This window comes from Desulforhopalus singaporensis (genome assembly GCF_900104445.1).
GTDB lineage: Bacteria > Desulfobacterota > Desulfobulbia > Desulfobulbales > Desulfocapsaceae > Desulforhopalus_A > Desulforhopalus_A singaporensis.
Window position 1 is genome coordinate 56657 of the sequence record NZ_FNJI01000004.1, and the last position, 56745, is coordinate 113401.

At 52.6% G+C, this 56745-nt stretch carries 54 protein-coding genes and 1 riboswitch (2 of these 55 only partly in view); of the genes, 28 read left to right on the forward strand and 26 right to left on the reverse strand.

What is annotated here, in order from left to right; all coding sequences use genetic code 11:
• Positions 1–879, forward strand: the 3' portion of a protein-coding gene (locus BLQ17_RS03385) for a tryptophanase (RefSeq protein WP_092219810.1). Its footprint begins 513 nt before the window's first position; 879 of the gene's 1392 nt are visible here — the last part of the coding sequence; its start codon lies off the left edge, out of view; its stop codon occupies positions 877–879.
• Between the two features lie 13 nt (positions 880–892).
• Here the strand turns inward: BLQ17_RS03385 and thpR are convergent, their stop codons facing one another.
• Together thpR and BLQ17_RS03395 are read right to left on the reverse strand one after the other, a co-directional pair.
• Complete coding sequence (thpR, locus tag BLQ17_RS03390; protein WP_092219812.1) at positions 893–1453, reverse strand: RNA 2',3'-cyclic phosphodiesterase; 561 nt, start codon at positions 1451–1453, stop codon at positions 893–895.
• A gap of 155 nt (positions 1454–1608) precedes the next feature.
• Positions 1609–2349 carry a tRNA threonylcarbamoyladenosine dehydratase gene (locus BLQ17_RS03395; RefSeq protein WP_245694971.1) on the reverse strand — a complete coding sequence of 247 codons (741 nt, stop codon included), beginning with the start codon at positions 2347–2349 and terminating at the stop codon, positions 1609–1611.
• 169 nt (positions 2350–2518) lie between these two features.
• On the opposite strand from BLQ17_RS03395, the gene BLQ17_RS03400 reads away from it, so the two are divergent.
• From BLQ17_RS03400 to BLQ17_RS03425, 5 genes are all read left to right on the forward strand, one after another.
• Positions 2519–2935 (forward strand): YkgJ family cysteine cluster protein, encoded by a 417-nt coding sequence (locus BLQ17_RS03400; RefSeq protein ID WP_092219814.1) that lies wholly within the window; start codon positions 2519–2521, stop codon positions 2933–2935.
• A 199-nt stretch (positions 2936–3134) separates the two neighbouring features.
• Positions 3135–4475, forward strand: coding sequence for a Trk system potassium transporter TrkA (gene trkA, locus BLQ17_RS03410; protein ID WP_092219818.1), 1341 nt, complete (start codon positions 3135–3137; stop codon positions 4473–4475).
• Complete coding sequence (locus BLQ17_RS03415) at positions 4472–5926, forward strand: TrkH family potassium uptake protein (protein ID WP_092219820.1); 1455 nt, start codon at positions 4472–4474, stop codon at positions 5924–5926. The genes trkA and BLQ17_RS03415 overlap by 4 nt, the downstream gene beginning before the upstream one ends.
• 176 nt (positions 5927–6102) lie before the next feature.
• Positions 6103–7605, forward strand: a complete 1503-nt coding sequence (locus BLQ17_RS03420) for a sensor histidine kinase (protein ID WP_092219822.1) — start codon at positions 6103–6105, stop codon at positions 7603–7605.
• Between the two features lie 2 nt (positions 7606–7607).
• The gene (locus BLQ17_RS03425; protein WP_092219823.1) at positions 7608–8981 is read left to right on the forward strand and encodes a sigma-54-dependent transcriptional regulator; all 1374 of its coding nucleotides are present in this window, start codon (positions 7608–7610) and stop codon (positions 8979–8981) included.
• Positions 8982–9013: 32 nt separating this feature from the next.
• Here BLQ17_RS03425 and BLQ17_RS03430 read toward each other — a convergent pair whose 3' ends face one another.
• Together BLQ17_RS03430 and BLQ17_RS03435 are read right to left on the reverse strand one after the other, a co-directional pair.
• On the reverse strand, positions 9014–9916 hold the full coding sequence (locus tag BLQ17_RS03430; RefSeq protein ID WP_092219824.1) for a universal stress protein: 903 nt from the start codon (positions 9914–9916) through the stop codon (positions 9014–9016).
• 34 nt (positions 9917–9950) lie between these two features.
• Positions 9951–10754, reverse strand: a complete 804-nt coding sequence (locus BLQ17_RS03435) for a universal stress protein (protein WP_092219825.1) — start codon at positions 10752–10754, stop codon at positions 9951–9953.
• Between the two features lie 635 nt (positions 10755–11389).
• On the opposite strand from BLQ17_RS03435, the gene BLQ17_RS03440 reads away from it, so the two are divergent.
• The 4 genes from BLQ17_RS03440 (at position 11390) to lon (BLQ17_RS03455) (ending at position 15921) form a co-directional block, all read left to right on the forward strand.
• The gene (locus BLQ17_RS03440) at positions 11390–11728 is read left to right on the forward strand and encodes a hypothetical protein (RefSeq protein WP_092219826.1); all 339 of its coding nucleotides are present in this window, start codon (positions 11390–11392) and stop codon (positions 11726–11728) included.
• A gap of 41 nt (positions 11729–11769) precedes the next feature.
• On the forward strand, positions 11770–13110 hold the full coding sequence (locus BLQ17_RS03445) for a sulfite exporter TauE/SafE family protein (protein ID WP_245694973.1): 1341 nt from the start codon (positions 11770–11772) through the stop codon (positions 13108–13110).
• 159 nt (positions 13111–13269) lie between these two features.
• Positions 13270–13548, forward strand: coding sequence for a hypothetical protein (locus BLQ17_RS03450; protein ID WP_143005427.1), 279 nt, complete (start codon positions 13270–13272; stop codon positions 13546–13548).
• Between the two features lie 348 nt (positions 13549–13896).
• Positions 13897–15921: an endopeptidase La gene (gene lon / locus BLQ17_RS03455; protein WP_092219829.1), complete on the forward strand. Its 2025-nt coding sequence runs from the start codon at positions 13897–13899 to the stop codon at positions 15919–15921.
• Positions 15922–16020: 99 nt separating this feature from the next.
• Here the strand turns inward: lon (BLQ17_RS03455) and BLQ17_RS03460 are convergent, their stop codons facing one another.
• Positions 16021–16863 carry a cytidylate kinase-like family protein gene (locus BLQ17_RS03460; protein ID WP_092219830.1) on the reverse strand — a complete coding sequence of 281 codons (843 nt, stop codon included), beginning with the start codon at positions 16861–16863 and terminating at the stop codon, positions 16021–16023.
• A gap of 466 nt (positions 16864–17329) precedes the next feature.
• A complete protein-coding gene (locus BLQ17_RS03465; protein WP_092219832.1) occupies positions 17330–18013 on the reverse strand; it encodes a DUF6639 family protein in 684 nt (227 codons plus the stop codon).
• A 500-nt stretch (positions 18014–18513) separates the two neighbouring features.
• Here BLQ17_RS03465 and BLQ17_RS03470 point away from each other — a divergent pair, with 500 nt between their 5' ends.
• The 3 genes from BLQ17_RS03470 (at position 18514) to BLQ17_RS03480 (ending at position 22402) form a co-directional block, all read left to right on the forward strand.
• Entirely contained in the window at positions 18514–19302 is a 789-nt protein-coding gene (locus tag BLQ17_RS03470) for a TIGR00266 family protein (protein WP_092219834.1), read from the forward strand.
• Between the two features lie 237 nt (positions 19303–19539).
• Positions 19540–21327: an ArsB/NhaD family transporter gene (locus tag BLQ17_RS03475; protein ID WP_092219836.1), complete on the forward strand. Its 1788-nt coding sequence runs from the start codon at positions 19540–19542 to the stop codon at positions 21325–21327.
• A 124-nt stretch (positions 21328–21451) separates the two neighbouring features.
• Complete coding sequence (locus BLQ17_RS03480) at positions 21452–22402, forward strand: universal stress protein (RefSeq protein ID WP_092219838.1); 951 nt, start codon at positions 21452–21454, stop codon at positions 22400–22402.
• A 33-nt stretch (positions 22403–22435) separates the two neighbouring features.
• Here the strand turns inward: BLQ17_RS03480 and BLQ17_RS03485 are convergent, their stop codons facing one another.
• The 9 genes from BLQ17_RS03485 to BLQ17_RS03525 all read right to left on the reverse strand — a co-directional run bounded on the left by BLQ17_RS03485 (position 22436) and on the right by BLQ17_RS03525 (position 30938).
• Positions 22436–24283 carry an SLC13 family permease gene (locus BLQ17_RS03485; protein WP_092219841.1) on the reverse strand — a complete coding sequence of 616 codons (1848 nt, stop codon included), beginning with the start codon at positions 24281–24283 and terminating at the stop codon, positions 22436–22438.
• A gap of 329 nt (positions 24284–24612) precedes the next feature.
• Positions 24613–25125, reverse strand: coding sequence for a YgjV family protein (locus BLQ17_RS03490; protein ID WP_092219843.1), 513 nt, complete (start codon positions 25123–25125; stop codon positions 24613–24615).
• Between the two features lie 129 nt (positions 25126–25254).
• Positions 25255–26283, reverse strand: a complete 1029-nt coding sequence (locus BLQ17_RS03495; protein ID WP_092219845.1) for a hypothetical protein — start codon at positions 26281–26283, stop codon at positions 25255–25257.
• Positions 26284–26435: 152 nt separating this feature from the next.
• Positions 26436–27476: a Glu/Leu/Phe/Val family dehydrogenase gene (locus BLQ17_RS03500; protein ID WP_092219847.1), complete on the reverse strand. Its 1041-nt coding sequence runs from the start codon at positions 27474–27476 to the stop codon at positions 26436–26438.
• A gap of 42 nt (positions 27477–27518) precedes the next feature.
• Positions 27519–28088: a 2-oxoacid:acceptor oxidoreductase family protein gene (locus tag BLQ17_RS03505; RefSeq protein ID WP_092219849.1), complete on the reverse strand. Its 570-nt coding sequence runs from the start codon at positions 28086–28088 to the stop codon at positions 27519–27521.
• Positions 28081–28833, reverse strand: coding sequence for a thiamine pyrophosphate-dependent enzyme (locus tag BLQ17_RS03510; protein WP_092219851.1), 753 nt, complete (start codon positions 28831–28833; stop codon positions 28081–28083). Before BLQ17_RS03510 ends, BLQ17_RS03505 begins: the two co-directional genes overlap by 8 nt.
• Positions 28830–29894: a 3-methyl-2-oxobutanoate dehydrogenase subunit VorB gene (vorB, locus tag BLQ17_RS03515; protein ID WP_092219853.1), complete on the reverse strand. Its 1065-nt coding sequence runs from the start codon at positions 29892–29894 to the stop codon at positions 28830–28832. Before vorB ends, BLQ17_RS03510 begins: the two co-directional genes overlap by 4 nt.
• Positions 29887–30135 carry a 4Fe-4S dicluster domain-containing protein gene (locus BLQ17_RS03520; RefSeq protein WP_092219855.1) on the reverse strand — a complete coding sequence of 83 codons (249 nt, stop codon included), beginning with the start codon at positions 30133–30135 and terminating at the stop codon, positions 29887–29889. Before BLQ17_RS03520 ends, vorB begins: the two co-directional genes overlap by 8 nt.
• A 227-nt stretch (positions 30136–30362) precedes the next feature.
• Positions 30363–30938, reverse strand: coding sequence for a helix-turn-helix domain-containing protein (locus BLQ17_RS03525; RefSeq protein ID WP_092219857.1), 576 nt, complete (start codon positions 30936–30938; stop codon positions 30363–30365).
• Positions 30939–31153: 215 nt separating this feature from the next.
• On the opposite strand from BLQ17_RS03525, the gene BLQ17_RS03530 reads away from it, so the two are divergent.
• Positions 31154–31627, forward strand: coding sequence for a YkgJ family cysteine cluster protein (locus BLQ17_RS03530; RefSeq protein ID WP_092219859.1), 474 nt, complete (start codon positions 31154–31156; stop codon positions 31625–31627).
• Positions 31628–31662: 35 nt separating this feature from the next.
• Here BLQ17_RS03530 and BLQ17_RS03535 read toward each other — a convergent pair whose 3' ends face one another.
• Positions 31663–32544, reverse strand: coding sequence for a HesA/MoeB/ThiF family protein (locus BLQ17_RS03535; protein WP_092219861.1), 882 nt, complete (start codon positions 32542–32544; stop codon positions 31663–31665).
• Between the two features lie 221 nt (positions 32545–32765).
• Here BLQ17_RS03535 and BLQ17_RS03540 point away from each other — a divergent pair, with 221 nt between their 5' ends.
• The gene (locus BLQ17_RS03540) at positions 32766–33644 is read left to right on the forward strand and encodes a hypothetical protein (protein ID WP_092219863.1); all 879 of its coding nucleotides are present in this window, start codon (positions 32766–32768) and stop codon (positions 33642–33644) included.
• A 39-nt stretch (positions 33645–33683) separates the two neighbouring features.
• Positions 33684–33871, forward strand: a riboswitch (cobalamin riboswitch).
• 197 nt (positions 33872–34068) lie between these two features.
• Here the strand turns inward: BLQ17_RS03540 and acnA are convergent.
• Positions 34069–36834, reverse strand: a complete 2766-nt coding sequence (gene acnA, locus BLQ17_RS03545; RefSeq protein ID WP_092219865.1) for an aconitate hydratase AcnA — start codon at positions 36832–36834, stop codon at positions 34069–34071.
• A 140-nt stretch (positions 36835–36974) separates the two neighbouring features.
• On the opposite strand from acnA, the gene BLQ17_RS03550 reads away from it, so the two are divergent.
• Positions 36975–37730 carry an inositol monophosphatase family protein gene (locus tag BLQ17_RS03550; RefSeq protein ID WP_245694975.1) on the forward strand — a complete coding sequence of 252 codons (756 nt, stop codon included), beginning with the start codon at positions 36975–36977 and terminating at the stop codon, positions 37728–37730.
• A 13-nt stretch (positions 37731–37743) separates the two neighbouring features.
• Here BLQ17_RS03550 and BLQ17_RS03555 read toward each other — a convergent pair whose 3' ends face one another.
• The 3 genes from BLQ17_RS03555 to BLQ17_RS03565 form a co-directional block, all read right to left on the reverse strand.
• Positions 37744–38238: a DUF3124 domain-containing protein gene (locus BLQ17_RS03555; RefSeq protein WP_092219869.1), complete on the reverse strand. Its 495-nt coding sequence runs from the start codon at positions 38236–38238 to the stop codon at positions 37744–37746.
• A 113-nt stretch (positions 38239–38351) separates the two neighbouring features.
• Positions 38352–38843, reverse strand: coding sequence for a ferritin family protein (locus tag BLQ17_RS03560; RefSeq protein ID WP_092219871.1), 492 nt, complete (start codon positions 38841–38843; stop codon positions 38352–38354).
• 129 nt (positions 38844–38972) lie between these two features.
• Entirely contained in the window at positions 38973–39638 is a 666-nt protein-coding gene (locus BLQ17_RS03565) for a nitroreductase family protein (RefSeq protein ID WP_092220082.1), read from the reverse strand.
• Between the two features lie 504 nt (positions 39639–40142).
• On the opposite strand from BLQ17_RS03565, the gene lon (BLQ17_RS03570) reads away from it, so the two are divergent.
• Positions 40143–42587 (forward strand): endopeptidase La, encoded by a 2445-nt coding sequence (lon, locus tag BLQ17_RS03570; RefSeq protein WP_092219873.1) that lies wholly within the window; start codon positions 40143–40145, stop codon positions 42585–42587.
• Between the two features lie 222 nt (positions 42588–42809).
• Here lon (BLQ17_RS03570) and BLQ17_RS03575 read toward each other — a convergent pair whose 3' ends face one another.
• Positions 42810–43160, reverse strand: a complete 351-nt coding sequence (locus BLQ17_RS03575; RefSeq protein WP_092219877.1) for a DUF3147 family protein — start codon at positions 43158–43160, stop codon at positions 42810–42812.
• A gap of 151 nt (positions 43161–43311) precedes the next feature.
• Between BLQ17_RS03575 and BLQ17_RS03580 the strand changes: the two genes are divergently transcribed.
• Positions 43312–44007 (forward strand): DUF554 domain-containing protein, encoded by a 696-nt coding sequence (locus BLQ17_RS03580; protein WP_092219879.1) that lies wholly within the window; start codon positions 43312–43314, stop codon positions 44005–44007.
• Between the two features lie 7 nt (positions 44008–44014).
• Here the strand turns inward: BLQ17_RS03580 and BLQ17_RS03585 are convergent, their stop codons facing one another.
• A complete protein-coding gene (locus BLQ17_RS03585) occupies positions 44015–44881 on the reverse strand; it encodes a DUF808 domain-containing protein (protein WP_092219881.1) in 867 nt (288 codons plus the stop codon).
• A 391-nt stretch (positions 44882–45272) separates the two neighbouring features.
• Positions 45273–45470: a hypothetical protein gene (locus tag BLQ17_RS03590; RefSeq protein ID WP_092219883.1), complete on the reverse strand. Its 198-nt coding sequence runs from the start codon at positions 45468–45470 to the stop codon at positions 45273–45275.
• 236 nt (positions 45471–45706) lie between these two features.
• Here BLQ17_RS03590 and BLQ17_RS03595 point away from each other — a divergent pair, with 236 nt between their 5' ends.
• The 3 genes from BLQ17_RS03595 to BLQ17_RS03605 all read left to right on the forward strand — a co-directional run bounded on the left by BLQ17_RS03595 (position 45707) and on the right by BLQ17_RS03605 (position 47842).
• A complete protein-coding gene (locus tag BLQ17_RS03595) occupies positions 45707–46186 on the forward strand; it encodes an RNA polymerase sigma factor (RefSeq protein WP_176761064.1) in 480 nt (159 codons plus the stop codon).
• Positions 46186–46764 (forward strand): glycogen-binding domain-containing protein, encoded by a 579-nt coding sequence (locus BLQ17_RS03600; RefSeq protein ID WP_092219887.1) that lies wholly within the window; start codon positions 46186–46188, stop codon positions 46762–46764. Before BLQ17_RS03595 ends, BLQ17_RS03600 begins: the two co-directional genes overlap by 1 nt.
• A 157-nt stretch (positions 46765–46921) precedes the next feature.
• Positions 46922–47842, forward strand: coding sequence for a hypothetical protein (locus BLQ17_RS03605; protein ID WP_143005428.1), 921 nt, complete (start codon positions 46922–46924; stop codon positions 47840–47842).
• A 102-nt stretch (positions 47843–47944) separates the two neighbouring features.
• Here the strand turns inward: BLQ17_RS03605 and BLQ17_RS03610 are convergent, their stop codons facing one another.
• The 3 genes from BLQ17_RS03610 to BLQ17_RS03620 all read right to left on the reverse strand — a co-directional run bounded on the left by BLQ17_RS03610 (position 47945) and on the right by BLQ17_RS03620 (position 50619).
• Positions 47945–48286 (reverse strand): hypothetical protein, encoded by a 342-nt coding sequence (locus BLQ17_RS03610; protein ID WP_092219891.1) that lies wholly within the window; start codon positions 48284–48286, stop codon positions 47945–47947.
• 113 nt (positions 48287–48399) lie between these two features.
• Positions 48400–49296 (reverse strand): homocysteine S-methyltransferase family protein, encoded by an 897-nt coding sequence (locus tag BLQ17_RS03615; RefSeq protein WP_245694978.1) that lies wholly within the window; start codon positions 49294–49296, stop codon positions 48400–48402.
• An 18-nt stretch (positions 49297–49314) separates the two neighbouring features.
• A complete protein-coding gene (locus BLQ17_RS03620) occupies positions 49315–50619 on the reverse strand; it encodes an MFS transporter (RefSeq protein ID WP_092219894.1) in 1305 nt (434 codons plus the stop codon).
• Between the two features lie 325 nt (positions 50620–50944).
• On the opposite strand from BLQ17_RS03620, the gene BLQ17_RS03625 reads away from it, so the two are divergent.
• The 7 genes from BLQ17_RS03625 to BLQ17_RS03650 all read left to right on the forward strand — a co-directional run.
• The gene (locus tag BLQ17_RS03625; protein WP_092220084.1) at positions 50945–51502 is read left to right on the forward strand and encodes an XRE family transcriptional regulator; all 558 of its coding nucleotides are present in this window, start codon (positions 50945–50947) and stop codon (positions 51500–51502) included.
• Between the two features lie 12 nt (positions 51503–51514).
• Positions 51515–53167 carry an AMP-binding protein gene (locus tag BLQ17_RS03630; protein WP_092219896.1) on the forward strand — a complete coding sequence of 551 codons (1653 nt, stop codon included), beginning with the start codon at positions 51515–51517 and terminating at the stop codon, positions 53165–53167.
• Between the two features lie 3 nt (positions 53168–53170).
• Positions 53171–53314 carry a hypothetical protein gene (locus BLQ17_RS22470; RefSeq protein WP_176761065.1) on the forward strand — a complete coding sequence of 48 codons (144 nt, stop codon included), beginning with the start codon at positions 53171–53173 and terminating at the stop codon, positions 53312–53314.
• A 42-nt stretch (positions 53315–53356) separates the two neighbouring features.
• Positions 53357–54007: a TetR/AcrR family transcriptional regulator gene (locus tag BLQ17_RS03635; protein ID WP_092219898.1), complete on the forward strand. Its 651-nt coding sequence runs from the start codon at positions 53357–53359 to the stop codon at positions 54005–54007.
• Positions 54008–54068: 61 nt separating this feature from the next.
• Positions 54069–55652, forward strand: coding sequence for a PAS domain S-box protein (locus tag BLQ17_RS03640; protein WP_092219900.1), 1584 nt, complete (start codon positions 54069–54071; stop codon positions 55650–55652).
• A 265-nt stretch (positions 55653–55917) separates the two neighbouring features.
• A complete protein-coding gene (locus tag BLQ17_RS03645; RefSeq protein ID WP_092219901.1) occupies positions 55918–56679 on the forward strand; it encodes an ABC transporter ATP-binding protein in 762 nt (253 codons plus the stop codon).
• 9 nt (positions 56680–56688) lie between these two features.
• Positions 56689–56745, forward strand: the beginning of a protein-coding gene (locus tag BLQ17_RS03650) for an AMP-binding protein (RefSeq protein WP_092219903.1). It continues 1869 nt past the right edge of the window; the window shows 57 of its 1926 coding nt (coding positions 1–57); its start codon is at positions 56689–56691; its stop codon lies beyond the right edge, outside the window.

A 56745-nucleotide genomic window follows, 5' to 3' on the forward strand; every position in this document is an offset into this window, starting at 1 on the left:
ATGCTGCTGGCCGAACAGGGCCGCAACCGGGTACCGGCGATACTGTTGACCGTCACCAATAATTCCGGCGGCGGTCAGCCGGTCAGTATGGACAATATCCGTCAAACCGGCGCGATAGCGAAAAAATACCATGTCCCGTTCTTTCTTGACGCCTGCCGATACGCGGAAAACTGCTACTTTATCAAGACCCGTGAAAAAGGGTACGAAACCAGCTCGATTATCGAAATTGCCCGCGAGATGTTCAGCTACGCGGACGGTTGTACCATGAGTGCAAAAAAAGACGGTCTGGCCAATATCGGCGGTTTCCTCGCGCTCAATGACGACACCCTGGCGCGTCGTTGCCGGAATATGGAGATCCTGGTGGAGGGGTTCCCCACCTATGGCGGAATGGCAGGCTATGATATGGAGGCGGTGGCAAAGGGCCTTTACGAAGCGCTTGACGAAGAGTATCTCAGCTATCGAATCCGCTCCATCGCCTCCCTTGGCGAAAAACTGGCATTGGCGAAAATTCCAATTGTCAAGCCGACCGGCGGACACGCCTTGTATGTCAACGCTGCCGAAATGCTGCCGCATATTGAGCCGCTTCAGTACCCGGCCTGGTCGCTGACCAACGCGCTTTACCTGCTGGGCGGAATCAGGGCGGTGGAGATAGGCAGCGTAATGTTTGGGATGCAGCCGGATGGGACTGAAAAACCCGCCGCCCAGGAGCTGGTGAGGCTCGCTTTCCCGCGCCGGGTATACACCCAGAGTCATATCGACTACATTGCAGAGGTGCTGACCTGCCTCAACGAGCAGAAAGAAGTGCTCCGCGGATACAGGATTGTCTCGCAGGAACCGGTACTGCGCCACTTTACCGCCCGGTTTGCCTATCTTGGATAATTGAGGTTTCAGGTTACTGCGGGCTGTCCGGGTTCAGCGGGTAATGGGCTTCCACCTCATGGATTGCTCCTCTGGCGGTGAGCCTGCTTGAGTAGAGAGTGAATCGGTCTACCGTAAACCATGGGGTTTTGAGCTGCCAGTTTGTTGTCAGAAAATCACGGATGTCGCGGGCGGGACTGTTCCTCAGCCGGGCAAGGGTTATGTGCGGGGCGAATTTTCTTCTTTCTCTTTCTATTCCAAGCGGCTCGAGAACGGTCTCGATTCTGTTTTTCAGTCGGATCAGCTCCGTATTATGACGGTTGGTCTCGCAGCCGGCCCAGACGACCCTGGGGGTGCCCCTTAGCGGAAAGGTGCCGACCCCCTGAAGCCGCATACCAAAGTTTTTCTCTCTTATTTCACCAAGACTTTCAACAATGTCTCCGGCTCTGCCGGTCTCCACTTCTCCGATGAATTTTAGTGTAAGGTGAAGCTGTCCAGATGGAACCGGTCTTGCCTTTTTGATGGAACCGCCCATCTGCTCAAGGCGCTTTCGTATTTCTCCGGGAAGGTCGACTGCGACAAACAATCGTATCATATCTCTTTAGCACCGAAAAATTGATATCGTAAAATGTGCACTGTAAAGACTGTTTGTGGTTATTATAGCCCCTCGTGTCCCAAAAAAACAGGGCGGACGACCAGCAGCCGGTGGTACCGGGAATATAAAGCAGACAGCGGCAGGTGGCGTTGTTGCTACTTTTCGGTCAGCTGCATTATCGCGAGGTTGGCTATAGTGAGCCCGAAGATGCCGGTGATGGTCGGCAGGCTGCCAAGAACGTTGCGTTGCCTGCCCCGGTCGCTGTGCGGCGCAGCCTGTTCCTGCTCATCCTCTTTTTCATAATCGAAGTCCACCGGTTCCGTTGAGTAGACACAAGAAATTCCCGGTCCGACACCTCTTCTTCGCAGCCGTTTTCGTAAATGTTTTGCCAGTGGACAGTTGGTGGAGGAAAACAGGTCGCCGCTCTTTATCAGGGCAGGATCGGTACGGAGAGCCGCCCCCATGGAGCTGATCGTCGGAATGTTCTGCTGCCAGGCATGGTAGAGGAGCTGTGTCTTGGGATTGAGGGAGTCTATGGCATCGATCAGCAGTGACGGTGCCGGGCTGAGGATTTCGCCGATACTCTCTTCTCCGGCAAAGAGCGGCAGGGCTTCAACGGTGCATTCGGAATTTATCGCGGTAATCCTTTCTTTGGCGAGCGCGACCTTTGATCTGCCGATATTGGTCTCAAGGGCAAGCAACTGGCGGTTGAGGTTGCTGGGCTGTACGATGTCGAAATCGACAATCCGCAGGTGGTTGACGCCGGCACGGACAAGTCCCTCGACCACATATCCGCCGACTGCTCCCAGACCGACCACCGTCACCATTTTGTTCTGCAGCCTGCCAAAACGGGCTTTACCAAGGAGCCGTTCTGTGCGTATGAATCGTTCCATCATATTTGAAATATTATATCTGGTCTATTGTCCGGTACTATGGTAAAGGTGCACATTTTTTTTCCGGGGTCCCGTGAATTTTTTGATTTTATAGTCAACTGTACTTGCGATGATCCCGGCCGGTGCTCTCGCATCGTGACGCTATTATAGTACATTTACAAAAAGATTGAGTATGGTTTATACAAGAAGTATCCAGGCAACCGCAGATGATCTGTCGACCTGGACGAAATACAGGAAAAAGTTGTGCGGCGACTGCCTGGCGACCTGTTGCACTCTCCCGGTCGAGGTCAAGGTTCCGGATCTTGTGCGGATGGAACTTGTCGACAAGTTCGAACAGGACGGCAATATAAAGCAGGTTGCCCGTCGACTCAAGAAGGAAAAACTCATAGATCATTACCATCATCGTTCGGGTACCTTTACCCTCTCCCGGATGGCCAGCGGGGACTGCCTCTATCTCCACCCTGACACCAGGCGGTGTACCATTTACCAGAAGCGACCGGATACCTGCAGAAACCATCCCCAGGTAGGTCCCCGTCCCGGATTCTGTCCGTTTTTACTAAAAGAGTCCAAAAGGGGGAAGGATTGCTGACAAATTTTGTGAAGATGAATGCGGTTGCCCGAAAGGGGGCAGCGGAGTTTTTTCACTTGAGCTTGCCGGATATTCAGGTATTGAATTGTTGTTTTTCCATCGTTGCTGGGGTAATCTCTTCTATTTCAATGGAAATTCAAAAGTTTTGCTGTGGTAAGTTTTTGATTCAGATCGATATCTCTTTGCGGGGCAGTAGGATATGAGGATTCTTTTATTCGGGGCAACCAATATAGGGTGGATGATTGCATCAAGGATGTACCTGGGGCATGACGTTACCATCATCGACGATCAGGGGCCGCTTGCCGAGAAGTTTCATAGTCTTGATATCAGTTTTGTTTCGGGAAGCGGGACCGATATTATGGCCCTGCAGAGAGCAAATGCGGCCAAGGCTGACTGTTTTATCGCCTGTTCTGTACACGACGAAGCCAATATAGTCGCATGCTGGACGGCGAAAAAACTCGCTGAAATCGAAACTGTCTGTTTTGTCTCTAGGGTTGATATTTTTAACAATTTCGCGCCCTCCGTTCAGAATCGCTATCACACCAAGTACGATATTGACACGGTTATCTGGCCCGAGCAGCTTCTTACCCAGGATATATTCAGGATCCTGCTGGTGCCGGGAGCCGTAGACGTGGAGTATTTCGATGAAGGGCAGGCGAAGATGTTTGAGTATCCCATAAGAGAAAGCTCTCCGCTGTGTTCCGTACCGCTCAAAGACTACCATTTCCCCGACGATGTTCTCATGGTCGGCATTTATCGCGACGGCGGCCTTTTTGTGCCGAACGGATCGTCAAAAGTCGAGGCGGGCGACCGGGCTATATTTATGGGGACCGGGCTTGGTCTTGATATGCTGGCGGCGGACATCTTTCCCAAAAGTAACAACAGGATCAAGACGGTGGCGGTCATTGGCGGGGGCAACGTCGGCTTTTTTCTCGCCCAGAAGATGGAGCAGGCCGATCTCAATGTGAAAATTATCGAATACGATATGGCAAGGTGTGAGTTTCTTGCCGATAATCTCAAGAAGAGCCTGGTCCTGCAGGCTGATGGAACCGATATTGGGCTGCTTGAGGAAGAGTCCATAGGCAAGATGGACGCCGTAGTCTGCGTTACCAACAATGACGAAAAAAACTTGCTGTGCTCTCTTCTGGTAAAGCAGCTGGGGGCGCAGCGGGTTGTAACCAGAGTCCAGAATGTTCGCAATGCCAAGCTGTTTGAACGTGTCGGCATCGATGTGGTCGTATCCCCCTGGGAATCGGCGCTCAGAGAGCTGTTGAATCATTTCCAGACCAGGAACGTGGATATTCTTGCCATGGTTGAAAGAGGCAAGGGGGAAGTGGTCCGGGTCACGGTGCCGGCGGATTTTCCCGACACCATGGTCATGGACCTCAAGCTGCCCGCCAATGTAATTATCGGAATGATAAAGCGTCACAGGGGATACCTCATCCCCAAGGGTTCAACGGTTATTCATGCCAACGACCGGCTGAAAATATTCACCAGAACCGAGAACAAGGAAGGGATCAACGCGGTATTTACAAAATGAAATTAAAGACTGTTTCAAACGCATTGGGTCTTGTTCTTATCGGTTACGGAATTATCATTCTCTCTCCCATTGTGGTCGCGGTCCTGGAAAAGGAATATACCTCAATCCTGCCTTTTGTGGTCGCTTCATGCTGTTCCATCACCCTGGGGGGGCTTTGTAAATGGAAAGGCGGCCGGATCAATAATTTTGACTCCATCAAACGTTCCGACGGGTTGCTGGTGGTCACGCTCACCTGGCTCGTTACCGCCCTGATCGGTGCCATCCCTTATCTTTTTTACGGTATATCTCCTCTTGACGCCTACTTTGAATCGGTCTCGGGACTGACGACTACCGGGGCCACGATTCTTACCGATTTTTCCTTGTATCCCAAAGACTTTTTCTTCTGGCGAAGTCTCAGTCAATGGCTCGGCGGCATGGGCATTATAGTCCTGTTTATCGCCATCCTTCCGCAGTTTGCCGTGGCCGGCCGCCGATTGTTTTTTGCCGAGGCGCCGGGGCCGACCGAGGAAAAGATAACCCCGCGTATCGCCCATACGGCAAAAGCGCTGTGGATGATCTACGTGCTGCTCACCATAGCTGAGGTTTTGTTACTTTATCTTGCCGGAATGCCTCTGTTCGATGCGGTATGCAACAGCCTCTCGACCATGGCTGCGGGCGGCTTCTCGCCGCACCCCCAGTCGATAATGGGGTACGGCAACCCATCGGTTGTCTGGATAATAACGTTTTTCATGTTTCTTGCCGGTAGTAACTTTGCTTTGCAATACAGGTTCCTGGTCCAGCTGAAACCGAAGTCCCTGCTGAAAAACGATGAGTTCATGTTCTATGTGTTTATTGTTGTGGTACTGTCCGTCGCTCTTTGCGGATTTTTGTTTTTCGGCCATGACATGTCGCTGGAAAAAAGCATGCGGGACAGTCTCTTTCAGGTGGTTTCAATCCTGACGACAACCGGTTTTTCCTCTGCCGATTTTGCGCTGTGGCTGGTGTCGGCGCAGGTCGTGCTGATGACGGTCATGTTCGTCGGCGGTTGTGCCGGTTCGGCGGGGGGCGGGATCAAGGTGGTCCGGATACTGTTTGTCGGGCGGTATCTCAAGCGTGAGATTGCCCAGACGCTTCATCCCCAGGCTGTTCTGCCGATAAAGATCGACAGGACCACCGTCCCGGATAACATCCAGCGGCAAATGATAGGTTTTCTGCTTTTTTACGTCTGCCTGCTTGTGGCCTCCGGGTTGATCGTGACGATAATAGAAGGTGACGCCTCCATCGGTTTTATCGGCACTGCTGCCACCATAGGCAACATCGGGCCAGGATTTGGCGAAATCGGTCCAATGGGCAGCTTTGGCGGACTGGCGGCAAGTACCAAGGTTATTTTCATCATAGATATGGTCGTGGGTCGTCTTGAACTTATTCCTTTTCTGGTAATGCTTCACCGGGATTTCTGGGGCGTGAAGTAGCAGCGGAAGGTCCGGCGGCGCCAAAAAATAAAAGGGGCTGCGTTTTCTCTACAGGCGATGCTCCTGTTGTATCTGCTGACTCAAGTTTGACCGGAAAAAGCGATTCCGCCCGGGGGCGGACAGCATGCTGGTGACGGACCGGTTTATCCTTTACCCCCTTGTTAGTGCAGAATATTATGAAAAAATATCGTCTTCCTTCCCTGAGCCTGAGACGCAAGATAATCATAATTCTTTCCTGTTATGTCTTTGGGATACTGGTAATGACGATGGCCTCCCAGGAAGACCTGTACAAGGCCCAGGAAAAACTTGAGGTCGTCGAGCTGGCATACAGCCTTCACTCCATCATTCTTGAGGTGCGGCGGTATGAAAAAAACTTTCTTCTCTACGGGACGACGGAAGCCCTGAATGAAAATCATAAACAGCTCGATCTTGCCCTTGAAACGGTGGAAAACATCAAGACACAGGTTTCGCGGTTTAAGGCGTATCCCTTGCTGGTCGAGTTGAAAAAACAGATACTCTCGTACCAGGGTGCCATGAAGGCGTTTTCGACTGAGTTCGTGAGGATCTCTGAGTCGGGGCAGCGCGTCTTCCCGGGAAATGCGCGTTACCCCGGTGATGCGGTGGAGAATCTGCCGAAAAACGGCGAGATGGTGGATAATCTGCGTTTTGAGGGGCAGGAAATGACTGTAACCAGCGAGGAGCTGGTAAGTTTTGAACATCTGCAGATTCGTTCAATCCTGAACCAGTTGATCGAGCAGCTGCTGGTCTGGTCACTGGTGGCCATCACTATCGGTATTTTCATGCCCCTGATCATGTCCCTTAAAATATTCAAGCCGTTGCGGGTTATCAAGGCGGCGACCGAGGATATCGCAAGGGGGCGCTTCAGCAAGATAGAGGTCCTCAATACCCGGGATGAGATGCAGCAGGTGATGGAGGCGTTTAACACCATGGTCCATGAACTGGAACTGCGCCAGAACCAGCTGGTGCAGTCGCAGAAACTGTCGTCGATCGGTACCCTGACCGCCGGTATCGCTCACCAGCTGAACAACCCTCTCAATAATATCTCAACCTCCTGCCAGATTGCGCTCGATGATTTTGACGCCGGTGATCAGGCAATGATCAGGAAAATGCTCGGTAATATAGACCAGGAAACATGCAGGGCAAGGGACGTGGTCCAGGGGTTGCTGGAATTTTCCAGAACCAGGGACTTTGAGGTGGCGCCGGTCAACCTCCTGGAAGTCGTGAAGCGATCGCTCAGCCTGGTAAAAAGCCAGGTGCCGGCAAACGTTGTGTTGACTGTTGATATCTCCGAACACCTTGTCTTGCCGATGGACGCCCAGCGGGTACAGGAGGTGCTGCTGAATATGATCATCAATGCCGTTCAGGCGATCAGCGGCGAGGGGCAGGTGGCTATCAGCGCCTGGGAAAATCGGGATGGCAACGAGGCGATAATCGAGATCCGGGATAGTGGAGAAGGGATCCCTGAAGAGATTCAGGATCGTCTCTTCGATCCTTTTTATACCACCAAGGAGGAAGGCAAGGGAACCGGTCTTGGACTGTCGATTGCCTACGGCATCATTGAGAAACATCGGGGCCGGATAACCGTCGAAAGTTCTCCGGGACACGGGGCATCCTTCTCCATCCATCTGCCGTTAACTTCAACCCCTGAAAATGTTTGACGATGGAAGAGAGTGCGACAACCATACTTGTAGTCGACGACGAGGCGATTGCCCGTGACAATGTCGCCTATGTTCTCAAAAAAGAAGGGTACCATGTCTTGACCGCTGATGACGGCGAAAAGGCCATATCTCTTCTGGAACAGAAAGAAGTCGATCTCGTTCTCACCGATTTGCGGATGAAGAAACGTGATGGTATGGAAGTTCTCGATGCTGCCAAAAAAATATGGCCGGATACCGAGGTGGTCGTCATAACCGGCTATGCCACTGTGGATACGGCGGTTGAGGCAATGCGCAAGGGGGCGTATTACTATCTTGCAAAGCCGGTAAAAATGGATGAAATGCTGGCCCTGGTACAGAAGGCGCTGGAGAAAAGGGGGCTGCGCCGGGAAGTAAGCGAACTCCGAAGGAAAATTGCCGACAAGACCGGGGTGCTGAAAATCATAGGGCAGAGTCCCAAGACCAGGCTGCTGCGGGAAACTATTTCCCAGGTCGCCCAGCTCGATTGCAATGTTCTTATTCAGGGGGAGACCGGAACGGGCAAGGAGCTGGTCGCAAGGACAATCCATGAGCTCAGTCCCCGCAGAAAAAAGCGGTTTGTCGCATTCAACTGCGGTGTTTTCAGCGGTGAACTGATAGCAAGCGAACTCTTCGGTCATGAAAAGGGCGCTTTTACCGGAGCCAGCCAGGTGAAGAAGGGACTGCTGGAACTTGCCGAAGGAGGTACGGTTTTTTTCGACGAGGTGGGGGAGCTCTCTTTACCGATGCAGGTAAAACTGCTTCGGGTTATCCAGGAACGTACCCTGATGAGGGTCGGCGGAACCGAGGAAATCAAAATAGATATACGGATCCTGGCCGCCACCAACAAAGATCTCAAGCGGGAAGCGGAAGAGGGGGCTTTCAGGTCCGACCTTTTTTACCGGCTGGATGTGCTGACCATCCGTGTTCCGCCTCTTGGTGAGCGGCGGGAGGATATTCCGCTGCTGGCAAATCATTTCCTGAAAAAACATGCGCCTCCGGACTCGGTTGTGCCGAAACTCTCCCGTGAGGTGGTTCAGTATCTGCAACAGTATGAATATCCGGGCAATGTACGGGAGCTTGAGAATGTTGCCCAGCGTCTGCTGCTGCAGGCCGACGGGTGCAGCGTCATTGAAGCAGACCATCTGGTGGAAGATCTGCAGCAAAATGAAATTACGCCGTCCAGGATGGTGGCCAAGACCTGGCCCTCCCTGGAGGAACAGGAGAAAAACTATATCCTGGAAGTGCTCGATGAAGTTGAGGGAAATAAATCAAAGGCTGCGAGAATACTCGATATCGACAGGGTTTCACTGTGGCGCAAGATCAAGAGATACGGGCTTGACCGTCCTGAGGACGATTGATCGGTCCCAGCCAACAGTCGATCCCTCTGGTTTCAGCTGAAAAAAGAGAGAAACTCTCCGTTACTTGCGACACTGTTGTTCCCCTTGGCAACCAGCACCGGACAGTAGCAGGAAGAAGCAATGCTTTCGATCACCCCTTCCCAGAACATATCGAGCATTTTCGGCGCGGACTTGGCACCGACAATGATGAGGTTGATGTTTTTTTTCCGGGCGTAGTTGACCAGTCCTTTATCGGGAGTATCGCAGGTTATCTCGGTAAATACTGGAATTTCCTTTTGTTCAGCCTGGGAACAAAAGGATTGCAGACAGATGCGGGCCTGTTGTTCGGCCTCTTTCTGTACTGCGTAGCGGAGCGAGCGGTCGGGGGGGATGTCGATCACGTAGAGACCGTGCACTTCGCTGCGGTAACTTTCGGCAACTTCAAATGCGCGCTTGGCGGCTTCGGCGTTGGTTTGAGAACAGTTGACCCCGACAAGCACCTTGTTGAACTGGATCGCTGCTCCTTCCGGAACGAGCAGTACGTCACAGGGACCGTTCTGGGTAATCTCCGCCGTTGTCTGTCCAAGGAGCATCCTTGCCATCTGGTTCCTCTTGGCACAGCCCAGCAGGATGATGTTGGCCCGTTCTTTGAGCGCAACATCGACAATTTCATGACTGGGGTGCCCCATCCTGTGGATAGTGTGGACATCAAGACCAAGCGTCGTTGCGTAATCGGTCGCTTCTTCCAGGATCTTGCGAAATGGTTCGCTAAACTGCCGTTCGGCATTTTTTATGAAGAAGCGATTCATGTTCCCTTCATACTGCGGGGTTACTGAAACCAGAATGACTTTTGCCCGCATGGATGAACCCAGCACAAGTGCTTTTTTAAAGACCGAACGACCGGTGGCGGTAGTATCCATGGCGGCCAAAATAGTTTTTCTGGAATCTGCTGTCATGGTCAACTCTCTCAGGTAATGATTGGTTAGCTTCTCATCTTGCGGTGGTGCTTCTCTGTTTCATTGTACCTTTGTTGCTGCTGATCCGGCTCTCTTTTTTCGGTTCGGATTGGTCCGGGGCGTCCTGAATTCCAGATCTGAGCAGTGAGGATAAACTTTTGGCGAACCGGATCTGGATAATAAAAAAAAGACACGCGGAGCCAATGAGCAGAAACGAGTGGAGGCGCCCCTTGTTCCAGAATGTGCTTATCGCCTCGGGATACTTTATAATAGCTCCATAGGCAGCGATGGTCAGCGCGCCGAAAAACGCGGTCTGCAACCAGGCGCACATCCTGCTTCTTTTCTCCCCGTCCTGGCTGTTTTTGCCGGTTTTTAGATGGCTCCCAGTTTTATAACCGGCCCCGGCTCTGTTTACCGATAGTACATTGAAAACCGGAACCGGCGAACCGGATAGTGCGTTTTCCAGGTTGATGCCCTTATCTATTACCACAAATTCCACCCGCTTGACAATGTGGCAAAGGTTGTTGATTACCTTGTTTATTCTTCCCGTGTCCTGGACATAGTCGACATGTATGTTGCGAGGTTTTGCCTTTGCCCGGATCCGGGCGACACTTTGTTCGATTGACGCAGAGAACTGTTGCTGTTTCTCGACACTGTCCAGGAGGAGCGGCAGGGTGTTTACGAAAACTATCAGAAGTCTGCAGCCCAGCCGGGCCGCAACATTGACGCCATACTCCATTACCGGTTCGCTGAGCTTGCCGTTCCTGGTAACCACGAGGATTGCCGGGATTGACGATGCGGATGAGCTCCCGCCTGTCTGTATCTGTTCCGTTGTCATCTGCTCTGTGTTGTTGTCGTTGTTTGATCCTGACGCAGTTGTTGTGCTCCTCCTTACGTATTAATAGCAAGCAAATGTCGTTCCAGTTGGTGCTTGGTTTGTGTAACTGTTTAAAAATATAGTTGATACTGAAAACAGCGAAACCTGTTTTAGAGCGTGATTGTTGCAAGATGCAACAATAATAAATGGCGATCGTTGGGTGTTGGCTGGTCTATCGTTTGTCCCTGCAATCATCACTTTTCGCGTTTTGTAAAAATATCCTATTTATTCAATGTCTTGTGGCCAATGTCCGCCAGAGCTGTTCAAGCTGGACGCAACAATTGACCAACCTCTGTAAGCAGATAATGTATTGCAATATGCAACAGTTCGTGTGTTTTGCTGTTAAGGTATTGTTATTGCGTATTATTTACTGTTTGCGGATGAGAGTGTGTTGCAATGTGCAACAATTGCATGTCTGTGGTGTGTTGGTGTAACACTTCGTAATTAATGTGAAATTATATTTTTCGTATTGGCGCTGAATTTGCAAGATATAAAGCGAAGAGCAAAACGTTACATCCGGGCCGTGAAGTAGACGATTCGGAGCTAAAGGATAACAGAGTGATCTTAGAAATCTTTATAACTCAAAGGAGATTGACATGCAATCAAGTGAAGGTTATCAGGTCCAGCTCAACGTAAGGTCGGCCACCCGAAAGACCACCGGCAAAAAGGTAGATAAGGGTACCGGAACCGAGAGGGCGGTTCAGCGTGCGTACAGACCGAAGAAGCCGGTGGGGAAGATGGTTTTTTTCGGGGCTATTTCCGCAAGCGCTTATTATCTCCTTTTTTCCAATGAAGCATTGGTCACCAATACATACACCCTCGGGGGGTGGCATGCGCTGTTTCCTGTTCTGACAGCGTTCTTCTTCTCTTTCATCCATGGCGCTTTTGCCAGCAACTTTTTGAGTGTTTTGGGGCTTGAGGCAAAAAAACATTAAAAAAACGACTATTGCAAAAACGTTGGAAGGAGACGGAACAAATGAAAAAATATGTAATTATCCTGTTGATGTCGCTGTTGTCTGTCGCGGTTCTGCAAAACGCTTATGCGGGCGGTCCTCCGCCGAAAAATGTGCTGAAGGGTGTCTTTACCTCAATTGATTACCAGGCGAAAACGGTGACAATAAAGCCTGACGGGAAGGATACGCTCCGAACCCTGACCATTGGCAGTGATATAAAGGCGGAAGATATCGTCCTTGACAAGAAAGTGCTGGTGAGTCTTGATCCTCACGCCGGGCCCAACGTGATCAAGGATGTATCCGTGATGTTCATGGATATGACGGTCGTGAAGATATTTGCATTTCTGGCGATCGGCCTTATCGGGGGGCTGCTTTCCGGGTTTATTGGTTCCGGCGGCGCTTTTGTTCTCACCCCGGCGATGATGTCTCTGGGGGCACCCGGAGCGGTGGCTGTCGCCAGTAATATGTGCCATAAATTTCCCAAGGCCATGGTCGGTGCGTATAAACGCTGGAAATACGGCCAGGCCGATATCAAGCTTGGGCTGGTGATGGCGATCACCGCTATTATTGGCGTACAGATAGGAATCAAAATTCAGAAATTTATCCTCAACCATTGGGGAAATGCTGGATCAAATCTTTACGTAAGCGTCGTTTTCGTCCTTGTGCTGGTCCTGGTGGGCGCCTATGTACTGATGGACGCTTACAAGCTTGCCAAGGGAAAAAGTGAGGCTGAAACGTCACGTCTTGCACTTTCAATGCAGAAAATCAACATCTGGCCGATGATGGAGTTCAAGGTGGCCAAGGTACGCATCTCTGCCTGGATAACCGTACCTGTGGGGCTTTTTACCGGTATGCTTGCGGCCACCATTGCCGTCGGCGGCTTCATCGGTGTTCCCGGCATGATATATGTTGTGGGAGCATCCGCGCTTGTCGCCAGTGCCACGGAACTGGTGGTGGCTTTTATCATGGGAGCGTGGGGCTCCATTCAGTGGGGTATCTCAGGGCTTATCGATATTCGCATGACCCTTCTTATCCTGGCCGGTTCCTTGATCGGGGTTCAGCTGGGCGCTCTGGGTACTACCTACGTCAAGGATTATGTTATCAAGATAGTGATGGCGGCCGTGATGCTGATTGTCGCGGTTTCAAGGGGAGCAAAGGTGCCTGGCTATCTGGCTGATCTCAACCTGATTCCCCAGCTGGAAAAGACGTTTACCCTGGTCCTGAACGAGATCAGTTTCTGGGCCCTGATGACGGCGCTGGGGGTGGCTGGAATAATTATCTCGGTGGCGATGATCAAGGGAATGATCCAGGCACGCAACGAAGAACAAGGGATAGGTTCTGCCAAGGCGGTAAAACACGGGTAAAACGGTGTGCCGGCAGCGCTATCTCTTCAAGAGCCTGGTTGGCTCAATTTGGTATCTGATTTTTTCAATACACCACGGTTATCTGTTGTTGAAATTACAGGAGCAGCAGACAGAAAAGATAAAGTGTTGGAAAAAAATATAGCCAGGGGGGTAGATCATATGGAATCTGGAACTTTTTTCGCAATACTTGTTATATCGGTCGGCGCTCTTCACCTTGTCTGGAGAGCAGCAGCATTCGCCGGAAAATATTTTACAAGGCAGCACGCAGACCGTACTCGCGCCAGGGAAAAAAACATCAAAAGAGATGACTGGTACGTGTTTTTTAATTGTTCCCAGCTGACGGGACCGGATGCAGACGACAAAAACAGTCGCCCGGACAACCGGCGCCGTGACCAGGTGCTGAAAAGCAAACGTCCTGCAGCCCGCATGCGTTGCTGACATGCGGGTGCTCCGGCCAGGTGATTGGCGCAAGACATAAAAGGAGATGAATCCTTGACAAGGTGCCGGAATTTTGTGCATTCTTAATGGAGTGGTTGCAGGAACAAACTGGAAGCAGAGTCATTTATGTCTCTGCTTTTTGTTTATCAACCACGTGCTGTGGTGGTATCTCTTTAAGTTGAAAACATATCCATTCAAGCGAAAGTACCGGCACCGACCATATTCCAGACAAACTCGGCCCAGAAAGAGGGCGCCGGATCAGAAAAAGGTGTGTTTTCTGTCGGTAAGCCATGAGGCCAAAACAGTGGTCTGGCAGGGCGTTCGTATATAACCAAAGGACGGTAGACTATGTTTTTCAAAAGAAACTCCAAACCGATAGAGGAAGAGATCGAGCAGAAGAGCGAAGAGTCCCCTCTTGAAAAAATGCGTCAACAGGTAAAAAGCGCCAAGCTGCCCGGCCACGCCTATGATGCCGCTGTCAAGGAGCTTGATAAACTTGAAAAGTCTGATCCTTCGGTGGCCGAGTATGCAATCGGTCTGAACTATGTTGAGCTGCTCGTCTCCCTGCCGTGGAATATCTCCACCAAGAGCCACCTGGAGCTGGGGCGGGCCAAATCAATTCTTGACAGCAGGCATTCGGGCCTTGACCAGGTAAAGCAGCGTATTCTTGAGTTCCTTGCCGCCAAAACCCTTCGCCAGTCGGTAAAAGCAAATATCCTGATTGTCGATGACGAGGAAATAGCCAGGAACAACATGAATCATGTTCTGTGCAAGGACGGCTTTTCCTGTGAATGTGCGGAAAACGGGATTGCCGCGCTGAAAATTCTTGGTGCCAGCGATATTGATCTCATCATCAGCGATCTCAAGATGGAGGGTATGGACGGTTATGAACTGCTTGCCGAGGTGAACCGCAGTTACCCGGAAATACCGGTGATCATGGTAACCGGGTTTGCGTCGGTCAATTCGGCTGTGCAGGCGATGAAAAGCGGTGCGGCTCATTATCTCAGCAAACCGGTGAACCTTAACGAATTGCGCAGAACGGTCGCCGAAGTTCTCGACCAGAAGAATCTCGCCGAGATGGGCCGGGGGCCTATCCTCTGCTTTACCGGTCCCCCGGGAACGGGCAAGACATCGGTAGGACAGGCCATTGCCGAAGCCCTGCAGTTCAGTTTTATCAGGATGTCGCTGGCCGGCCTTCGTGATGAGGCCGAGTTGCGGGGGCATAGAAGAACCTATGTCGGGGCGATGCCGGGCCGCATTATCATGGAGCTCAAAAGGGCCGGGGTGAATAATCCTGTCATGATGCTCGATGAAATTGACAAAATAGGTCAGGATTTCCGCGGTGATCCGGCATCTGTCATGCTGGAGGTGCTCGATCCGGAACAAAATGTCAAGTTCACCGATTATTACCTCGATATCCCGTTCAATCTCTCCAACATAATGTTTATCGCCACTGCCAACGATATCAGCAGGTTGCCGGGCCCGTTGCGGGACCGGATGGAGGTGATAGAATTCAGCGGCTATACCGCGCGGGAAAAATGCAGGATTGCCGAAAAATTCATCATTCCCAGGCAGCTTAAGGGGGTCGGGCTCCAGAGAGAGGGGATAAGTTTTGAACCCGGTGCCGTCGGCCGGATCATCACGGAATATACCAGGGAGTCCGGACTTCGTAACCTGGAACGTGAGATTGCCACCGTCTGCCGCAAGATGGCCCTGTTGCATCTGAGTGACGTCAGTAGAAAAGCAGCCCCAAAGACAATCGAAGCGGACGATATCCCTGGTTTTCTAGGTCCCCGACGGTATGTCTCCAGTGTCGGATCCCGCAAGCCGGCCATTGGAATTACCACGGGCCTGGTGTGGACTGAGACCGGAGGGGAAATCATCAACGTGGAGGCGGTGGCAATGAAAGGGACGGGACATCTTATGCTGACGGGTTCCCTTGGCGATATCCTGAGGGAGTCGGCGCAGGCGGCTCTCAGCTTTATCCGCAGCCGGGCCGATGAATACAGGATAGATGATCACCTGTTCAGTGAGCAGGATATTCATGTTCATTTTCCCGCGGGGGCTATCTCCAAGGACGGTCCGTCCGCGGGGGTGACCATTTTTGTTGCTCTGCTGTCGCTGCTCACCGGGCGACCGTTTCGCAGCGATGTGGCCATGACCGGTGAAATGACTCTCAGCGGTCAGATTCTTGCGGTAAGCGGGATAAAGGAAAAACTGCTGGCTGCCCAACGGGCCGGCATCAAGGTTGTTGTGATACCGCAGCAGAATAAAGAGGAACTGGAGGTCCTGCCGGCCGATGTGACCGCAGGACTTGAGGTCATATTAATCGACAATGGCAATGATGCGGTCCCCCACGTGTTCACGAGCTGAGGCCGGACGGTTGCAGCGTGTCTCAATGTTCCTGTCCGATGTCGCCGCAGCCTGGCAAGTGCTGCGGCGATAGGAGCGCACCCTGATTCAGACGATGGGCTAACGCAGATCGATATTGTGGAACGGGTTGATGTGATCCTTTTTGGGCTTGAGCGGCCTGGTGTAGACAAGATCCTTGATGCCGTATTTGTTGATGAGCCTTTTGGCAGTCTTCTCACGCAGATCCTTATCATGGCGCAGGCTGCCCTCGACGTTGCCGACCGATACCACACCGTCTTTTATCCGTACAGTGGCCTTGGGTGAATAGTTTACTATTACCGCATGGATGTTGGCCAGCAGAGCTCTTTCCTTGAGCATGGCGGTGGACTCCGGCGTCGCGTCAAAACGCCCGCTTTTTACCACTCCTTCCAGGATGTCGACGACATTGGTCACGTCAAGGGTGTCGATGTGCAGTACCAGGTCGTAGAGACTGCTGTCCCAGTTATCCTTGCCGTACAGGCTGAGTCCCCATCGCCGTCTCTCGTCGTCATCTTTTTTCAGGAGATAGCGCGCCTCTTCAGCCGAGGAGTTCTCCCGTTTCATCTCTTCGCGTATGCGGTCCTCCATGTTGGCGATAATACGTACTTTCATGGCGTGGGCAATCCCCTGCAGGAAAAAATGGCCGGAGAGACCGTGATACACGATATTGTCTTTTTCCATATACTTGAAAAAGGCCGACTGAAAATAGCTGATGTAGCGCTCCCGTCCGTGACTGAACCTGTCGAGAATGGACGGTGCGTCATGGAGCGCCTTGACAAGGCGTATCTCCGGGGTGGAAAATTCTTCGCATGTTTCCAGCAAGATATCTCTTGATGTACAGGCATATCCCAGTCTGTCGGCAAGGGCTTCGGCGACTTCCTTCCCGCGGCTGTAGGATCCTCTTGAGATAGTTATAATAGCCATATCTCCTCCTTGGAGGCTTGAATTACGAAAAAATCTGCCGGCAACACTCTCAGGAATGCAAAGAATCGGAAAAATGAATTTTCAGGATTTGTTCCGACAGAACGGCGCAGCGTGTTGTTCATAAAATAAGAGCAGCTTACCTTACATTAATCATCCATCTGAAACTGATGGGAAATGTGATAGTTTCTTAACTGTCTGTATAATTTCAAGATGCCTAAGCTCTGTCCCAAAGTCAATGCCAAAAAGGAAAATAATGAGAAATTGTCGCTCGTGGCATCCTGCATAAAACCTGACAGAAGCAGCGGTCATCTCTGTCTCGTCTTTAGAGGCGTCATACCCTTGGTACGGTCCGCACCGGTCCACAGGAGCAATTGACCCGTAAAATCTGCACTATTGTCGGTAATCACCCTGGAAGATGATGATATCTGCAAGAGATCCCTGACGGGCAAGATCTTTCTTTTATTTTTTATGGGACATAGATGTAGAACCACTTCGCTGTCAAGAGCAGATCAATAAAGTTTCGCGGGTCATCCATGGAGGTAAGATGTTTATAGGATTTTACGGCAAAACGGCCGGGCTCCAGCGCCAGATAGATATCACTGATCGCATCCCCCGGCATCCAGCCTGGTTCATTGTGTGTTGTGATCACCCTGTTTCTCCTGTCCTCAGGCAGTGACAAGAGCTGAATGGCATGGGCCAGATATTCCTGAGGAGCGGGACCCGGCGCATCTGCCGTTGAATGATGGTGGAATACCGCATGGGTAATCTCATGGACAATAACACCGGAATAATGAATAACATCGAACTGTTCATCATACATGGTGGGGTTGGTGTAATGGTAAAAAATTGACTGGTAAGACATAACCCGTATCCGATCCCTTTTGCTGTCATAGCTTCCAAACGCCTTATAGCCAAGATGGTCAATTTCCTGATCGATTACCTCAACACATATTTGTCTCTTAGGCGATAATCCATATTGGGCCAGTATGGTAAGGGCATGCGCAGATGCCTCGCAGATCACGGCTGCAGCCTGTTCGTCTGCAAAAAGAACACTGATTATGAATTGGTTAGGGCAGGGGCTTGCAATAGTTTCCGGTACGAAAAAGACGAGATGAACAAAGAGTAAGAAAACGGCAACTGGCTGACACATTTGCGCCTCCCTGGTGAGGGGAATGGAAAACTACTGTCAAATATATCGTAACAGTAATTACTTTTGCCTGCTTGTCAGTAACTGCCGTTTAAGGGTTCACTATCATTGGTTGCAAGAGCGGGCAAGGTACCAATTACCAGGCGAAGCGATAGTTGCGGCAAGGTTATCCGGCAAGGGTCCGGGGGAGTTACCCTTGGCAGACCAAGTCTCCCATGGTTAAATGACAGCAACAGCAGTAAAGCTGTTCTTATGGAATACGGTGACCGATAGCCCTAAATGGCAGGAAGGTGAATTGGCTGAAAATTCAAGGTAGCTGCCGGGGGCAGGCCTGTCATCTGTACTTGGCATACCTGCAGCGAGGATAAGATGGTTGCTCTTTTTAGAAAGAGTTTCACGCAAGATTCACCCAAGTCTGTTGCCGGACGCCCGGGCAGTGGTGTGTTGTGAGAGATCACCACCTGGGCGTGGCAAATCCCTAACGTTAAATCCTGGAGGAATGTATGAGATGTCATGAGGTCGATTATGAAATATTCGGCGATGATATGCAAACCGTTGAGGTGGAGCTCGATCCGGGTGAAACCGTCATTGCCGAAGCCGGCGCCATGAATTGGATGGATGATGGAATCGTCTTTGAGGCCAAGATGGGAGATGGATCGCGGCCGGACAAGGGATTCATGAGCAAATTGTTGGATGTCGGCAAACGAGCCATCAGTGGAGAATCCCTTTTCATGACCCATTTTACCAACCAGGGCCAGGGAAAAAAAAGGGTGGCATTCAGTGCCCCCTACCCTGGAAAAATTATTCCAGTGGATATGGCGAGAATCGGTGGGGAGCTTATCTGCCAGAAGGATGCGTTTCTCTGCGCAGCCCTTGGTACCAGGGTCACCATATCTTTCAGCAAAAAGCTGGGAGCCGGCTTTTTCGGTGGAGAAGGTTTTATACTCCAGCGGTTGCTGGGCAATGGCATGACATTTCTTCATGGTGGCGGCACTATTATGGAAAAGCAGCTCAACGGGGAGACCATCAGGGTGGATACCGGATGTATTGTCGGGTTCAGCCCGACCATTGATTACGATATTCAAAGAGCCGGCAATCTCAAATCCATGTTTTTTGGCGGGGAGGGATTGTTTCTGGCAACCCTGAGCGGCCATGGAACGGTTTACCTCCAGAGCCTGCCTTTTTCACGGATGGCGGACCGGATAATCCAGCATGCACCGTCGGCGGGCGGCAGCAGTAAGGGGGAAGGCTCTGTACTCGGCGGACTTGGCAGGGTGCTCGACGGTGATTGATGGTGCGGCGCAAAAGAAGAAGGTCGGGGACCGCATTTTCCCGGTCAACCGTGCCTGGTTTTCCCGCTTGATCCAATAGCCGGGCCAATAGCTTGTCGTTTTTTTTATGAAAAATATTTTAGGTAAGATCTTTACACCTGCCCGTTAAGGTGGAATACTGAGCTGGACCTCCTGACAATGAGGTGTGGTTGCTGCTGGTTGCGGTAAGTGTTTTCAGGTAACGATAAGGGGTCGGTTATGCCTTTGAAAAACGGATATAAAACGGTTTGTTCCGGTCGTTGCGTTGTGTTGTTGACGGTTTTGTTTTTATCTCTTTATCCTTCGGCTCTTTTTGCCCAGTCGGCAAAAGGCACCACTCCCTCCGAGCCTGTGTCCCTTGAGGTTCTGGGCACCGTTCTCGATTCTCACGGCAGAGGCGTTGCAAACGCCGCCCTTGAGGTTTTTTTAAACGGACAGTCCCTGGAAGATCCCGCCGGTGCAGGGTCTGTCAGGGAGGGCGGGAAAATTCTGACCAAGGAAGACGGGACATACCATGCCAGTTTCCTGCTCGGTGAAGAGTTGCTGGATCCTGAAAATGTGCTGGAAATTACAGCCCACAAACCCAGCTTCGCCGATAACAGCTATATCCTCGAACAGCATGAACTGACGACGGCGGGGAAAAATGTGATCGCCATGGCCGAAATCAGGATGAAGCGGGACGCGGGACCGGCATTCTGGCTGGCGACCATTGTCTTTGTCCTGGCGTATATTCTCATCTCTTTCGAGCTGCTGCACAGGACCGTTGCCGCAATGCTCGGGGCGTCGATCATGCTTGTGGTATCGTACACCCTGGGGACCTTGAATCCGAAATACCACATCCTCTCCTATGAAAGAGCGATAGAGGCAATCGACATGAACGTTATTTTCCTGCTTATGGGGATGATGATCATCGTCGGGATACTCAAGCATACCGGGATTTTTCAGTGGTGTGCCTATAAATGTTATCAGCTTGCCCGGGGTAAAATTCTGTTGCTGGCGATAATATTGATGAGCTTTACCGCCGTGGCCTCCGCTTTTCTCGACAACGTTACCACGATGCTGCTCCTTACTCCGGTCACCATCGAGATCGCCGTCTCCTTGCGAATCGCACCGGCGGCGCTGCTTATCCCCGAGATTCTCGCTTCAAATATCGGCGGAACCGCCACCCTTATCGGCGACCCGCCCAATATAATGATCGGCTCCTATGCCGGGCTGAGCTTTGTCGAATTTGTCGTGAACCTGGCGCCGGTCTGCGTCGTCGCGCTGGTTTTTCTGTTCGTATATACAAAAATTGTTTTCGCCAAGGATTATAAAAAGGCAAATATTGACGATATTAAGGGGTTCACAGAGAGCCTTAGGGCGGAGTACAGGATAACTGACCGGACATTGCTCGGTTTCGGGCTGCTGGTGATGGCCATAGTGGTTGCTTTTTTCCTGACCCACAGCGTCTGGCATATGGAAGTCAGCGTAGCCGCACTGTTTGGAGCATCGCTATTGTTTACATTCGGGCTTGTCACCAATAGAATAAACCTGCTGGAGCTCATTGAAAAGGATATCGAGTGGACGACACTGCTCTTTTTCATGTTTCTGTTTATCCTTGTGGCGGGGGTGGAAGAGACCGGACTGCTCGATATCGTGGCCGACTGGGTGCGCAGTCTGGCCGGTGGCAACCTGGTAATGTCCATCTGTCTCATTCTGTGGGTGTCGGCCATTATGAGCGCTTTTGTCGACAACATCCCCTTCACCGCCACCATGCTGCCCATAGTCGCCTATCTGACCCAGGTCATCCCCGGAGCCGAGAACGGGGTCTTGTGGTGGGCGCTGGCTTTTGGCGCCTGTTTCGGTGGTAACGGCACCATGATCGGCGCCAGTGCCAATGTGGTTACGCTGGGGATCGCCGAATCTGCCGGTTTTCCTGTTCGTTTTTTTGCATTCATGAAGGTGGCGTTTCTGTATATGATAATAAGTGTGGCCATAGCCAATGTCTGGTTGCTGATGTTCTACTAACACCTATTGTAAAGTAAAGACGTGTTGCAGGAAGCCACTGGTGCTGTGATTGTTCTCCCGGTGGGGGTATTGCCGGCGGGTTGTATGCGCAGAGGCTTGTCCTGACAAACGAAGGAGCCCAGCCATGAAAGACGTAACGATTTCTCCTCTTAGCCGATTGCTTATTCCGGTGAAAAACATTGATCTTTTCAGGAATACCCTGCCTTTCCTGGAGATGGCGGCCCGAATCATGAAGGAAGACCTGGAACGGATCGATCTGCTCCATGTGGTGGGCGGATCTTTTTTAACCGAGCATCTTAACAACATCGATATCCGCGCCGGTCATGTTCTGTCGTCGGAGGTCATGCAGCGTCTGCGCGACAGGCACCATCAGGAGCTTGTCAGGCCTCTGCTCGCCGACATCCAGGCCCTTCTCGACAGCAGCAAGGTTACGCTGCGCGGCAAGATACGGGTAGAGGATGGTGACCCGGTAAAAAAACTCTGTTCGGTCTGCGAAGACGAACACTATTCCACCCTGGTCGTTTCCCGCAGAAAAAAAGATGAAGGTTCGGAGATGGATACCGTGGTGAGCGGAGTGCTGCACCATTATCTTAACGCCTCGGTATATGTCATCGGTGAAAACGGGTTCCCGGCGGGGCGGTCACCGGCCGCCCGTATCATGATAGGAGTTGACGGCTCCCAGGCGAGTCATAGAGCGGTGCGGGAGGCTGCCCTGCTGTTGAGCCGTGCTGCAAGTGAGGTCGAGGAGGTCGCCCTGGTGAACGTCAGGGATCCGTCCTGTTTTTTTGACGACAGCGGTACCAACTGTCAGGAAGCCAGCGAAACCGGATTCAATTGTATCAGGGACGCAGAACGGGTCCTCGTTGAGGCGGGGGTCGACGCCGCGAAAATAGTTCCCATGCTCCTGTTCGGTAGACCCGGGGAAACCCTTACCACCTATGCCTCCTCGTTTGACGCAACCATCTGTTTTATCGGCAGACGGGATCGATCCAACATTGCCAGGGTCCTTCTCGGGTCGGTTTGCGGCGACATGATCAATCACTGTCGGAAAACAACCCTGGCGCTGGTGAGCTGACCGCCTGTATCACGGTGGCCGCGCTGCACCGGGTCAAAGGCCGAAAAAAAACTTCATCGATCCAAGGAGCACGACGGTGTACAGCGCCGATATGACGATGCCAGCCTTCATGTAGTCTTTGGTTCGGTAGCCGCCGGGCCGCATTATCAGGGCGTTCACCTGGTGGGTGGGGAGGATGAAGGTGTTTGATGCGGAGACCGCCACCACCAGTCCGGCCAATATCGGGTCTGTACCTATGGTTGCCGACATGTTCATGGCCAGGGGGACCATGAGGACAACCGCCCCCACGTTTGAGGCAACAAGCGCAAAGAAGGCCGTCAGCAGGGAGATGACAAGCATCAGGATTAATGGCGTCGGTTCTCCGACGGCCGCCAGCGTTCTGTTGGCGATAAATGCTGCGGCCCCTGTCGATTCAAACGCCGTACCCAGCGGGATGAGGCCGGAAAGCAGAAAGACCGTCCTCCAGTCCACCGCTTCGTAGGCGCGGTCGGCGGGAATAATTCTGGTGACGATCATGCCCAGCGCTCCGGTGAGAAGGGCGATGGAGAGTTTGACCTCAAACACCAGGGCCAGGGTCAGCGCCATCAGGAGGAAAAAGATGGCGCAGCGGGTACGCTCCGGTTTCAGTTCCTCTCCCTGGATGTCGTGGACAAAGGCGATATCCATCTGGTTGGCCAGCAGCCGGAACTGCTTCCAGCGTCCCTGCATGAGAATGGTGTCCCCCTGTTCCAGTTGGGTCACGTTTATCCTGTCCATGATGATCTGGTCGCGGCGGACGATGGCAAGGGGGTTTACCTGGTAGAGGCCGCGGAACTGCAGTTCCTCCATGGTGTGCTGGCTGAGGTTGGAGTGGGGGATGACTACTCCTTCGATAACCCCTGACTCGTCGGGATAATTTTCTTCGGCGAACACTTCATGCTCGGGCTTGATCACCCAGCCCTGTTCGTCGGACAACCTCTGGATGTTTTTCTCGGCGCTTATCACCCACAGGGAGTCGCCCGCCTCAATCAGTGAATCCTTGGTGGGGGCAAATTCCTTTTCATACCCCTCCTTTTTGGCGATGCCGACAACCGTGACATGATATTTAGGCCTTATCTTGAGTTCTTCCAAGGTGAGGCTCGGGTAATAGGCGGGGACTTTCAGCTCGTAACTGTGGCCCACCTCTTCGCCGTAAATGTCGGTCAGCCGCTTGTCCATGCAGTCCTCGTCCAGGCTGCATACGTCAAGGGGCAGAAGCCTTTTGCCAAATAACACAAAATAGAAGACCGCGACCACCAGCAGGGCGATTCCCACCGGGGTGACGGAGAACAGGGTGAGGGGGACAAACTCCTTGTTGTTGGTCGCCTCGATATTGTTCTGCCACCACCCCTGCATCAGGTCGTTGAGCATAATCAGCGGACTGGAACCGACCAGGGTGAGGCAGCCGCCTATGATGGCGCAGAATCCCATGGGCATGAGAATCTTACTCGCGGAAAAGTTCAGCTGCCTGCTGATACGCATGGTAGCCGGCATAAACAGGGCAGCCGCGCCGATATTCTGCATAAAACTTGAAATAACCGCCACGGTGATCGAGATGGTGGCCAGGATTCTGTTTTCACTCCGGCCCGCCACCTTGATGATCTGGGCGGCGACCACGTTCATAATGCCGGTTTTGTTCAACCCGGCACCGATGATCATGACTGCGATTATCGATACCACGGCATTGGAGCTGAGGCCGGCGATTGCCTGCTCGGCGGTGAGAACTCCGGTGAGAGGCAGCAGGGTCATCATCAAAAGTCCCACGAGGTCCACTCGCAGCAGGTCGGTTATGAAAAGGAATATAGCCAGCGAAAGAAGACAGAATACGATGATCATATCTGTCGTGACAACCATCGGTTCCATAGAGCAGCTCCCCTGTGGTTTGTTGTTTTTTTAAGGAAATCCGGTCCATCGCTTCCTGTCCTATCAGGATACAACCGCTTTTGTCAAACATCAATACTGTTTTATTATTTAATTTATTACTGTAAGATAGCCGGCAGATATCTTACCCCCGGCTGTGGCGCAGGCGAATTGCGGTTATAAGTTCCCGTCCTTCCACCGATGGCCAGCAGATGAGCTTTAGCTTTGGCCAGGGCCAGGTTGCGGCCGGATGGAAGAAGACGGGAAGAGGCGGCCAGGGGATGATCAAGATCGATGACGGCTGCACTCCGGCAGACCCGGTCTGACCTGGGTTAAAGGCCAAACGCCCGGTTCGGGGTACGGATATAGTAGCGAAAATAGCCCACCAGGTTAGAGCCCAGAAAGATGCACTCCATGATCACTGCCGCCGGGGAACCGGCCAGGAAGTTGTGGATCAGCCAGAAAGTGGTGGCGACCATCATGAGTCGGCGCAGCTGCTTGTCTTCCCTGCTGAAGGAGGCGATGGTGCCGAACACAGCTCCGGAGCAGCTGAGGATCGACAGCATTCCCTCAAAAGTCAGGAGTGAGGCGACAACGGCTGCGGAAATAAAAAGCGCCATGCACAGCTTCGACGTTGTAAACAGGCTGATTGCAAATCGGCCTGCGGCGAGCATGCCGAGCAGGGCAGCGGTCCAGTGGCCAAGGCAGGCGAAGTGGACGGCAATCAAGATGCATGATATCAGCAGACAGCAGACAATATGTGCTTTCTTTTTAAACTGGAAAGACACGATGTCGGTGCAGATGGCGATTCCGACAAGAATTTGTGACAGGGTAAACAGGGTCATTGTCCGGCTGGATTGATAAAGGTTAGGAATATATATGGAACGCTCAGTATACAGTGCTTGTTAGGGACTGTCCATGTGAAAATAGCGGCGGGTCTGAACTTTTCCCGTCCCGCCCACCGTTCACGACAATCAGCTGGCCATCAGCTGGTGGTCGCGGTATTTTTTTTCTGCCACGATATCTTCCAGGAATTGCTGGTCGGAACACAGGCATAGGACCTGATATTTTTCAGCGGTGGTGCGGATCAGGTCGAGCAGCTCGTCCGGCGCCAACAGGTCAGGGCTGTTGTCAAGGGGTGCCAGAAGGAAAATCGGCTCACCACCGTTTTGACGCTGCGACGTCCTGACTCCCATGTCGATCATTTTTTTTATCCGGTCAATTGGCGACGCCTTATGGCCGCCGGGTAACGTGCACCAATCATTGTCACTGCGAGGGAGGAAGGGCGGCCCTGACCGGGCTGACAGGCAGGAGTCGTCAATATATACCAGAAGAGGCAGCCGGCGGTAGACTATCTCCCTGGCCCGCTGAAAGTGACCATGTCGCATGGCCGACTCCTGGAGTGCGGTGATATCGACGGAAAAATTTTCGGCGCAATTGTTTTTCAGGCCGGTAAGCAGTGCTGTAAGTGAATCGGCGAGTTGGTTTTTTATCCGGTCGCCCGGACGCAGGTTTCTGGTCAGAGCGTGCAGTGTCGCTCCGGTTTCAGGTGCTGCCGGACCAATCTCCTCGATGAGTTTTTGAACCTCTTCCGCCATGGAACTCCAGCGGACCGACGAGGCGAGTTCAACGAAATTGAGCCATCGGCTGCAGTCGACTCTTCTTCCCACCTCTATCCTGTCGATTTCGTAGAGCGGCGGGCTGATGGCGCCGAGTTCTCTGGCCAGGCCGGGCCCGCCATCGAAGATCCCTATGGCGACTGTTCTTTTTGCCGGAACCACTTTTCGCTTATGTCCCCGCCAGCTGGTGGTTGCGGCAAGGTCGGCAAAAGGTCTTACGGTATCACAGCAATAGGGAGGATTGAGGGTCTGCAGCGCCTGGAAAAAACGCACCCCTTCTGCTGGGTCGGTGAAATAAAAAAGATTCAGTTTACCGCTCAACTCGAACCAGCGGGATTGGATTACCGGGTGGAGCCCCCTGGTTCTCGCCTGAAGAAGTTTCATCGTTATTTTCCCGTGATACGGCGCCGCACTCAAGCTTTGTCCTGGCTCAAGGCGCGGCGGTCCGGACAGTTTTTTGAAGAGGGGCCGCACCTGAAAGTATAAGAACTGTCCGCCGGAGGTGCCACGATCTTGGCAACAGCTGTGTCTGTTTTTCAGGCCGCAGCTTTCAGGGAGAACAGCTGTTCGGCCCTGAGGTCGGCGATCACCGCCGGAGGTAGGCCGCGCTTCTTCGCTTCCCTGAAGATATCAAGCATTGTCTTCTCGATTTGGGCGGTGATGTGCATCGCTTTTTCAGGATCGTAGCTGCCGCCCAGTTCACAGCTTATGTTGATCACCCCGCCGGCGTTTGCGGCATAATCGGGGGCGAAGAGAATCCCCCTTTTCAGCAGCCGGACTCCGTCCTGGTCTTCTTCGAGCTGGTTATTGGCACTTCCGGCCACGATTGGGCAGGCCAGCTTCGGGATGGTGTTGCTGTTCAAGATTCCCCCCATGGCGCATGGGGCGAACACATCGCATCTGGTACTGTAGATCCGGTCCGGAGCTACCCTTGTAAAGGTGAGATCCTGTGCAAGCCGGTCAAGGTTTGCGTCGTTGATATCGGCGGCGATAATGTTGCACCCGTCGCAGCCCAAGAGCCTGGCCAGGCGGCTTCCAGTTTCGCCAACACCCTGGATTGCCACCGTCAGCCCCGTCAGGCTGTCTCTGCCAAGCCTGAACCTGACGCTCGCCTTTATCGCGCAATAGACGCCATAGGCGGTAAACGGGCTCGGGTTTCCGCTGGCGCCGACGGTTGCGACATGGCTGGTCTGCTGTTTTATTACTGTCATATCCTCAAGGGTTGAGTTGACATCCTCGGCGGTGATGTAGCGTCCGTCAAACGTTTCCACAAAATCGCCGAATGCCCGGAAAAGAGCGGTCCTGTCCACTTTTTCAAGATCTGTTTTGATAACCCCCTTGCCGCCGCCAAGGGGGAGTTTGGCCAGTGCGTTTTTATAGGTCATTGCCCGGCTTAACCGGAGCACGTCGGTAAGCGCATCCTTTTCAAATTCATAATTCCATACCCGGACGCCGCCAAGTGCCGGGCCCCGATTGGTGTTGTGAATGGCGATAAAGCCGACGAAACCGAGTTCCTTGTTGTCGCACCTGACGATCTCCTCATACCCTGCCGCATCAACCCTTTTGTAGATGTTCATGGTTTCTGCCTCCCGTCAACCGGTTGAATCCATGGTTCGTGGTCAGGCCGCCGCCAGTTTGGGACCGTGACCAAGGACCGCTTTTTGGCCAAGCTCCAGTGCCCGTCTGTTGAGGTCGATGAATTTTTTCGGTTTTTCGCCGAACACTTTGGGCAGTGCACTGATAATGCTTTTCTCGGTAACCGCCTGGGTCAGGGCAAGGTAGGCCCCGAGCATCACGATATTGGCAGCCTGCTGATTGCCGCACTCTCCGGCAAGTTCGACCGCGGGAATGTAATATACGTTGACATCCTTGCGCGTGACCCTGCGGTTCACCAGGGAGCTGTTCACCAGGATTATTCCCCCGGAGATTACGCTTTTTTCGAATTTAATAAGCGACGGGGTGTTCATGATAACGGCGGTGGTCGCGTTTGTCGTGACAATCGGGGAGCCTACCTCTTTCTCCGAGAGGACCACGCTGCAATATGCGGTTCCCCCTCTCATTTCCGGTCCATAGGAAGGGATCCACGATACGTGTCGTTCTTCACTCATGCCGCCGTAGGCAAGCAGCTGCCCCAGTGACATTATTCCTTGTCCGCCGAATCCGGCACAGAGTATTCTTTCGTTAAACATCACGCGTTTCCTCCTGAGATCTGAATGTTCCGAGCGGATAGTAGGGGATCATGTTTTCTTCCAGCCACGTCATGGCGTCAACCGGGGATAATCCCCATCCGGTCGGACAGCTGGAAAGTACCTCGATCAGTGAAAAACCACGGTTTTCCAGTTGGTACTTGAAGCCCTTTACAATAGCCTTTTTCGCCTGGACTATGGCTTTGGGGTCATGTACGGAAACCCTGGCAACGTAGGTTGCACCGGGAATCTGTGCCAGCATCTCCGAAATTCTGATGGGCATCCCCGTGTGTGAGGTGTCCCTCCCCTGGGGAGCGGTTGTCGCCACCTGGCCAGGGAGAGTCGTCGGCGCCATCTGGCCCCCGGTCATGCCGAAGATCGCGTTGTTTACAAAAATAGTGGTTATCTTCTCACTGCGGTGTGCAGCGTGGACTATTTCACCGGTGCCGATGGAGGCGAGGTCGCCGTCACCCTGGTAGGTGAACACAACTTTGTCCGGCTGGGTCCGCTTTATGCCGGTGGCCACCGCCGGAGCACGGCCGTGGGCGCATTCGACCATGTCGACCTTGAAATAGTTATAGCAAAGAATTGAACAGCCGACCGCCGCACAGCCGATGGTTGATCCCAGGATATCAAGCTCGACGAGGGTTTCCGCCACCAGCTTATGAATGATGCCGTGACTGCAGCCGGGGCAGTAATGGGTTTCCCGGTCGGTCAAGCCTTTTGATTTGGTGTAGATCAGGTTCATTGACAACCTCCTGCCAGAATATTTTTGGCGTGGTCGGCGAGTTCTTCCGGAGTCGGGATGATGCCTCCGGGACGGCCGTAGTGGGTTACCTGGATTTTGCCGTTGACCGCCAGCCTTACATCATCGATCATCTGGCCGCAGTTCATCTCGGTTGAAAGGATATGCCTGCAGCGGGGCGGCAGAACGTTGAACGCTTCCACGGGAAACGGCCACAATGTCTTGACACGCAGCAGACCCACCCTGACGCCTTCATGGCGAAGTTGGTCCACGCTGTTTTTCAGAATTCGTCCCACGGAGCCGTAGCCGCAGAATATGAGTTCGGCTTCGCTTATCCGGTATGTTTCGTATCGGCTCTCACTCTCCCTGATCCTCATGAATTTTTCCTGAAGCCGCAGGTTGATCTGTTCCAGGTCGCAGGGGTCAAGGGCCAGGGTCTTGATGGTGATCGGGGGCCGGCGATTGTCGTGGCCTACCGCCGCCCAATCTTTTTTTACCGATTGTTGGGGTACCTTGCTGGGCATTGTTACCGGTTCCATCATCTGTCCAAGCATGCCGTCGCTGACGATAAATACCGGGGTACGATACCGTTGTGCCAGCTCGAACGCGTCGATCATCATCTCCGCACTTTCCTGGGCGGTGGAGGGGGCAAGGGCAATAATGGAATAGTCGCCGTTTCCCCCTCCTCTCGTCATCTGGAAGTAATCGCATTGCGAAGGCTGGATTGTCCCGATCCCCGGACCGCCGCGCTGCACGTTTACAATTACGCTTGGCAGTTCGGCCGCCGCGAGCAGGGAGATGCCCTCCTGCATCAGGGCGATTCCCGGGGAGGACGAGCTGGTCATGGGTCTGCCGCCCGCTGCCGCAGCGCCGTACACCATATTGATCGCCGCAATTTCGCTTTCCGCCTGCAAAAAGATCCCGCCGGTTTTGGGCAGTTCCCGGGCAAGAAATTCGGGAATTTCGTTTTGCGGGGTGATGGGGTAGCCGAAAAAGTGGGTGCAGCCTCCCAATATTGCTCCTTTGGCAAGAGCCTCGTTTCCCTTCATGAGCGATTTAGGCATGGCATACCCTCCGCTGTTTTTCGGCCCGCCACACCGTTATTACCGAGTCCGGACACATGAGCGCGCAGAAGCCGCACCCCTTGCACTTCTTAGGATATTTTATTTTTGCGGGAAAATAGCCTTTTATGTTGACTGTCGTTTCGTCCTGGGTGAGAAGCTCAAGCGGGCAGACCGCCACACAAAGACCGCATCCCTTACACCGATCAGTTTCAATTTGGGTTGAGCCTTTTGGTTCTGTCATGATGCACCTCCTGTATTGAGGGGGGTCGATCGTCTTTTGCTCAGGCTATATTTAATTATACAAAAATTATTTTTATACAGTCAAACATACGGGGGAAAACGGTAGGGGCAAAATGCCGCTGACGTTCTTGTCTTTTTGCTAGAAACAAGACAAAGAACCGGCAATGGAAGTCGGCGAAAAAAAAGAAAAAGAGATGAATGCTCGAGTGTTGGGAGGAGCTTTTCGTCCTAGTCGGGACGGTAAATAACCACGAGAGTGATCACAGTTCCGCCAACCCCCCTGTATCCATGGGGGAGAGAGGAATCGAAGTAGAGGCTGTCGCCCTGGTTGAGGGTAACCGTCGTTTCGCCGCGGTGAAATTCGAGGGTGCCGTTGAGCACGTAGAGAAATTCCTCCCCCCGATGGTTGTTGTAGACGATATCTTCGGCAGCCCGTTCTTCCATATGGACGATGAACGGTTCCATCATTTTCTCTACTTTCGGATATGCAAGGGGTTCGTACTGATAGCCGATTTGCGAAACGTGCGGTCCCTTGGCGATGCCGGTACGGTCTTCTCTTCTTACCACAACGATGTCGCGGTCCGGTTCTGATTCTTTGAAAAAAAAGCCGATGCCGACACCAAGGGCAGAGGATATCTTTAATAAAGTAGCAATGGGCGGAGTGACCAGGTTGTTTTCTATCTGGCTCAGGTTGGGTTTGGAAAGACCGGTAAGATCGGCGAGGTCCTGCAGGGTCAATCCTCTTTTATTTCGTAATTTCCTGACCTGACTGCCAAGGTCAAGGGAAACGAGGGCATGGTTCATAACCGGATGGGCATCTGCTTGAAGTTGTCTATAAGCCGGCAACAGCGGGACACGATTGTACCAGCTGCAGTAATACTACAAAATGTCGAATAATCCAATTATTCTTTGTCCCCCTTTTTTCACCTGATGGTTGAATAAAATCCTGTTATAAGGGGTGTGTTTGAGTTTATCATATCCATTCAAGACCCGGTCTGTTGCGAACAGGGAGCCCGTAGATGGGTGTGGCCGGTTGGGGGGCGGACTCTTGCTTGAAGGCAAGGACGACAGACAGGAGAAAACGGGACAACCATGTCATGACTTATGAGAACGGAAAAACCGGCGGAGCAGGAAAGAACAGGAGGTTTTGCAATTATTGTCCGGGGTTCTGCTGCTATCGCCTGCCCGGCGCCACCCTTTATCTCGATGGCGACGATATAAACAGGATCGCCAGACACTTCGGGATAGAGGACGGTGAGGTTCGAAAACGTTATCTTGAAGGCAGAAACACCTTCAAGACAGACGAACACGGGGCCTGTGTCTTTCTGCTTGACGGCAGGCTGAGCAAGCGCTGCTCCATCCATACGGCAAGGCCCCGGCAGTGCCGCGACTTTCCCTACCAGGACCCGTGTCCCTACCTTGAAAGAGTGGACCTGCTGGAGGAAATATATCCGCGGGTTGAGGCCAACTTGAAAAAACACGGGGTCAGTTGACAGGTCCCGCTTTTTTCCGTTCTCGGGACAGCTTATCAGGTACTGCTGCCGGCGGGTGGCGGGAAATGAAAAATTTCCGCCGTATGATCTTTTATGTCGGTGACCAGCAAACTGTTTCGCAGCTGAGATTTTTTATCCAGCAGCAGCGAAACTGTCTCGGCGCATTCCACCGCGGCCATATATACCGCAGCAAATGGCAGTGTCCCAAGCGACGCTTCTATCCCCCGCGAAGGAGCATCCTCTTTTTTGCCGTAGATGGCCTGCAGCCCCTGATCTGTCGGGAATACCACGGTTGCCTGGCCGCAGGTTCCCCCGATGGCGGCGGAAACCATTGGGATTGAGAGTTCACGGCAACACTCTTCGAGGATAAACCTGTCGCGGATGGTGTCAAGACAGTCGATTGCAAGCTGTGAGTCGCCAAGCAGTTCCCCGCCGTTTTTAGCGGTGAAAAATGTCTCATGGGACGTGACGCGAACCGCAGGATTGATCGCCTTCACCCTCTGGGCGGCAACTTTGGCCTTGGCAATGCCGAGGAATTCGCTGGAACTGAGCAGCTGGCGGTTGAGATTGCTCTCATCAAAACAGTCGCCGTCGACCAGAGTGATGTTGCCGACCCCGATTCTGGCAAGGATTTCGGTGACCGCTCCGCCGAGGCCGCCAAGACCTATAATGGCTATCTTTGACATATGCAGCTGCAGCTGCTGCTTGCAGGAAAGCGCTTTTTGATTTCTGCTGTAGCGCTCCGGCAGAATGGAATCTTCAAGGCCAATCTGCTCAACGCGAAAAAGCGACTGTTCTGTTGCGGCGGCAATGTGTCTGGCGTCTTCGAGCGAGATGGCGGTGTAGCGGCTCTGGTCCGGTCTGGTCCGCTGTGTGGCTTTTTCGTTGAGAAGCTTTAATGTCTGATTGGATTTCATTACCTGTTGTTTCCTGGTGCGGTAGGTGGCATTAATTATTGTTTCCCCAGTCGCCCAATCTTGGCCGGTGCAACCTCTTTTGTCAAGGTGCGGCGGACAGGCACGATCTTATTGGCCATGGTGAGCAACAATTTGCAAGTCAGCAGCCATTGTAGTATAAATTGCGCAGAAAGCAGAGGGGGATTGTCCTCTGTAGTAAATTGAAACTTCGGACTGATCAAATGAACAACGAAAACGGAAAAAAGAAGAAAAGTTTGTTGGATAGAATCCGCAACAGGAAATCCAGGCAGGAGGTCGCCGCGACGGCACAGGAGAGTGAAGGTTCCAGTGGCGAAATCGGGCAGATGAAAAAAGAGTTTGAGGCTGTGAAAAAAAATCCCGGTCACCTTACCGGATGGGATTTTGACAGGGCCTTCGATTTTATAGAACGATATCCGGACAGCCATGAGGCTGAAATCCTGATTGGTCAGATGTATGCAACCAGCGGGCAACTGCTCAAGGGGTTAAGTTACGAAAGTGCCGTGAAAGTACTCGACCGCATGCCCGGCCACGCGGGAGCCGACGCCATCATAAGGGGAATGTACAAAATCGAGAGTGACTATATCAGGGAACTGCGTTCCGATGTTATCGCCTATATGCTCAAGGTGATACCGGATCACCCCCTGGCTGACGACCTGACCCGGGCACTTGCGGTGAAGAACCTGACCAATGCCTATGATTTTGTAACCTCCAATCCGGACAATGTCTATACCAGGGATGTTATCAGGGCAATGTTCGACCGTGATCCCAATATTTCCGTGCTGCTTCTTCAGGAGAAGATGGATCACAGCTGTGTAGAGGCTATTTTCGAGGGTATCTACAACATCACTAAAAGCGAGGATATCGAAAAACTGACGCCCAATGCGATCATCTATATCCTGGAGGTGGCACCGGACCATCCGAAGGCTCTGGCGATGATCGATGTGCTGGTGGAAGACAACTATGTCAAGGCTTATGAGTTTGCCAAAAGGCATCCCGGTCATGCCTTGTATGAAGAGATGAAGCAGCGGGTGGTCAAGCGAAAGCCGGAGCTGGGACAAATATTCGATTTGAAAAAATAGCGATAAAGTTCACTTGACTACTTTGTCACGTTATGCTAATAATAACGCCATAGTTCAGATGCTCGTAGAGAGCTTTTAAGGGAACCCGGTGAGAATCCGGGACGGGCCCGCCGCTGTGACCGGGGACGAACGTTGCAACGAGCCACTGTTGACTGAAAGTCGACGGGAAGGCGCAACCAGTAGAGAGAGCCGGGAGTCAGAATACCTGTCTGGACAACTGAAGCAGCAGTTCATCGAGGATGGTGAGGTGATGCGCGATTATTCGTGGAAAAAAATGGGAATCCCCGAATCAATAGAATGTATTGATTCGGGGATTTTTTTTTACAGGCCGGCAGGGGGACCTGTCCACACTATGTCGAAAATGTCTCCGGGAGTCTTGCCCGCTCCTCCTTTTCAACCGACATAAGGTGGACAGGACCTGTTTTCAGGCCTTGTTTTGTGCAAGCATCTGCCGCAACACATAGGGCAGGATGCCGCCGTGTTCAAAATAGGATACATCAACCGATGTATCCAGCCGCGCAATCACCTCAAAGGACGTGACCTTTCCGTCTCTCCCCGTTGCCGTAACCCGCAATTTCTTTCTCGGGACCATATTGTCGAGCCCTGAAATATCAATTGTCTCACTGCCGTCAAGGCCGAGTGAGTCGATATCTGTGCCGCTTGGGAAAACAAGGGGGAGTACCCCCATGCCGACCAGGTTGTTGCGGTGGATTCGCTCAAAGGATTCGGCAATCACCGCTCTTATTCCCAGCAGGTTGGTGCCCTTGGCGGCCCAGTCCCTTGATGATCCGGTACCGTATTCCTTGCCCGCAAAAACCACAAGGGGTGTCTTTTCAGCCAGATACTGCATTGCGGCATCGTAACTGAACATCTCGGTTTGTGCCGGCATTTTCAATGTAAAAGCACCTTCTTTGGGTGCGACCATTCGATTTTTGATACGTATATTTCCGAAGGTCCCGCGCATCATCACTTCGTGGTTTCCCCTTCGCGACCCGTAGGAATTGAAATTTTCCTGCGTCACACCGCGTTCGGCGAGATAACTGCCGGCAGGATAGTTTCTGGCTATTGCTCCGGCCGGGGAAATATGGTCAGTGGTGACGCTGTCTCCGAGCAGGAGCAATATTTTCGCTCCCTGTATGTCGCCAATGGGGGCGGGGACCCTGGAGAAATTGTCGAAATAGGGGGGGCGCTTGATATAGGTGGACTCTGGGTTCCATGCATAGGTGGTGCCTTCGTTCACCGCAAGTTTATGCCAGTGGCTGTCGCCTGTGAAGATTTCTTTGTACTCGGTGATAAACGCCTGGCTGGTGACATGCGTGCTGACCAGTTCTGCAATGTCGCTGTTTTGAGGCCATAATTCCTCAAGGTATACCGGCTCTCCGTTTGGATCCCAGGAGAGCGGTTCGCAGCTGAGGTCAACGTCGATCCTGCCGGCCAGGGCAAAGGCGAGAACCAGCATCGGCGACGCGAGAAAGTTGGACTTTATCTGCTGATGTATCCTCGCCTCGAAATTCCTGTTGCCCGAGAGAACCGCGGCGACGTTGAGTTCGTGTTTTTCAATGGCATTTGCAAGTTCTGGGTTTAACGGGCCGGAGTTGCCGATACAGGTTGTGCAGCCGAATGCGGCAATATGAAATCCCAGTGCCTCGAGATAGGGGGTGAGGCCGCTGTTGTCGAGATAATTGCTCACCACCCTTGAGCCGGGTGCAAAGGAAGTCTTTACATAGCCGGGAACCCTGAGTCCTCTTTTTACTGCCGCTTTGGCCATAAGTCCGGTGCCGATCAATACATGGGGGTTGGAGGTGTTGGTACAGGAGGTGATGGCGGCAATGACCACGCTGCCGTCTCCTATTTTTACCGGCTTACCGTTCATCACTATCTCTATATCGCGCTTGGCCGCGGCGTGGCAGGACTCCTTCCGGGTGGTTTCGCAGCCGGATTCATCGATAAAGGTGGAGACCTGTTCGACCCTGGTGTCGCGCTCATATCTGCAGCCGAGGATATCGCCAAACGCCTGTTTCATGGCGGACAGCGGGATACGGTCCTGGGGCCGCGCGGGACCGGCCAGGGAGGGTTCCACGCTGCCGAGATCAAACTCAATCACCTGGCTGTATTCGATATCCCCTGAATCGTCGTAGAACAGGCCGCAACTTCTGGCGATACCGTCGGTTAGCGCCGCTTCCCTGTTTCTTCCGGTCAATTTCAGGTAATCTATGGTTTTCTCGTCGATCGGGAAAAAGCCCAGGGTCGCGCCATATTCCGGAGTCATGTTGGCGACGGTGGCCCGGTCGGGGATCGAGAGGTGCTGCATGCCCGGTCCGAAATATTCGACAAATTTTTCCACCACGTTGACCTGCCGAAGAAGCTGTGTCAGCGTTAGTACCAAGTCGGTGGCGGTGATGCCCGCTTTGAGCTCGCCACTGAGCCGTACCCCGACAACTTCGGGAATCGACATGTAGTAGGGTTGTCCCAGCATAACCGCTTCGGCTTCAATTCCGCCTACGCCCCAGCCCATAACCCCGATGCCGTTGATCATGGTGGTGTGGGAATCGAGCCCCACGACAGTGTCCGGGTGGGCCACGGTAATCTCTTTGTCCTCTACGGCCATCTTGCAGGTGATGGTTACCCGTCCCAGATGCTCCAGGTTTACCTGGTGACAGATGCCGGAGTTCGGCGGCACTACACGAAAATTGTCAAAGCTGGACTGGGCCCACTTGAAAACGGTGTAGCGTTCGCCGTTGCGGTCGTATTCCTTGGTCACGTTACCGCTCAAGCTGGCGCTGGTTCCTGAAAAATCGACCTGTACCGAGTGGTCGGCTACCAGTTCAACCGGTACCAGGGGGTTGACCACCGCCGGGTCGCCGCCCTGATCCCTGACCGCATCCCGCAGTGCAGCAAGATCCACCACTGCGGGCACGCCGGTGAAATCCTGCATCAGCACCCGAGCCGGGTGGTAGGGAATCTCCACCGGGCTGTCGTAGCTCTTCTGCCAGTTGGTGATGTTTTGCAGGTCCTGTTCGCCGACGATTTTATCATCATATTTGCGCAGCAGGTTTTCCACCAGGATCCTGATTGTATAGGGGAGTCTGTTTATATTTCCAAAGCCCTGTCCGGTCAGTCGGGTTATGTCGAAGAAGCTGACGGAGGTGTCGTCAATCTGCAGCTTGTTGAGAAAAGAGAGTTTGTCCATGAGAGCCTCGCAATGAAATTATGTGATGAATGAGGGAGAACCGTATTTGCTGATAATGTATAATGGTAAATATTCTACGATTATTGTGCCAGTCGGCCAAAGACTTTTTAAAAAACAGGGAGGAGATAATGCTCGATTTCATGAAACACATCGCATTCAAGGCGGGGGAACTATCTCTTGCGGCTGCCAGGGAACCCGATTCACTGACCGTTGAGTTCAAGGGGGAAAAAGACCTCGTGACTGCTGTGGACCGTAAAATTGAGGTTTTTTTGACCGAGGAGATCCTGAAAAAATATCCGGGTCACACCATAGTCGGCGAGGAATACGGGACTAAAACGGCAGATGAAGGGTGTCGCTGGGTGATCGATCCCATTGACGGAACGGTGTCCTACGTGCACGGATTGCCCGGATACAGCATCTCCCTTGCCTATCAGGAACAGGGGGTGACCAGGGCGGGAGTAGTATACGGCCCTCTGCTGGGCCAGATGTTCAGCGCGGAACATGGCAAGGGCGCTTCCATGAACAGGAACCGTCTTCAGGTCTCCAGTCGTAAAAAGTTGCGCGAATCTGTTCTGGCAACCGGTTTCGCCTGCCTGAGGGCCGGGGCCGAAGACAACAACCTCAAGCATTTCAACAAAATTGTGCCCAGGCTCCGCGATGTACGGAGAATGGGATCCGCCGCCCTGGATCTTGCCTATGTCGCGGCGGGTAAGCTTGATGGTTTCTGGGAGCTGTGCCTGTCAGAATATGACGTGGCCGCAGGGGTGATTCTGGTCAAGGAGGCTGGTGGCTGCGTTTGTGATTTTGGTGGCAAGGACAATTTCCCGCAACAGGGGATTATTGGTGCCAACCCTTTTCTCGTGGAAAAAATCAGATCCATGTTGCAGCACCAATAGCTCTGTGTGCACCCTATGGTTTGGCAGGGGGGAGGGGGTGCTCTGTGACAACCCGCCCCCTTGATGTAAAGGAAATGCCGAGCTGGGACTGGGTGCCTATCATGACGGATTCCGCAATCGGTGGATTTGTCGGTTGTCTGGCGGACCACGTCACCATGAAGTTTGCCCCCGATCCGCCGCTGTTGTCTCTTTGCGGAACAACGAAGCGGATCGATCCAAGCGGGCTCAGAACTGTCGGCTCTGGAAGATAATCCTTGACCAGGGCGCCGTTGGTTTCATGATAGTTGACTGTTGTTATGGTCAGCGGATTTTGGGGATCGATATTTCTGATCGAAAGGGTAACGGAAAGCAGCAGGGGGGTCTCCTTGTTGCCGTGATAGATATGGGAATAGGCCGGAACATATAGAGTCTGGCCAAGGCTGAGCGGCAGGGATGCCTCGGCATGGAGCATGGTTGTGGTGGGCAAAAAAAACAACAATGCAGCCGTAACAAAGAGAAGTCGATTCATGGTACTTGTCACCGTACAGGGTTTTGGGGGCAAAGAAAACCGGGTCGGATGTTGTTGCCCCCCTTCATCTGGTCGCTGATCCGATAAAACTGCCGCCTCTTGTCGGGGCCAATTCAGTGTGGCTGCTCATCGCACTCCTGTTTTTTCAAGGTCGCCACCTCCTCGAGCTTGGTGATGTGCAGCTGTTCTTCAGCGATGATCTTATCGAGCTGGCCGAGGGTCTCCTCATCATCGATAAAACCGCGCAGAAAATTGTAGAAAAGGATGGTCTCCTGTTCCAGGGCAATCGAGATGTCGACCACTTCCTTGGCGGTATCGGCCGCCTCCAGCTGTTGCTCGTTGGTCAGAAAAGAGCTGCTCTTGACGATGTCCTGGAGCAGCGTTTTGCCAAGAGTCTCCATCTCGCGCTGTTCGGCAGTCAGCGGTTTACTGGTGTCGAGGTTGCTGGCGAACCAGGCAGCGTGACGCTTTTCCTGCTCCGCCATCCACAACAGAATTTCCTCGACCCGCCGGTTTTTTGCCAGCTTGGCGGCATTTCTGTAACTTTCTTCCCCGTTTTTCTCTATCTGTATAGCTATGTTCTTGATATCACCGATGGTAAACATTCAGTTTTTCTCCCAAAAAAAACCGCTTGGATTGAACCGCCAGAGCATTTCCCCCTCCCCCTAAGGAAGCTTCAACCATCTGGGGATGCTCAAGGTATTTGCTTGTTATATACAAGGTAATGTACCTGTCTACTCTAAAAAAGTGGTAAATTTTTCAACTTCAATCCTGGTTGTACGGTAGTTGTTTACCGGTGCCCCAGGGTCTTCATATCCAAGGGCCATGCCGCAGATAAGAATCGTCTCCTGCGGGTAGCCAAGGGTCTTTTTCACCAGCTCCGGATACTGGCCGAGCGCTGCCTGGGCGCAGGTTGCCAGTCCCTGTTCGACGGCAGCGAGCATAACCGATTGTATGAACATGCCGTAATCAAGAAAGGATCCTTTTTCCATGATAGGATCAATAAAGAAAAAGAGAATGACCGGAGCATCAAAAGCGCGGTAGTTGGCCTGCCATTGACGCAGCCGCCCCGCCCTGTCCCTTCTTTCGATGTTCAGTGCTGAATAAAGCGCTGCCCCGCATTCGACCCGCCGTTTTCTATAAGGCTCTTTCCAGTCGTTCGGGTAGTAGTTGTAATCCATCTCTCCTGCACCTTTTTGCTCGAACTGCTGCTGCATTTCCTGGGTCATGCTCTTTTTCAGTTTTCCGGAGACCACCGCCACATGCCACGGCTGGGCGTTGGTTCCAGACGGGGCGTGGCGGGCTGCGTTGAGGATATTGATAATTTTTTCCCGTTCAACCTCCTTTTTCAAAAAGGCGCGGGTGGACTTGCGGCGCATCAATGCTTCGCCAACGCTGATCCCTTGCCCCGCAACCGGTGCTTGATGGCTGAGGGAATCCTCTCCAGGGTCGAAAACTTCATGGCAGGATGGGCAGATAAAGAAATTTTTCCGGCGTCCGTTTTCCCGTCGCAGCATGGTGTGGAATCCGTCCTGGTATCCGCAGATGGGACATTTTTTAAACTCGCTTAGTAGCTCAACTTTATTCACTGTATAATTCATCAGTCATCACCGGATTTGTGTTGTGTTTTGGGTTAAATTCATACAATCCGGATAAAGAATAATAATTGTTTTCCAGAGATCAATGACGGGCAGGAAAACCAGTGGTGCATAAGGCGACTTATTTGCAGAGAAAATATGGTGTTCGGTGAAAAAACATTTTGCAAACAGGTGCAAATGATTACTAGTACTGGTAATTAATGGATAAAGGTCCAGCGTTGTCATAACAACGGGGCCGACTGTTTGATGGTAGAGGAAAAAATAAGATGGGTGTTGACCCGGGAGAATAGACGAAGGAGGAAGAGAATGGCCGAAGAACCGACTGTACTGACCCCTGACGGCATAGAATCGCCTGGTGACGACCAGGATAATCGGGAGCAATCTCAGAAATCCCTGGTTGTTTCCAAGGATCTGCTGCCGGAGAAGATAATGGTGATCCCGCTCCACGATCGTCCGATGTTCCCCAAAATGATGGGGCCCGTCATTGTCGACGACCCTGTGCTGCAACAGGCGGTGATGAAACATGTCAACCAGAAAAAACCGCTCTATCTCGGTTTGATTCTGCTGCACCCGAAAGAAGATGGCCTTGCCCACTATGCCGAAAGCGGGGACGATTTTTTCAAGGTGGGGGTCGTCACAAGGGTTATCCAGGTATCGCCCTTCAAGCCCGGCGAGCCGTTGCAGGTATTGGTGCAGGCTCTGGAAAGGTTTGATGTGGTGTCAATAGTGAAAACTGACCTGGGATTTGGTGCCGAAGTCAAGTACTGGTATGAGTCGATACGGGAAAATACCGAGGAGTTCAAGGCGTATTCCGTGGCGATCATCGACTGCATCAAGGAACTGGTGAATCTGAACCCGCTGTTCAAGGAGGGGCTGAGCCTGCTTATTGAGCGGATCAATCTCAGCGATCCCGGGTCACTTGGTGATTTTGCGGCCTCCATGACTACCTCTTCCGGGGTCGAGATTCAGAAGATTCTCGAGACCGTCGATGTGCGCAAGCGTCTGGAGCTGGTTCTTATCCTGTTGAAAAATGAGGTGGAAATCTCAAAACTCAAGGCAAAAATTTCCAAGCGGATCGAAGAGCAGCTGTCGAAGCAGCAGCGGGAATTTTTCCTTAAGCAGCAACTGCAGGAGATCAAAAAGGAGCTTGGCCTGGCCAAGGACGACACCCAGGCCGAGATTGAAAAGTTTCAGGACCGGGTTAAAAAGCTTGTCTTGTCGGAGGAGGCCCGGGAAAAGGTAGAAGAAGAAATTGAAAAGCTGAAGCTTCTCGGATCGTCGTCGCCCGAGTTCAACGTTACCAGGACCTATCTCGACTGGCTGACCATTCTGCCGTGGGGGGTCTACTCCAAGGACAGTTATAACCGTAAAAAGGCGCAGAAAATCCTCGACCGTGACCACTACGGCCTCGACGACGTGAAAACACGCATCCTGGAGCTTATATCCGTCGGTGTGATCAAGGGCGACTTATCGGGTACGATCCTGCTGCTGCAGGGGCCTCCAGGGGTGGGCAAGACGTCGATAGGCCGGTCGGTCGCCGACAGTCTCGGTCGGGAATTTTTTCGTTTTTCCCTCGGAGGGATGCGTGACGAAGCAGAGATTAAGGGACATCGCAGAACGTATATCGGGGCAATGCCGGGCAAGTTTATTCAGGCGATCAAGACGTGTAAAACGGCAAACCCGGTTATCATGCTGGATGAGGTCGACAAGATCGGCGCCAGTTTTCAGGGCGATCCGGCATCGGCGCTCCTGGAGGTCCTGGATCCTGAACAGAACAGGGATTTTCTCGACCACTACCTCGACGTCCGCTTTGATCTGTCCAAGATCTTTTTCATCTGCACCGCCAATCAGCTCGACACCATTCCCGGCCCGCTGATGGACCGGATGGAGGTGATTCAGCTGCCGGGGTATATTCTTGAGGAAAAAGTAGAGATCGCAAGGCGCCACCTGCTGCCCAGGCAGTTGAAGGCACATGGACTTACCGCCGGACAGGTCAACCTGTCAAAGACCGTTATTGCCGAGATTATCGACGGCTACGCGCGCGAGGCTGGGGTCAGGGGAGTTGAAAACTGTATCAAGAAGATCCTCAGAAAAAGCGTCAGCAAGATAATTGATAACCCCGAAGAGAAGGTCCGGATCAAGAAGGGCGATCTGAAGGATCTGCTCGGCAAGAGGTTTTTCAGTGAAGATTACGCCTATAAAAAACCGATGGTCGGGGTGATCACCGGGCTGGCCTATACCACCATGGGAGGGGCCACCCTGCATATAGAGGCCGTCCCCATCCCCACCGGACAGCCGGGGTTCAAACAGACCGGGCAACTGGGCAAGGTCATGGTTGAATCGTCTGAAATCGCTTATAGTTATATTCGATCATTGATGCGGGATGACGACAAGGTAATCGAGTTTTTCAAAAATAATCTGGTTCATCTCCACGTCCCGGCCGGGGCAACCCCGAAGGACGGTCCTTCGGCGGGGATAACCATGGCCTCGGCACTGTATTCACTGGTCACCGCACAACCGATCCGGAAACATATCGCCATGACGGGGGAGTTGACCCTGTCGGGGCTGGTCATGCCCATCGGCGGGGTAAAGGAGAAGATGATCGCCGCCAAGAGAGCCGGAATCCAGGAGGTGTTGCTGCCAAAAGACAACCAGGAGGATTTCGAACTCTTGGCCGACCATATCAAGGAGGGGATCTCGGCCCACTTTGTTTCCCGTTTTGATGAGGTGCGGCGAATCTGTTTCAAATAATCGCTGAAATTTTGGCGACTGAAATATCTTGCCGGCATTGACTTTCCTGCCGGCAAGACATCCGTGTCTATTAAACAAAACATAGGCCAGACAGACCTGTCCCCCCAGACTCGACACTCTGGGGGGACCTGAAACGCTGTTGTCCATGGACGCCTCAATGGGGCTCAATCACGGGTTGCTGCAGGTCTCTGTTGAAGCTTTGATGCTTTTTTCCGGGGGCTGCTACAACTGGACACCATAATAGTGCAAAATCGCAACAAGTCCCCAGTAACAGCAGGCGGTTACTGATGTTGCAATCACCAGGCTCAAATAAAAATTGACGCCCATGCCAAGCAATAGCGGCAAGGCGATAAAGAATGTCAGCGACGGCAGTACCAGCCAGAAAATACTTTTTGCAAGCGAGGTTACCAGCGTGACATTGCCGGTGTCCTGGTAGAGCCACACCAACGCAAGCAGTGAAACGGTGGGAACAGATGCCAAGATCGCGGCAAGAAAAGTGTTGCGCTTGCCAACTTCTGAGATTATGACCACCAGTCCTGCGGTAACCACAATTTTGGTGAGATAATAGATCAACGGCAGCCTCTGGGGTTGTTGTGAATGAAAAATATCTTGATGTTAAGCAATTGAGTCAGTGACTCGGCGCAGCACAGGTGGTATAGAGTTTCAACTCTTTTCACGTTTTTTCTTTATAAAACCACAATTATGGCCGTCAATACAAGAAATCATGCTCGGTACAGTCGTAAATAGTGTTGCAATTATTATCGGAAGTCTGCTTGGATTGTTTTTCAGCCGTTCCTTTCCCGATAATTACAAGGAGATCATCATGAGCGGGGTGGGCCTGTCGGTGGTGCTTATCGGGATTAAAAGCGCCGTCTCCTCCGACAGTCTGATGGTGGTGATTTTTTCGGTTATAATCGGCGCGGTCATCGGTGAAGGCTTGAAGATCGAAAAACGGCTGGAGCGTCTGGGGGCTTTTTTGGAGGAAAAAGTTGCCAGGAAATCATCGGATACAAGTTCTTTTGCCCGGGGATTCGTCACCGCAAGCCTGGTATTCTGTGTGGGGTCCATGGCGATTGTCGGTTCCCTTGAGAGCGGCCTTACCGGCAATCACCAGACGCTTTTTGCCAAATCGATCCTGGACGGCGTGATTTCGATTATTTTTGCCTCCGCCATGGGGGTGGGGGTGATGTTTTCAAGTGCGGCCGTTTTTCTTTACCAGGGACTGATCACCGTCACCGCAGGGCTCATGAAAAATCTTCTGGTGCCCGAGACCGTAACGCAGATGACCTCGGTGGGCGGTCTGCTTATCATGGCGATCGGCCTGAATATGCTCAAGGTCACAGCGATCAGGGTTGGCAACCTGCTCCCCGGGGTGTTTTTGCCGATAATTTACTATATGGGGCTGCTGGTCGTCGGCTGAAATGGTCTTAACGGAATCTTGTAATGAGCTGCCGGATGGCAAGCAGTATCGTGCCGACAACAAGACCTGTCATGAAATCCGCTGCCGGTGAGGGCAGCGAGCCGAGAAGGTGATGGAGCCGATCGATATTATGGGTGAACATTCCGCCGCCCACGAGAATCATTGCCACGGTGCCGACAACCCCCAGCAACCGTATGACAACCGGCAGGGATGTCACCAGTAATCTGCCGCTGGCCGCCGTCACCTGTCGTACCACCCCCGTCGATCGATGTGCCAGCCTTATGAGAAAAAAACCGACGTCGTCCATCCTGACAATCAGGGCCACCAAACCGTAAACCCCTATTGTCGCAAGTGCAGCAATAAGGCTGACCACCAGTAGCTGCAGCGCGGGCGGGTGGCCGATAACCGTTCCCAGGGTGATTACGACTATTTCTATGGAAAGGATGAAGTCGGTGCGGATCGCCGACCGTATCTTGAGTTTTTCGCTTTCCTGCTGGTTTAGCGGTTCTGACACTGGCTCCTCGTGGGGTTGGCTGGACCGGCAGCACAGCACGTGGTGGATCTTTTCCACTCCCTCGTAGCTCAGGTAGGTGCCCCCGGCAATAAGGATCGGTACGATAAGCCAGGGGAGATAAGCGCTCAACAGGAACGCCAGCGGAAGAATTATCAGTTTATTGACAAATGACCCCTTGGTGATGGCCCACAGCACCGGTAACTCCCGGGATGCCCGAAATCCGGTGGCCTTTTCGGCGTTAACCGCCAGGTCGTCTCCCAGCAGACCGGCGGTTTTTCTGGCCGCCACCTTGCTGATTGCAGCTGCATCGTCAAGCAGCAGGGCTATGTCGTCGAGGATAGCGAAGAGTCCTCCGGTCATTGGCTTTCCCTCTGGTAAAAATTAAAGTATTTCGAGTCATTATACACCTGTTTGTAAAATTTTTCACTGACGATCGACGTTGTGTCAGGCTTTTTCGGATAGGGGCGAATGCGGCTGTCGAGACGTATCCAGTATACCCGGGTTGTAAATTCGTAGCTGGGGTAATTGGGCGGTTTGCCGGGATCGAAAATGAACGGATAGAAAAACAGAGAAAAACGTAAAATGGATAAACCAAAAGCGGCTTTCGTTGCTGGTAAAGAGGGAAAACCGCCCTGGTCCGTGCGATAGTCACCACGGTTGGCGGCAAGGCAAATGTGGTGACCAGCGGGACGATCGTCTTTTTACAGCCCCATTGGCAGGGGCGGCCAGATGTGTGCGAGAGGCGCGGGTATCACGCCGCCAGTTTTTCTTTGACGGCAAACTCCTCCACCGTCCGTTCGCTGATTTCCCAGCTGACGCCCCGGCGATTGCCGGACATGGTGACATATGTCCGGGCTTCTTCTATGGTGGTAAATATCCTGTCCAGCTTGCCGTTGCCGCATGCTCCGCATTGCATTGGGTCAAATCTCATGACCACAAATACCTTCATACCAGCACCTCCTGTTGAATAATATGATTATTACATATAATATAACATGTAATGCTGGGCGCTGCAATACCCAAGACGGTCTGTGCACGCAGGCGCGTATTGTGAACAAATAATCCTGTTTTGTTGGAGTCCTGGGAAAAATGTCGGCTGCGACCGGTAACCTTTTGCACTCGGATCCGTTATATTACTATACGATGATGTTTCGGGACAGCCCCATCTTTACCGTGGACTTTTATATGTCTGAAATATACAGAGATTTTTATACCCAATACAGAAGCAGACTTTTTGGATATCTGCTCTATAAAAGCGGGGACGCCGAGGTTGCGAGGGATATCATGCAGGAGAGTTTTGCCAGGCATTATCGGCGCTACGGCAATGCGGCTGTTTCTTCTCCGGCACTTCTTTTTACCATAGCTCGCAATGCGCTGGTTGATTTTACGAGAAACGAGAAAGTATTTCTCCGCATAGATAAAATTCCGGTGCTATCGACAGCTGACGAGGAATCGAATTTTATCGCCAGGGAGTCTGTTGCCCGGATTCATCAAGCTCTTGAAAGATTACCGGAACAGGACAGGGACATCCTGGTCCTGGCAGTTAACGGGATCGCGTATAAAGAAATTGCCACCATCCTGGACCTGAGTCTTGCAAGTGTCAAGGTCCGGGTACACCGGGCCAGGCGGCGGCTTCGAAATATTCTTGCCGGGGAGGCGAAGTGATGGATCGTTTAATAAGCATGTATATCGATGATGAATTGTCTCTGGATGAAAAAGTCACATTCGTGGAAAATGTTCATGCCAGCGGAGCGTATTTTAACGATACTGTCGCCTTGCTCAGCCAGGAGAAGCAGCTGAAGGCGGTGTTCGATTGCCAGGAGCCAAAGTGTTCTCCCCCCGCTTTTAGACGCCGCCGTCTTCCCTCTGTTTTTTCCTGGGCTGCCGCCGCCGGTGTGTTCCTGATCCTGTCCTTTGTTGCCGGAATGAACATACACAATGTCAATGACACTCCCGAAGAAACGGCAATCACCAGCCAGCCCGTCCAGTATCACAGGTTTGTTATTTTTCGTGAAGGAGTTGACAGGGTTGACATTTCCGGTAGCTTCACCGATTGGCAGAGAGTGCCGTTGCTCCCCGTCGGCTCCTATGGCTACTGGGAGGTGCAGCTGCAGGTGCCATACGGAGAACACAGGTATTCCTTCATTGTTGACGGTGACAAATATATTCCTGATCCAACGGTACCGGCGAAGGAGGCGGACGACTTCGGTGCGATGAACTCAGTTATCGACGTGAAAGCATAGCGCTAAGCCGTTATAAACCTTTTTTCGTGCAGCTGTTTTCAGTATCTTGGTTCATGGGGGGAACGTTTTGTCGGGTGTCGCGTTGTGGAGAACAGGTAGGTATGGATCAGTGGCCGGGTGGTCATGGCTCAAACAGAAAAAATATGCAAAGAAAACGATGATGAAAATACTATCTCTTGTAACCGGATGCATCCTTCTTGTCACAGCTCTTTGTAACCCGGCGTATTCATCAGACAGTGTCCCCGACCAGCACCGGGTGAAAACAGAGAAGATTAGGCCAGTGCCGGGAGGTGGCGATATTTCACCTGCCCTTCTTCAGAGAATGAACAGGTACCGGTTTACCCATGCCAATATAAAGAGGATACAAACCATCCTCCACGACATGAATAATCGGAGACTGCCGGCAACCCCGGTTGAAAACAAGGTGAACGAGGGTATTGCCAAGAATATTGACCAACGAAGGATTGTCCAAGCGGTCGAGCGGATAAGGGACCGGTACCAGAGAGCTTACCGCCAGGCTCGCCGACTGAGTGGAGATGAATCCCGTATCCGCCAGTTGGGAGACCTGATAGCCGGAGCGTACATTGCCGGCTTGCAGGAAAAGGAGTGCGAACGGATAGTGTCGCAACTCAGGTCGATAAACCGCGCTTTGAGCCCGGAAGAGCGGTACCGTCTGGCCGAAGAAACGATGACCGCGGCACGCAGTATGGCGCGTCGGACAGTCAGGTCCCGGACAGCAGCCGACCTGTTGGTCAAGGCCTTGAAACATTCCTACCGTTCGGGTGACATGGGTCAACTGAGGCATCAATTTGAAAACAGGGCGAGATTTGTCGAAGCGGAAAGAGCTGTCAAAGAGCTATCTGGAGAAATCGGCGGTGGTGGCTCCATTGGCAAAGCACAAAGCGGTGTCGGTGCAAAGAAATTAAGTGACGCAGACAGCTCCAGGGGTGATCGGGACCAGGCGGGAGGATCGTCTGGCAGCGGCTCAAACGGCTCAGGTGGCCATGGCGGTTCGGGAGGCTCAGGTGGCGGTTCCGGTGGCGGCTCAGGTGGTGGTTCCGGCGGAGGGCACAAGTAGGGGGGAGCGTTCCGGTAGAAGAAAATTTTCAGGATGCGATCAGTATCTGGCAAAGGTGTGGACCGGAAAATTTACCAGGCTCCGGGCTCTCTGTTTGAAACTCTACCGGGGTGGCTCGAAGACACAGTTTTTTTCGCCGAAGTCGTCCTGTTCCTGTAGTGGACAGGGGGGAAGATATATGTTGTCGTCAATAATGTAAAAATAGCGAAAAGCTGTTGTTGTCGCCACTGTTATCTTCCAGAGTCCTTTCTGATTCTGAAGTTTTTGCCCGTAAAAATTGTCAAGAGAAGAGAAAAAGGTGACCTGCCGGGCATGGGGGTTGTTGAGAACCAGCGTAATTTCCCTGCCGTTCAGGCCAGAGCGGTAGGTTGCACAGGAACAAAGGGTCATAGTCAATACCAGCAGGATCATCAGTTCCGTGAGGATTGCTTTCGGTGAAGCCATTTTTTCCTCCCCGCGCTTTGCCAGAAGGGTGAAAGCCTTAGATCCACCTGGCTGAGGCTTTCACCGGTTTTTGTGACGGTTGCGCGCAGGCGACAGTCACGGTTGTCTGCATATCAGCTGGCGATCTCTCTGATGAAATCGGGAGTGGTGCCGCAGCATCCGCCGACGACCTCGACGCCGAGGGCCTTTATTTTTGCGATATTTTCGGCGAAAAACGAAGCGGTCTCGGGATATCTGATGATGTCACCTATGGATTCCGGGGCGCCCGCATTTGGCTGAATTATCACAGGGCTGTCGACGCTTTCGCGGATTTTCTGCGCCAGAGTGATCATGGTGTCGCTTGCCAGGGAACAGTTGGCCCCGACCACCGAGGCGCCGCAGTCCACCAGGCGCTTCATGCTGTCACCGGGGCTGTTGCCCATAAGGGTGAAAAAGCCCTTGGCCTTTTTCTGGAAGGTCATGGTGGCGAAAACAGGTTTTCCAGACACTTTCTTGATACCTTGCAAGGCCGCAAGGATTTCATTGAGGTCGAAGAATGTCTCGATAATAAAGAGATCGACCCCGGCTTCTTCGAGGATGGCTGCCTGCCTGGCAAAGTGATCAACCGCCTGTTCGGGATCAAGCATTCCTGCAGGTCTGAGCATTTCTCCTAAGGGGCCGATATCACCGGCGACGAAATTGCCGGGTCCCGCCGCCCGACGGGCCGCCTCCACCCCGGATCTGTTGATCTCCCCGGCGTCCGCAGTTATTCCTGATTTTTCGAGTTTGAAGGGGGTGGCGCCAAAGGTGTTGGTGGTTGCAACATCGGCTCCGGCATCAAAATATGCACGGTGTATTTTTTCTATGGTCTCGGGCTGTTCGATGTTCCACAGCTCCGACGGTTTGCCGCCAGACAGCCCTTCAGCAAAAAGCATCGAGCCCATAGCTCCGTCAAATATCAGACCTCCGGCCGCGATTTTCTCCATCAAGTCCATGTTGTTCCTGTCTTCTTTGGTTAGTGTTGCCGGCATCCTGCGGCGCAGGTGCCTCTACTGTTTTTCAGCGAGCTGTCTGCAGTGGGTTTCCCTGGTGAACAGCAACAGGGTAAGGGAGAAAAGTGCCCAGATTATCATGAGGCTGAAACCTTTTTCGTACGCATCAACGTTGTAGATCCTTACTCCCAGATGACTATTGCCCTCCCACAGCAGATCAAGGATTGTGCCCACGGCGGGCTGCAATATCATCGGTCCGATCATGACCCCCATATTGACAATGCCCGACACGGTTCCCGCCAACCGCGCCGGTGCCGATTCCTTGGCAAAAGCGAAACTTATTATCATCGCCCCCGAGCAGAACCCGGTTATGACCATGGCCGCAGCCAGCTGCAGCATGGATAAGTTTCTGCAATAGATAATAATCGTCCATCCGAGAATTGCAAAGACATAGCCGCAGACGTACACTGTTTTTCTGTTGCCGATCCTGTCCGAGAGCCAGCCGAAAAACGGTCCGCCGACCGCCCATGCCGTGAGCAACGCGGAGCTCAGCGCGGCGCTGAACGCGGGGGATACCCCGTAGGCGGCGCTCAGGTAGGGAACACCCCACAGACCGGAAAATGTCAGTATCGCACCGACCAGACCGGCGGGAATGAAAAAGAGCAGGAGTGCATTGCGGATTGACGCCACCTCAACGATATCCGGGAGAATTCCCGAACGCTTGACTGGGGCACCGGGGGGCAAGGAAGGAGAAAAATCCCTGAATCCCTTGTGGCGGGGAAAGTCGCGGATAAATATCCATGAGCCTCCGGCCACCACAAGGGTGAGGGCGGCAGAAAATAAGATAGTGTTTCTCCATCCGAAACCGTCAACCAGAAGTCTGAGCGGTGTCCCCGCAAATACGGCGCCTGCCACTCCGCAGAACAGGGTGAGTCCGGAAATAAGGGCGAATTGGTTGGGGGGGAACCAGTTGATGGAGAGTTTTAATAATCCGACAAACGCCACCGCCACCGAAGCGCCGATCAGCAACCGGCCCGTCACCGCCCAGATGAAGGTCGGGGCCAGCGCGAACATCACGGCTCCGACCGCGGCCACCAGCGCGCCTCCGGTAAGCAGCCGCCTGGGGCCGCATCTGTCAGCGAGAATTCCCGTGGGTATTTGCATTGCCACATAACTGTAAAAATAGAATGCCGAAAGATTACCAAGCGCAGTCCCGGTAATTGCGAAATCCTGCATCAGTTCGTTTGTTATTACCGCCGGGGCGACACGATGAAAAAAAGCCAGAACGTAAAAAGCCGCGCCGAATCCCCAGACAAAAAGACTGTTTCTGAAGGTCGGGGCGGTTGCAGGAGAGTGAGCCATTGTGTTTAAGGAATGTTTCGTTTACAAGAGTGTGGGTTACCGATTGAGGGTGACCAGAACTTATCGGGACTCACCAGGGGGCTGAATGCTTCTGGGACGGCCCGCAGGTGTCAGAGGTCATAACTATTCACGGGGAAAAACTCAACCTGTTTTGTCACGGGACAAAGAAAAACAGTTACTCGCTAGACAAATCCCCTGCAATAAAATAAAGTTATGCTTTTTGAAAAAAAGTTATATAAGGCTGCACTGTTCGTTGGTTCTGAAAAAGCTGAACGAAGCGGACGCAGCGGTGGATACTAATCTGACGAGACACGCGGAGAAAAGAATGAACCAGGAAAATAAAATAGGCAAGAGAATAAAGACCTACCGGGAAAAATTGGCCATCGGGGTGGAGGAACTCGCGGACAAGGCCGGTTTGTCGCTATCTCTTTTAGAAGATATTGAAGCGGGAAAAATCATTCCGGCAATCGGGGTCATGGTCAAGCTTTCCAGGGCGCTGGGCCAGCGGGTTGGGACTTTCACCGACGACCAGATAGCAAGAGATCCGGTGATCACCCGCTCCTCCGACAGAGAAGAGGGTGTCGCCCTGCACAAAGGAAACGATCAGGGGCATTACAGTTATTATTCGCTGGGGTCCGGCAAGACCGACCGTCATATGGAGCCTTTTTACATAAACATCTCCCCCACCGAAGACAAGAGTACCTCCGCCCATGAAGGCGAAGAGTTCGTCGTGGTCACTTCCGGCGCGGTGGAGCTGATCTACGGTAATGAAACCTACGTCCTGAACGAGGGCGACTCCATGTATTATAATTCTCTGGTGCCCCACTGCCTGAGCGCAGTTGGCGGCGATGCGAAAATTTATGCTGTTATTTTTACTTATTAACAGGTGGCGATGATGACCAGAGAGACGATAGTAAGAGAGGCGACCCTGGGGCAGATTCTCGCGGAAACGGTGGAGAAATATCCGGACCAGACCGCCGTTGCCTATGTCGACAGGGAATACAGCCAGACATGGAGAGAATTTGGAGAAACCGTTGATACCATTGCCAAGGGATTGATGGCGATGGGGGTGAAAAGAGGCGAAAAAGTCGCCGTCTGGGCGACAAACGTTCCCCACTGGGTTGCGCTGCAGTTTGCCACCGCCAGGATAGGGGCGATCCTGCTGACGATTAACACCAACTACAGATCAGAGGAGATCGATTACGTTCTCAAACAGTCCGATTGCGAGAATATCTTCATAATGAACGGGCTGCGGGACGCGAATTATCTCGAGATCATGTACGAGCTGGTTCCTGAACTGAAAACCCACCCGCGGGGACAGCTCCGCTCTTCACGCTACCCGAGCCTGAAAAGGGTGTTTTTCCTCGGACCGGAAAAACACCGGGGGGTCTATTCGATAGCCGAGGTGATGTCCCTGGCCGTTGCCACCGCGGACGAAGAGTATCGTGAACGTCAGGATTGCCTGGACCCCGATGACGTGATCAATATGCAGTATACCTCGGGGACAACAGGGTTTCCCAAGGGGGTGATGCTGACCCACAACAACATCGGCAACAACGGTTACTGGCTTGGTGCCGGGCAGAATATGAGCCACCGGGATAAGGTCTGCATTCCGGTGCCTCTTTTTCACTGTTTTGGCTGTGTTCTCGGGGTGCTTGCCTGTGTCAACCACGGCGCTGCCATGGTTTTTGTCGAAACATTCGACCCGGTCCAGGTGATGATGTCCATCGAAATGGAAAAATGTACCGCGGTGTACGGCGTGCCGACGATGTTCATGGCCATGCTCGACAACAAGCTGTTCGACAAGTTCGATTTCTCTTCTTTGCGTACCGGCATCATGGCGGGTTCCCCCTGCCCGGTGAAGACCATGAACGACCTCATTTCGCGGATGAATATGACTGAAGTGACCATCGTTTTCGGTCTGACCGAGGCGTCTCCCGGGATGACCCAGACAATGTACAACGAACCGTCCATCAGGAAAAAATGTGAGACGGTCGGCAAGGCCATGCCCGGTATCGAGGTCAAGATTATCGATACCGAAACCGGGGAAGATCTGCCTCCGGGAGAGCCTGGAGAGGTGGTATGCCGCGGCTACAACGTCATGAAAGGGTATTACAAGATGGAGGAAGCGACCAGGGAGACGATAGATGATAACGGGTTCCTCCATACCGGCGATATCGGCATGATAGATGAGGACGGCTACTTTGCCATCACCGGCAGAATCAAGGATATGATCATCAGGGGCGGGGAAAATATTTACCCCAAGGAGGTCGAGGATTTCCTCCACCATATGGAAGGCGTCAAGGATGTCCAGGTGGTCGGCGTACCCAGCAGCAAGTACGGGGAGCAGCCGGGGGCGTTCGTTGTTCCGTACCCCGGGGCCGACATCACCCCCCAGGATGTTATCGATTACTGCCAGGGCAAGATCGCCTGGTACAAGACTCCGAAATACGTCTATTTTGTGGATGATTTTCCGCTTACCGCATCGGGCAAGGTAAGAAAAATCGAGCTGCGTGAACGATCGTCCGAACTGTGGCCGGACGCATAGAAAATGCAGGATAAACTCTCCCGGGTATGGGCCATGCGTGTTGCGCGGCCGCACCGGGGGGATTTTTCGTTTCGGGTTCTCAAGCCGACGGGCGGCAAAGAGAAAAACCGGGTGCGGCGGTCCACTCTTTTATGGTTTAATGTATGATGGCAGGAGCACATATTCGAGAACGAGAAGAGGATAGAGCAGATGAGAGTGGACGAAAAGAATTCCAGGGAAATTGCCACCCAGATAAAAGATAAAAAGCTGGTAGAGGAGAGACGGAGCCAGATTGTCGACTGCGCCGTAAAGCTTTTTATCAAACATGGATACCACAAGACCACAACGAGAATGCTGGCAAGGGAGACCGGGCTCTCCATTGGTTCGCTGTATGAGTACATAACCACCAAGGACGATGTGCTCTACCTGGTGTGTATGGCGATCCACAATGCGGTTGACTCGGCCCTGCATGAAGCGATGGAGAGATCCAGTCTGCTCGGCGGCAGGGAGTCGCTGAAAAATATCATCAGGGAATATTTTCTGGTGTGCAACCGGATGAGCGATCACGTGCTGCTCATGTATCAGGTCACCCATCTGCTGCCGGTGGAGAGGCAGAATATCGTTCTCGAATCAGAACTTGGCATCACCGCGCTTTTTATCGACAGCATGCAGCAGCTGAAAAAAAACGGGAAATTGATTCTTGACGACGATACCATAAACCTGATAGGCCATAATATATCGGTCATAGGCCACACCTGGGCTTTCAGGAGGTGGTATTTCTGCCGGAATTTCACCATTGACCAGTATATCGAAAAGCAGACCGAATTTATCATGGGGTTCCTGCCGGAAACCATCGAATAACCCAGCTGTCGTCCGGTGGCGATGTAACAACCACGGATGATCCATCTTCTACCGGCTTTTTATGGGTGAACGAAACAGTCCCCGGGAGTTGGCGCAAAAAGTTGCCGAACTGGAAGCTGAGATCCTTCAGCTGAAGGCGGCGAAAACCGCCTTCAATCGTCAGAACGCCTCGCTGAAAGCACTGCACGAGACCTCGTTGGGGTTGATCGATACCCTCGGCAGGGAAGCTATTCTCGATAATATCCTTGAGCGCGCAGTCTCACTGAGCGGCTCCGGTCATGGCTATATCTACCTGCTCGACAGTGAGCACGACCGGATGCGCATGGTGGTCGGCAAAGGTTTTTTCAAGGGTCAGTTGGGCCGCGTGGTGGCAAGAGGGGAAGGTATCGGCGGTCGCGTCTGGCGGGATGAGTGCCCCCTGGTGGTTGCGAATTACCAGTCCTGGGACAACCGGATTGCTGACCGGGAGCTTGATCAGCTCCGATCCATCGTCGGGATTCCGCTTAAATACCGGGACCGGGTGCTCGGCGTTATCGGCCTTGCCTACGTGGAGGAAGGCGAGCGTTTCACAGAAGAAGACGTGGTCACCCTGGAGCGTTTTGCCGCCCTTGCCCTTATCGCCCTGGAAAAGGCACGGTTGTACGGGGGAATGCAACATGAGCTGCTGGAGAGGAAAAAAGCGGAGGCGATCCTCAGACAGAGTGAAAACAGGTATCGTACCTTCCTGGAATCATCGCCCGATCCCATAGTCGTATACGATATGGATGGGATCGCGACATACGTCAATCCCGCCTTTGAGCAGACGTTCAAGCTTTCACGGGGAGAGCTGCTCGGCAAACAGATCGATTTTGTCCCGGAAGAGAGCTGGCCGGAGACCAGAAAGGCCATATTACGGCTGCAGCAGGGACAGAAAATCCACCTGTTTGAAACAAAGCGGCTGACCAGGGATGGCAAGATCCTTGACGTGCAGCTCAGTTCGACCCTGTACCAGGACAGCGACGGCAACCCCCTTGGCAACATCGTGACCCTAAGAGACATCAGCGCCCGGAAAAAGGCGGAACAGGAACTCGACAGGTACCGGGGCCACCTCGAGGAACTGGTGAGGGAGCGCACCGCCCTGCTGGCAAAGGCAAACATGAAGCTGGAGCTTGAAGTCGATGAGAGAAAACGTGCAGAAAAAGCCCTGAGGACAAGGGAGAAAGAACTCAAGGCCCAGTCGCACCATCTCGAAGAGGTCAACACCGCTCTCAGGGTCCTTCTCAAACAGCGCGAAGAGGACAGGAAGGAGCTGGGGGAAACGGTGCTGAAAAATGTGGAAGAGCTGGTGGTCCCCTACCTCAGAAGAGTCGGCAACGGCCAGCTGAACAGCCGACAGAAAACGCTGTTGGGAATTCTCGAGACGAATCTCAACAATATCCTTACCCCCTTCTCCCATGTCCTGTCCCAGGACCTGGCCAGACTTACCCCGGTTGAGATCAGGGTGGCGAGCCTGGTTAAAACGGGAAAGACCAATAAGGAGATAGCTGAGATATTACTGGTCTCCAAAAACACCATACTGTTTCACAGATATAACATAAGAAGGAAATTAGGCATTAAAAACAAGAAGATAAATCTGTGTTCCCACCTTTTGTCTTTGGAGAAATAGTAGGTAATACCCACTATTTTGCCACTGTTATATAAACTTGATAATATTTTGTTATTAAGTATCCTGAATGTATAGCTTAAAAAAAAATTAACATTGCAGCTGCCCGGCAGCCAGACGATGTCTCTGGAGTAGGCAGGTGAAGCTTAAGTTATTCCGGCACGGTTCCCGCGGCTCCGTCGTAATGTCAGGTCACCGCGGCTGCGCTGCCAGAGCCTGCGATATTGTTCGACCTGAAAATAACGAATCCTAAAAACAGTTGGCGGTTATGACCTATCTCACTGTTTCCGACGTAACGCTTACATTTGGCGGACTAAATGCTCTTACCGATGTCAACATGGATATCGAGCCGGGCATCATCACCTCGATCATCGGACCAAATGGTGCCGGCAAGACAAGTATCCTCAACTGTATCTCGGGTTTTTACCATCCGAGCAAAGGGGAGATCCGCTACGGCCGCCGCAGCCTGACAAAAGCATCTCCCCACCAGGTTTCCAACTACGGCATAGCCAGGGCGTTCCAGAATCTTGAACTGTTCAGCGGACTTTCCGTCCTTGACAACCTGATGCTGGCCCGTCACCAGAATCTGAACTATTCCATCCTGCATGCCGTCTTCTACTTTGGCAAGGCGGCGCGGCTGGAGGCGGAAAATCGCGCTTATGTCGAGAAAGTGATTGATTTTATGGAGCTTGAGCCGTACCGAAAGATGATGGTCGGCAATCTCAGTTACGGGGTGCAGAAACGAGTCGAGGTGGCGAGGGCTCTCACTCTTGCTCCCCGCCTGCTGCTGCTGGACGAACCGATGGCCGGAATGAATATCGAGGAGAAAGAGGATATCGTGCGCTTTATCCTCGATCTGAAAAAAGAGTGGAATATCACCGTGGTCCTGGTGGAGCACGACCTTGGCGTGGTGATGGATATTTCCGACCAGATCTATGTCCTTGATTTCGGAATGTTGATCGGCAAAGGGACGCCCGATGAGGTAGCGTCGAATCCAAAAGTAATAGATGCTTATATCGGAGAAGAATAACCGTACCCCATGGATAACAAAGAGCAACTGGCACAATTGACCATCCCGCAGCTGCTGCGGTGGCGG

Excerpts from the sequence above, each read along its gene's own strand:
- BLQ17_RS03620 (WP_092219894.1), bottom strand. The coding sequence starts at position 50,619 with ATGGCTCACTCTCCTGCAACCGCCCCGACCTTCAGAAACAGTCTTTTT.
- BLQ17_RS03510 (WP_092219851.1), bottom strand. The coding sequence starts at position 28,833 with ATGAACCTGATCTACACCAAATCAAAAGGCTTGACCGACCGGGAAACC.
- BLQ17_RS03400 (WP_092219814.1), top strand. The coding sequence starts at position 2,519 with ATGGTTTATACAAGAAGTATCCAGGCAACCGCAGATGATCTGTCGACC.
- BLQ17_RS03615 (WP_245694978.1), bottom strand. The coding sequence starts at position 49,296 with ATGCCGGCAACACTAACCAAAGAAGACAGGAACAACATGGACTTGATG.
- BLQ17_RS03600 (WP_092219887.1), top strand. The coding sequence starts at position 46,186 with ATGGATCGTTTAATAAGCATGTATATCGATGATGAATTGTCTCTGGAT.
- BLQ17_RS03540 (WP_092219863.1), top strand. The coding sequence starts at position 32,766 with ATGAACAACGAAAACGGAAAAAAGAAGAAAAGTTTGTTGGATAGAATC.
- BLQ17_RS03585 (WP_092219881.1), bottom strand. The coding sequence starts at position 44,881 with ATGACCGGAGGACTCTTCGCTATCCTCGACGACATAGCCCTGCTGCTT.
- BLQ17_RS03420 (WP_092219822.1), top strand. The coding sequence starts at position 6,103 with ATGAAAAAATATCGTCTTCCTTCCCTGAGCCTGAGACGCAAGATAATC.
- BLQ17_RS22470 (WP_176761065.1), top strand. The coding sequence starts at position 53,171 with ATGCAGGATAAACTCTCCCGGGTATGGGCCATGCGTGTTGCGCGGCCG.
- BLQ17_RS03645 (WP_092219901.1), top strand. The coding sequence starts at position 55,918 with ATGACCTATCTCACTGTTTCCGACGTAACGCTTACATTTGGCGGACTA.
- BLQ17_RS03485 (WP_092219841.1), bottom strand. The coding sequence starts at position 24,283 with ATGGAACCGATGGTTGTCACGACAGATATGATCATCGTATTCTGTCTT.
- BLQ17_RS03435 (WP_092219825.1), bottom strand. The coding sequence starts at position 10,754 with ATGACAACGGAACAGATACAGACAGGCGGGAGCTCATCCGCATCGTCA.
- acnA (WP_092219865.1), bottom strand. The coding sequence starts at position 36,834 with ATGGACAAACTCTCTTTTCTCAACAAGCTGCAGATTGACGACACCTCC.
- BLQ17_RS03625 (WP_092220084.1), top strand. The coding sequence starts at position 50,945 with ATGAACCAGGAAAATAAAATAGGCAAGAGAATAAAGACCTACCGGGAA.
- BLQ17_RS03550 (WP_245694975.1), top strand. The coding sequence starts at position 36,975 with ATGAAACACATCGCATTCAAGGCGGGGGAACTATCTCTTGCGGCTGCC.
- BLQ17_RS03445 (WP_245694973.1), top strand. The coding sequence starts at position 11,770 with ATGAAAAAATATGTAATTATCCTGTTGATGTCGCTGTTGTCTGTCGCG.
- BLQ17_RS03440 (WP_092219826.1), top strand. The coding sequence starts at position 11,390 with ATGCAATCAAGTGAAGGTTATCAGGTCCAGCTCAACGTAAGGTCGGCC.
- BLQ17_RS03590 (WP_092219883.1), bottom strand. The coding sequence starts at position 45,470 with ATGAAGGTATTTGTGGTCATGAGATTTGACCCAATGCAATGCGGAGCA.
- BLQ17_RS03555 (WP_092219869.1), bottom strand. The coding sequence starts at position 38,238 with ATGAATCGACTTCTCTTTGTTACGGCTGCATTGTTGTTTTTTTTGCCC.
- BLQ17_RS03635 (WP_092219898.1), top strand. The coding sequence starts at position 53,357 with ATGAGAGTGGACGAAAAGAATTCCAGGGAAATTGCCACCCAGATAAAA.
- lon (WP_092219873.1), top strand. The coding sequence starts at position 40,143 with ATGGCCGAAGAACCGACTGTACTGACCCCTGACGGCATAGAATCGCCT.
- BLQ17_RS03425 (WP_092219823.1), top strand. The coding sequence starts at position 7,608 with ATGGAAGAGAGTGCGACAACCATACTTGTAGTCGACGACGAGGCGATT.
- BLQ17_RS03535 (WP_092219861.1), bottom strand. The coding sequence starts at position 32,544 with ATGAAATCCAATCAGACATTAAAGCTTCTCAACGAAAAAGCCACACAG.
- BLQ17_RS03580 (WP_092219879.1), top strand. The coding sequence starts at position 43,312 with ATGCTCGGTACAGTCGTAAATAGTGTTGCAATTATTATCGGAAGTCTG.
- BLQ17_RS03500 (WP_092219847.1), bottom strand. The coding sequence starts at position 27,476 with ATGAACATCTACAAAAGGGTTGATGCGGCAGGGTATGAGGAGATCGTC.
- thpR (WP_092219812.1), bottom strand. The coding sequence starts at position 1,453 with ATGATACGATTGTTTGTCGCAGTCGACCTTCCCGGAGAAATACGAAAG.
- BLQ17_RS03610 (WP_092219891.1), bottom strand. The coding sequence starts at position 48,286 with ATGGCTTCACCGAAAGCAATCCTCACGGAACTGATGATCCTGCTGGTA.
- BLQ17_RS03490 (WP_092219843.1), bottom strand. The coding sequence starts at position 25,125 with ATGACCCTGTTTACCCTGTCACAAATTCTTGTCGGAATCGCCATCTGC.
- BLQ17_RS03525 (WP_092219857.1), bottom strand. The coding sequence starts at position 30,938 with ATGAACCATGCCCTCGTTTCCCTTGACCTTGGCAGTCAGGTCAGGAAA.
- BLQ17_RS03395 (WP_245694971.1), bottom strand. The coding sequence starts at position 2,349 with ATGATGGAACGATTCATACGCACAGAACGGCTCCTTGGTAAAGCCCGT.
- BLQ17_RS03520 (WP_092219855.1), bottom strand. The coding sequence starts at position 30,135 with ATGACAGAACCAAAAGGCTCAACCCAAATTGAAACTGATCGGTGTAAG.
- BLQ17_RS03495 (WP_092219845.1), bottom strand. The coding sequence starts at position 26,283 with ATGAAACTTCTTCAGGCGAGAACCAGGGGGCTCCACCCGGTAATCCAA.
- BLQ17_RS03430 (WP_092219824.1), bottom strand. The coding sequence starts at position 9,916 with ATGACAGCAGATTCCAGAAAAACTATTTTGGCCGCCATGGATACTACC.
- BLQ17_RS03530 (WP_092219859.1), top strand. The coding sequence starts at position 31,154 with ATGGGTGTGGCCGGTTGGGGGGCGGACTCTTGCTTGAAGGCAAGGACG.
- BLQ17_RS03475 (WP_092219836.1), top strand. The coding sequence starts at position 19,540 with ATGCCTTTGAAAAACGGATATAAAACGGTTTGTTCCGGTCGTTGCGTT.
- BLQ17_RS03470 (WP_092219834.1), top strand. The coding sequence starts at position 18,514 with ATGAGATGTCATGAGGTCGATTATGAAATATTCGGCGATGATATGCAA.
- lon (WP_092219829.1), top strand. The coding sequence starts at position 13,897 with ATGTTTTTCAAAAGAAACTCCAAACCGATAGAGGAAGAGATCGAGCAG.
- BLQ17_RS03595 (WP_176761064.1), top strand. The coding sequence starts at position 45,707 with ATGTCTGAAATATACAGAGATTTTTATACCCAATACAGAAGCAGACTT.
- vorB (WP_092219853.1), bottom strand. The coding sequence starts at position 29,894 with ATGCCTAAATCGCTCATGAAGGGAAACGAGGCTCTTGCCAAAGGAGCA.
- BLQ17_RS03460 (WP_092219830.1), bottom strand. The coding sequence starts at position 16,863 with ATGGCTATTATAACTATCTCAAGAGGATCCTACAGCCGCGGGAAGGAA.
- BLQ17_RS03465 (WP_092219832.1), bottom strand. The coding sequence starts at position 18,013 with ATGTGTCAGCCAGTTGCCGTTTTCTTACTCTTTGTTCATCTCGTCTTT.
- BLQ17_RS03560 (WP_092219871.1), bottom strand. The coding sequence starts at position 38,843 with ATGTTTACCATCGGTGATATCAAGAACATAGCTATACAGATAGAGAAA.
- BLQ17_RS03450 (WP_143005427.1), top strand. The coding sequence starts at position 13,270 with ATGGAATCTGGAACTTTTTTCGCAATACTTGTTATATCGGTCGGCGCT.
- BLQ17_RS03630 (WP_092219896.1), top strand. The coding sequence starts at position 51,515 with ATGACCAGAGAGACGATAGTAAGAGAGGCGACCCTGGGGCAGATTCTC.
- BLQ17_RS03505 (WP_092219849.1), bottom strand. The coding sequence starts at position 28,088 with ATGTTTAACGAAAGAATACTCTGTGCCGGATTCGGCGGACAAGGAATA.
- BLQ17_RS03640 (WP_092219900.1), top strand. The coding sequence starts at position 54,069 with ATGGGTGAACGAAACAGTCCCCGGGAGTTGGCGCAAAAAGTTGCCGAA.
- BLQ17_RS03480 (WP_092219838.1), top strand. The coding sequence starts at position 21,452 with ATGAAAGACGTAACGATTTCTCCTCTTAGCCGATTGCTTATTCCGGTG.
- BLQ17_RS03415 (WP_092219820.1), top strand. The coding sequence starts at position 4,472 with ATGAAATTAAAGACTGTTTCAAACGCATTGGGTCTTGTTCTTATCGGT.
- BLQ17_RS03605 (WP_143005428.1), top strand. The coding sequence starts at position 46,922 with ATGATGAAAATACTATCTCTTGTAACCGGATGCATCCTTCTTGTCACA.
- trkA (WP_092219818.1), top strand. The coding sequence starts at position 3,135 with ATGAGGATTCTTTTATTCGGGGCAACCAATATAGGGTGGATGATTGCA.